Source organism: Pseudomonas syringae, from assembly GCF_021605415.1.
GTDB classification, from domain to species: Bacteria; Pseudomonadota; Gammaproteobacteria; order Pseudomonadales; family Pseudomonadaceae; genus Aquipseudomonas; species Aquipseudomonas syringae_S.
In genome coordinates this window covers 1-55612 of record NZ_WKEQ01000032.1, presented here as the reverse complement: position 1 = coordinate 55612, position 55612 = coordinate 1, and the positions used below count along the sequence as shown (strand labels likewise).

54 protein-coding genes and 1 pseudogene are annotated in these 55612 nt (G+C 57.9%); 22 read left to right on the top strand and 33 right to left on the bottom strand.

Going from position 1 to position 55612, the window contains the following annotated elements:
• Positions 1-48 precede the first annotated feature (48 nt).
• Positions 49-2394 carry a bifunctional acylase PvdQ gene (gene pvdQ / locus GIW69_RS20415; protein WP_236484588.1) on the top strand — a complete coding sequence of 782 codons (2346 nt, stop codon included), beginning with the start codon at positions 49-51 and terminating at the stop codon, positions 2392-2394.
• Between the two features lie 51 nt (positions 2395-2445).
• On the opposite strand, the gene GIW69_RS20410 is transcribed toward pvdQ, so the two are convergent.
• Positions 2446-3453 carry a FecR family protein gene (locus GIW69_RS20410; RefSeq protein WP_236484587.1) on the bottom strand — a complete coding sequence of 336 codons (1008 nt, stop codon included), beginning with the start codon at positions 3451-3453 and terminating at the stop codon, positions 2446-2448.
• A gap of 152 nt (positions 3454-3605) precedes the next feature.
• Between GIW69_RS20410 and GIW69_RS20405 the strand changes: the two genes are divergently transcribed.
• Positions 3606-3875 carry a PepSY domain-containing protein gene (locus tag GIW69_RS20405; RefSeq protein WP_236484604.1) on the top strand — a complete coding sequence of 90 codons (270 nt, stop codon included), beginning with the start codon at positions 3606-3608 and terminating at the stop codon, positions 3873-3875.
• Between the two features lie 65 nt (positions 3876-3940).
• Here GIW69_RS20405 and GIW69_RS20400 read toward each other — a convergent pair whose 3' ends face one another.
• Positions 3941-8752: a dermonecrotic toxin domain-containing protein gene (locus GIW69_RS20400; protein ID WP_236484586.1), complete on the bottom strand. Its 4812-nt coding sequence runs from the start codon at positions 8750-8752 to the stop codon at positions 3941-3943.
• Between the two features lie 246 nt (positions 8753-8998).
• Between GIW69_RS20400 and GIW69_RS20395 the strand changes: the two genes are divergently transcribed.
• A complete protein-coding gene (locus GIW69_RS20395; RefSeq protein ID WP_236484585.1) occupies positions 8999-10039 on the top strand; it encodes an Ldh family oxidoreductase in 1041 nt (346 codons plus the stop codon).
• 57 nt (positions 10040-10096) lie between these two features.
• On the opposite strand, the gene GIW69_RS20390 is transcribed toward GIW69_RS20395, so the two are convergent.
• Complete coding sequence (locus tag GIW69_RS20390; protein ID WP_236484584.1) at positions 10097-10414, bottom strand: DUF883 family protein; 318 nt, start codon at positions 10412-10414, stop codon at positions 10097-10099.
• A gap of 152 nt (positions 10415-10566) precedes the next feature.
• Between GIW69_RS20390 and GIW69_RS20385 the strand changes: the two genes are divergently transcribed.
• Entirely contained in the window at positions 10567-10821 is a 255-nt protein-coding gene (locus tag GIW69_RS20385) for a hypothetical protein (protein WP_034155999.1), read from the top strand.
• Positions 10822-10827: 6 nt separating this feature from the next.
• Here GIW69_RS20385 and GIW69_RS20380 read toward each other — a convergent pair whose 3' ends face one another.
• Positions 10828-11742, bottom strand: a complete 915-nt coding sequence (locus tag GIW69_RS20380; protein ID WP_236484583.1) for a LysR family transcriptional regulator — start codon at positions 11740-11742, stop codon at positions 10828-10830.
• Between the two features lie 84 nt (positions 11743-11826).
• Between GIW69_RS20380 and GIW69_RS20375 the strand changes: the two genes are divergently transcribed.
• A complete protein-coding gene (locus tag GIW69_RS20375) occupies positions 11827-12750 on the top strand; it encodes a carbon-nitrogen hydrolase family protein (protein WP_236484582.1) in 924 nt (307 codons plus the stop codon).
• 84 nt (positions 12751-12834) lie between these two features.
• Here the strand turns inward: GIW69_RS20375 and GIW69_RS20370 are convergent, their stop codons facing one another.
• Positions 12835-13308, bottom strand: coding sequence for an LEA/WHy family protein (locus GIW69_RS20370; RefSeq protein ID WP_236484581.1), 474 nt, complete (start codon positions 13306-13308; stop codon positions 12835-12837).
• A 68-nt stretch (positions 13309-13376) separates the two neighbouring features.
• Positions 13377-14843, bottom strand: coding sequence for a nucleobase:cation symporter-2 family protein (locus tag GIW69_RS20365; protein WP_236484580.1), 1467 nt, complete (start codon positions 14841-14843; stop codon positions 13377-13379).
• A gap of 428 nt (positions 14844-15271) precedes the next feature.
• Between GIW69_RS20365 and zapE the strand changes: the two genes are divergently transcribed.
• Entirely contained in the window at positions 15272-16390 is a 1119-nt protein-coding gene (gene zapE / locus GIW69_RS20360; protein ID WP_236484579.1) for a cell division protein ZapE, read from the top strand.
• A gap of 18 nt (positions 16391-16408) precedes the next feature.
• Entirely contained in the window at positions 16409-16990 is a 582-nt protein-coding gene (locus tag GIW69_RS20355; protein WP_236484578.1) for a DinB family protein, read from the top strand.
• 243 nt (positions 16991-17233) lie between these two features.
• Here the strand turns inward: GIW69_RS20355 and GIW69_RS20350 are convergent, their stop codons facing one another.
• The 3 genes from GIW69_RS20350 to GIW69_RS20340 all read right to left on the bottom strand — a co-directional run bounded on the left by GIW69_RS20350 (position 17234) and on the right by GIW69_RS20340 (position 19763).
• On the bottom strand, positions 17234-17443 hold the full coding sequence (locus tag GIW69_RS20350) for a hypothetical protein (RefSeq protein ID WP_236484577.1): 210 nt from the start codon (positions 17441-17443) through the stop codon (positions 17234-17236).
• Between the two features lie 190 nt (positions 17444-17633).
• Positions 17634-19385, bottom strand: a complete 1752-nt coding sequence (locus GIW69_RS20345; protein ID WP_236484576.1) for a phosphoethanolamine transferase CptA — start codon at positions 19383-19385, stop codon at positions 17634-17636.
• Between the two features lie 195 nt (positions 19386-19580).
• The gene (locus GIW69_RS20340; RefSeq protein WP_236484575.1) at positions 19581-19763 is read right to left on the bottom strand and encodes a DUF6026 family protein; all 183 of its coding nucleotides are present in this window, start codon (positions 19761-19763) and stop codon (positions 19581-19583) included.
• Positions 19764-20035: 272 nt separating this feature from the next.
• Here GIW69_RS20340 and gnd point away from each other — a divergent pair, with 272 nt between their 5' ends.
• The 3 genes from gnd to GIW69_RS20325 are packed head-to-tail and all read left to right on the top strand — an operon-like array spanning position 20036 to position 23351.
• Entirely contained in the window at positions 20036-21016 is a 981-nt protein-coding gene (gene gnd / locus GIW69_RS20335; RefSeq protein WP_236484574.1) for a phosphogluconate dehydrogenase (NAD(+)-dependent, decarboxylating), read from the top strand.
• Positions 21013-22536 carry a glucose-6-phosphate dehydrogenase gene (gene zwf, locus GIW69_RS20330; RefSeq protein ID WP_236484573.1) on the top strand — a complete coding sequence of 508 codons (1524 nt, stop codon included), beginning with the start codon at positions 21013-21015 and terminating at the stop codon, positions 22534-22536. Before gnd ends, zwf begins: the two co-directional genes overlap by 4 nt.
• Positions 22533-23351 (top strand): HAD family hydrolase, encoded by an 819-nt coding sequence (locus tag GIW69_RS20325; protein WP_236484572.1) that lies wholly within the window; start codon positions 22533-22535, stop codon positions 23349-23351. Before zwf ends, GIW69_RS20325 begins: the two co-directional genes overlap by 4 nt.
• A gap of 22 nt (positions 23352-23373) precedes the next feature.
• Here GIW69_RS20325 and nhaB read toward each other — a convergent pair whose 3' ends face one another.
• The 3 genes from nhaB to GIW69_RS20310 form a co-directional block, all read right to left on the bottom strand.
• Positions 23374-24876 (bottom strand): sodium/proton antiporter NhaB, encoded by a 1503-nt coding sequence (gene nhaB, locus GIW69_RS20320; RefSeq protein WP_236484571.1) that lies wholly within the window; start codon positions 24874-24876, stop codon positions 23374-23376.
• A 74-nt stretch (positions 24877-24950) separates the two neighbouring features.
• Positions 24951-26240: an NHL repeat-containing protein gene (locus GIW69_RS20315; protein ID WP_236484570.1), complete on the bottom strand. Its 1290-nt coding sequence runs from the start codon at positions 26238-26240 to the stop codon at positions 24951-24953.
• Positions 26241-26523: 283 nt separating this feature from the next.
• Positions 26524-26790 carry a hypothetical protein gene (locus tag GIW69_RS20310; RefSeq protein WP_236484569.1) on the bottom strand — a complete coding sequence of 89 codons (267 nt, stop codon included), beginning with the start codon at positions 26788-26790 and terminating at the stop codon, positions 26524-26526.
• A gap of 335 nt (positions 26791-27125) precedes the next feature.
• On the opposite strand from GIW69_RS20310, the gene GIW69_RS20305 reads away from it, so the two are divergent.
• On the top strand, positions 27126-28451 hold the full coding sequence (locus GIW69_RS20305; RefSeq protein WP_236484568.1) for a sigma-54-dependent transcriptional regulator: 1326 nt from the start codon (positions 27126-27128) through the stop codon (positions 28449-28451).
• A 125-nt stretch (positions 28452-28576) separates the two neighbouring features.
• Here GIW69_RS20305 and fapF read toward each other — a convergent pair whose 3' ends face one another.
• The 9 genes from fapF to GIW69_RS20260 form a co-directional block, all read right to left on the bottom strand.
• Positions 28577-29884 carry a fibril amyloid transporter FapF gene (fapF, locus tag GIW69_RS20300; RefSeq protein WP_236484567.1) on the bottom strand — a complete coding sequence of 436 codons (1308 nt, stop codon included), beginning with the start codon at positions 29882-29884 and terminating at the stop codon, positions 28577-28579.
• Positions 29885-29929: 45 nt separating this feature from the next.
• Positions 29930-30676 carry a fibril amyloid subunit FapE gene (gene fapE / locus GIW69_RS20295; RefSeq protein ID WP_236484566.1) on the bottom strand — a complete coding sequence of 249 codons (747 nt, stop codon included), beginning with the start codon at positions 30674-30676 and terminating at the stop codon, positions 29930-29932.
• A 44-nt stretch (positions 30677-30720) separates the two neighbouring features.
• Positions 30721-31401: a fibril amyloid maturation endopeptidase FapD gene (gene fapD, locus GIW69_RS20290; protein ID WP_236484565.1), complete on the bottom strand. Its 681-nt coding sequence runs from the start codon at positions 31399-31401 to the stop codon at positions 30721-30723.
• A 63-nt stretch (positions 31402-31464) separates the two neighbouring features.
• On the bottom strand, positions 31465-32469 hold the full coding sequence (gene fapC / locus GIW69_RS20285) for an amyloid-like fimbrin subunit FapC (protein ID WP_236484564.1): 1005 nt from the start codon (positions 32467-32469) through the stop codon (positions 31465-31467).
• Positions 32470-32535: 66 nt separating this feature from the next.
• The gene (fapB, locus tag GIW69_RS20280; protein ID WP_236484563.1) at positions 32536-33108 is read right to left on the bottom strand and encodes a fibril amyloid subunit FapB; all 573 of its coding nucleotides are present in this window, start codon (positions 33106-33108) and stop codon (positions 32536-32538) included.
• A gap of 1 nt (position 33109) precedes the next feature.
• Positions 33110-33562, bottom strand: a complete 453-nt coding sequence (gene fapA, locus GIW69_RS20275) for a functional amyloid chaperone FapA (protein ID WP_236484562.1) — start codon at positions 33560-33562, stop codon at positions 33110-33112.
• A gap of 356 nt (positions 33563-33918) precedes the next feature.
• Positions 33919-34443, bottom strand: coding sequence for an AAA family ATPase (locus GIW69_RS20270; RefSeq protein ID WP_236484561.1), 525 nt, complete (start codon positions 34441-34443; stop codon positions 33919-33921).
• Positions 34440-35003, bottom strand: a complete 564-nt coding sequence (pnuC, locus tag GIW69_RS20265) for a nicotinamide riboside transporter PnuC (protein ID WP_236484560.1) — start codon at positions 35001-35003, stop codon at positions 34440-34442. Before pnuC ends, GIW69_RS20270 begins: the two co-directional genes overlap by 4 nt.
• Positions 35004-35203: 200 nt before the next feature.
• Positions 35204-36838, bottom strand: coding sequence for a methyl-accepting chemotaxis protein (locus GIW69_RS20260; RefSeq protein ID WP_236484559.1), 1635 nt, complete (start codon positions 36836-36838; stop codon positions 35204-35206).
• 288 nt (positions 36839-37126) lie between these two features.
• Between GIW69_RS20260 and GIW69_RS20255 the strand changes: the two genes are divergently transcribed.
• Both GIW69_RS20255 and GIW69_RS20250 read left to right on the top strand, forming a co-directional pair.
• Complete coding sequence (locus GIW69_RS20255; protein ID WP_236484558.1) at positions 37127-37957, top strand: undecaprenyl-diphosphate phosphatase; 831 nt, start codon at positions 37127-37129, stop codon at positions 37955-37957.
• The gene (locus tag GIW69_RS20250) at positions 37954-38376 is read left to right on the top strand and encodes a DUF1294 domain-containing protein (RefSeq protein ID WP_236484557.1); all 423 of its coding nucleotides are present in this window, start codon (positions 37954-37956) and stop codon (positions 38374-38376) included. Before GIW69_RS20255 ends, GIW69_RS20250 begins: the two co-directional genes overlap by 4 nt.
• Before the next feature lie 14 nt (positions 38377-38390).
• Here GIW69_RS20250 and GIW69_RS20245 read toward each other — a convergent pair whose 3' ends face one another.
• A complete protein-coding gene (locus tag GIW69_RS20245) occupies positions 38391-38750 on the bottom strand; it encodes an MmcQ/YjbR family DNA-binding protein (RefSeq protein ID WP_236484556.1) in 360 nt (119 codons plus the stop codon).
• Complete coding sequence (locus GIW69_RS20240; protein WP_236484555.1) at positions 38747-39655, bottom strand: LysR substrate-binding domain-containing protein; 909 nt, start codon at positions 39653-39655, stop codon at positions 38747-38749. Before GIW69_RS20240 ends, GIW69_RS20245 begins: the two co-directional genes overlap by 4 nt.
• Positions 39656-39781: 126 nt before the next feature.
• Between GIW69_RS20240 and GIW69_RS20235 the strand changes: the two genes are divergently transcribed.
• Both GIW69_RS20235 and GIW69_RS20230 read left to right on the top strand, forming a co-directional pair.
• Positions 39782-40393, top strand: coding sequence for an FMN-dependent NADH-azoreductase (locus GIW69_RS20235; protein ID WP_236484554.1), 612 nt, complete (start codon positions 39782-39784; stop codon positions 40391-40393).
• Positions 40394-40627: 234 nt separating this feature from the next.
• On the top strand, positions 40628-41665 hold the full coding sequence (locus GIW69_RS20230) for an alpha/beta hydrolase (RefSeq protein ID WP_236484553.1): 1038 nt from the start codon (positions 40628-40630) through the stop codon (positions 41663-41665).
• A 142-nt stretch (positions 41666-41807) separates the two neighbouring features.
• Here GIW69_RS20230 and GIW69_RS20225 read toward each other — a convergent pair whose 3' ends face one another.
• Both GIW69_RS20225 and GIW69_RS20220 read right to left on the bottom strand, forming a co-directional pair.
• Entirely contained in the window at positions 41808-42995 is a 1188-nt protein-coding gene (locus tag GIW69_RS20225; RefSeq protein WP_236484552.1) for an MFS transporter, read from the bottom strand.
• A 156-nt stretch (positions 42996-43151) separates the two neighbouring features.
• Positions 43152-44738 (bottom strand): ABC-F family ATPase, encoded by a 1587-nt coding sequence (locus GIW69_RS20220; protein ID WP_236484551.1) that lies wholly within the window; start codon positions 44736-44738, stop codon positions 43152-43154.
• 395 nt (positions 44739-45133) lie between these two features.
• Here GIW69_RS20220 and lpxO point away from each other — a divergent pair, with 395 nt between their 5' ends.
• Positions 45134-46033, top strand: coding sequence for a lipid A hydroxylase LpxO (lpxO, locus tag GIW69_RS20215; RefSeq protein ID WP_236484550.1), 900 nt, complete (start codon positions 45134-45136; stop codon positions 46031-46033).
• Between the two features lie 21 nt (positions 46034-46054).
• Here the strand turns inward: lpxO and ku are convergent, their stop codons facing one another.
• Complete coding sequence (gene ku, locus GIW69_RS20210) at positions 46055-46915, bottom strand: non-homologous end joining protein Ku (RefSeq protein ID WP_236484549.1); 861 nt, start codon at positions 46913-46915, stop codon at positions 46055-46057.
• Positions 46916-47104: 189 nt separating this feature from the next.
• Here ku and GIW69_RS20205 point away from each other — a divergent pair, with 189 nt between their 5' ends.
• Together GIW69_RS20205 and GIW69_RS20200 are read left to right on the top strand one after the other, a co-directional pair.
• Positions 47105-47446: a hypothetical protein gene (locus tag GIW69_RS20205; RefSeq protein ID WP_236484548.1), complete on the top strand. Its 342-nt coding sequence runs from the start codon at positions 47105-47107 to the stop codon at positions 47444-47446.
• 52 nt (positions 47447-47498) lie between these two features.
• On the top strand, positions 47499-48650 hold the full coding sequence (locus GIW69_RS20200; protein ID WP_236484547.1) for a PQQ-dependent sugar dehydrogenase: 1152 nt from the start codon (positions 47499-47501) through the stop codon (positions 48648-48650).
• A 170-nt stretch (positions 48651-48820) separates the two neighbouring features.
• On the opposite strand, the gene GIW69_RS20195 is transcribed toward GIW69_RS20200, so the two are convergent.
• Positions 48821-49156: a DUF2834 domain-containing protein gene (locus GIW69_RS20195; protein WP_236484546.1), complete on the bottom strand. Its 336-nt coding sequence runs from the start codon at positions 49154-49156 to the stop codon at positions 48821-48823.
• 345 nt (positions 49157-49501) lie between these two features.
• Here GIW69_RS20195 and ilvA point away from each other — a divergent pair.
• Positions 49502-50497 (top strand): annotated as a pseudogene (gene ilvA, locus GIW69_RS20190) (threonine ammonia-lyase, biosynthetic); the annotation flags it as partial.
• 31 nt (positions 50498-50528) lie between these two features.
• On the opposite strand, the gene GIW69_RS20185 reads toward ilvA, so the two are convergent.
• Together GIW69_RS20185 and eco are read right to left on the bottom strand one after the other, a co-directional pair.
• Positions 50529-50834, bottom strand: a complete 306-nt coding sequence (locus GIW69_RS20185; RefSeq protein WP_236484544.1) for an NIPSNAP family protein — start codon at positions 50832-50834, stop codon at positions 50529-50531.
• Positions 50835-50847: 13 nt separating this feature from the next.
• On the bottom strand, positions 50848-51333 hold the full coding sequence (gene eco / locus GIW69_RS20180; protein WP_236484543.1) for a serine protease inhibitor ecotin: 486 nt from the start codon (positions 51331-51333) through the stop codon (positions 50848-50850).
• Positions 51334-51360: 27 nt separating this feature from the next.
• Between eco and GIW69_RS20175 the strand changes: the two genes are divergently transcribed.
• A complete protein-coding gene (locus GIW69_RS20175) occupies positions 51361-51516 on the top strand; it encodes a hypothetical protein (RefSeq protein ID WP_236484542.1) in 156 nt (51 codons plus the stop codon).
• Positions 51517-51702: 186 nt separating this feature from the next.
• Positions 51703-51972, top strand: a complete 270-nt coding sequence (locus tag GIW69_RS20170; RefSeq protein ID WP_236484541.1) for a DUF1652 domain-containing protein — start codon at positions 51703-51705, stop codon at positions 51970-51972.
• On the opposite strand, the gene GIW69_RS20165 is transcribed toward GIW69_RS20170, so the two are convergent.
• Positions 51969-52367 carry a hypothetical protein gene (locus GIW69_RS20165; protein ID WP_236484540.1) on the bottom strand — a complete coding sequence of 133 codons (399 nt, stop codon included), beginning with the start codon at positions 52365-52367 and terminating at the stop codon, positions 51969-51971. The two genes, GIW69_RS20170 and GIW69_RS20165, sit on opposite strands and share 4 nt — an antisense overlap.
• Positions 52368-52456: 89 nt before the next feature.
• A complete protein-coding gene (locus GIW69_RS20160) occupies positions 52457-52726 on the bottom strand; it encodes a DUF2790 domain-containing protein (protein WP_236484539.1) in 270 nt (89 codons plus the stop codon).
• Between the two features lie 489 nt (positions 52727-53215).
• Here GIW69_RS20160 and GIW69_RS20155 point away from each other — a divergent pair, with 489 nt between their 5' ends.
• A complete protein-coding gene (locus tag GIW69_RS20155) occupies positions 53216-53512 on the top strand; it encodes a hypothetical protein (protein WP_236484538.1) in 297 nt (98 codons plus the stop codon).
• A gap of 78 nt (positions 53513-53590) precedes the next feature.
• Here the strand turns inward: GIW69_RS20155 and GIW69_RS20150 are convergent, their stop codons facing one another.
• On the bottom strand, positions 53591-54484 hold the full coding sequence (locus tag GIW69_RS20150) for an SEL1-like repeat protein (RefSeq protein WP_236484537.1): 894 nt from the start codon (positions 54482-54484) through the stop codon (positions 53591-53593).
• Between the two features lie 372 nt (positions 54485-54856).
• Positions 54857-55504 (bottom strand): SEL1-like repeat protein, encoded by a 648-nt coding sequence (locus GIW69_RS20145; RefSeq protein WP_236484536.1) that lies wholly within the window; start codon positions 55502-55504, stop codon positions 54857-54859.
• Between the last annotated feature and the right edge of the window lie 108 nt (positions 55505-55612).

The following is a 55612-nucleotide window of genomic DNA, read 5'->3' as shown; positions in this document are numbered from 1 at the left end:
TTCTCCTCGACTTCGTTTCCTGAACAGACAAAACCATCAGGAGCGAGCGTGATAAATTCCAGACAATTAACCGGACTGACCCTGGCCGGCATGTTTCTCGGGCTTAGCCTGTCGGCCCATGCGCTCAGCCCTTCGGCCCAGGTCGGTGCCGACATCCGTCGCACCACGTTCGGAGTGCCGCACATTCGTGCTGAAAGCGAACGCGGCCTCGGCTTCGGCATCGGTTATGCCTACGCTCAGGACAATCTCTGTCTGCTGGCCAACGAAATCGTCACCGTCAATGGCGAGCGCTCGCGTTATTTTGGCCCTGAACAGTTCACGGTCGAGCAGCGGGAGAACCGCGTCAGCGACGTGTTCTTTACCTGGCTCAACACACCGCAAGCGGTCGACGCGTTCTGGCAGGCGCAACCGGTGGAGGTGCGTGACCTGGTGAGCGGCTACGCCGCCGGTTACAACCGCTATTTGGCCGAGCGCAGCCAGCAAAGTTTGCCGCAACAATGCCAGGGTGAATGGGTTCGCGATATTACCGCCGAAGACCTGGTCAAGCTGACCCGCCGCTTGCTGGTCGAGGGCGGGGTGGGGCAGTTCGCTGAAGCACTCGTCGGTGCCACACCGCCACAAACCACGGCGCAGGCGCAAAGTAACAACAGCGCCTATCAATTGGCCGACAACCGCCTGCAGCGCTTCGCTTTGGATCGCGGCAGCAATGCAGTGGCGGTCGGCAGCGAGCGCTCGTTCAACGGCCGTGGCATGCTCCTGGCCAACCCGCACTTTCCGTGGGTCGGCGGCATGCGCTTCTATCAGATGCACCTGACCATCCCGGGCAAACTCGATGTAATGGGCGCCGCGTTGCCGGGCCTGCCGATGATCAACATCGGTTTCAACCAGCACCTGGCGTGGACGCACACCGTCGATTCGTCGAAACATTTCACCCTGTATCGCCTGCAACTCGATCCGAAGGATCCGACCCGTTATCTGCTGGACGGCAAGTCGCTGCCGATGAGCAAACAGACTGTCACCGTGCACGTCAAACAGGCGGACGGTCAGGTCAAACCGGTTGCCCGCGAGGTCTACAGTTCGCAATTCGGTCCGGTGGTGCAATGGCCCGGCAAGCTCGACTGGGACAATCAATACGCCTATAGCCTGCGTGACGCGAACATTGACAACGACCGTGTGTTGAATCAGTGGTACTCGATGAACCGTGCGGCAACGCTCAAGGATTTGCAGGATTCGGTGCACAAGATTCAGGGCATTCCGTGGGTCAATACCCTGGCGGTGGATGACAAAGGCCAGACGCTGTACATGAACCTCTCGGTGGTGCCGAACGTCAGTGCCAACAAGCTGGCCAAGTGCAGCGATCCGCGCATCGGCTTGCAGTTGATCGTGCTGGACGGTTCCAACAGCGATTGTGCCTGGGACATCGATCCGCATGCCGCGCAAAAAGGCATTTATGCCGCCAGCCAATTGCCGCAGCTGTTGCGCAAAGACTTCGTGCAGCATTCCAACGATTCGGCGTGGCTGGCCAACCCGGCGCAACCGCTGACCGGCTATTCGCCGTTGATCAGCCAGGACGGCCAGCCTCTGGGCTTGCGCTCGCGGTTTGCGCTGGATCGGCTGAACACGCTCGGTCGGAAAGGGCCGTTGGCGGTGAAGGATTTGCAGGCGATGGTGATGGATGATCAGGTCTATCTGGCGACGCAGGTTGTACCGGATCTATTGAGTTTCTGTGCCGCCGATCTGGGCGCTGATGCGGCTGCGCTGAAACCGGCGTGTACCAGCCTCAAGGCGTGGGATGGGCGAGCGAATCTGGATTCCGGGCCGGGCCTGGTGCATTTCCAGAACATCATGCAAACCTTGCAAGCGTCGCCGGGTATCTGGCGGGTGCCGTTCGATCCAAAAGACGCGCAACACACACCGCGAGGTCTCGCGGTCGAACAACCGTCAGTGGCTAAGGCGTTGCGCGAAGCGATGCTGGCCTCGGTCGCGTTGACCGGCAAAATGGGCATCACCCAAGACACACGTTGGGGCGACATTCAAGTCGCCAGCAGCGGCGGCCAACAGACGCCGATTCACGGCGGGCCGGGCACGCTGGGTATCTACAACGCAATCCAGAGTGTGCCGCGCGAAGACGGCAAGCTTGAGGTGATCAGCGGCACGAGCTATTTGCAAGTGGTGACCTTCGACGAAAAAGGACCGCACGCTCAAGGCTTGCTGGCGTTTTCACTGTCGAGCGATCCGGCGTCGAAATATTCGCGGGATCAAACCCAGGCGTTCTCGAAGAAACAGTGGAGCACGATGCCGTTCACCGAGGCGCAGATCAAGGCTGACCCGCAGTATCAGGTGCAGACCGTGAGTGAAGCGCTGGACAAGGCAGGGAAGGTCGCCGCGCAATAACGGCGGACAAGTAAAAAATGCGAAGGCCGCATCCTGAAAAGGGTGTGGCCTTCAGCTTTTTGGAGGCCGTTGAGGCATTGAGTTGATGACCGGATTGCCTTGCTTGTTGCGAGTCACATACACCGGCAACACCTTGGGCAGTGACCCGACCAGGCTGTTCATCTCTTTGATGTTGTAGATGCCGCCGACACGGATCGAGCCAGTGCCGGCATCCGCCAGCATCACCGGCTTGTCGAGATAGCGATTGATCAGCGGCAAGGCTTCGTTCAGCGCCAGGTTGTCGATGACCAGTTTGCCGTTGCGCCAGGCCAGCGCGTTGTCATTGGCATAGGTCTGGCTGATCTGCGGCATGTAATCGCCATGCCTGTAACGCGCCTGCATCGACGGACCAAGGCGCAAGCCATCGCCGGACAGCTGCGTATTACTGGTGACCAGCACCGAACCTTCGATCAGATTCACCCGAACTTGATCTTCATACATCCAGACGTTGAAACGGGTGCCGGTCACGCGGATCCGGCCTTCCGCTGCCCGGACAACGAACGGATGAGTCATGTCGTGAGTGACGTTGAAAAACGCTTCACCCTTTTTTAGCGTGACCCGACGTTGATCCTTGTAATTGCTGTAAGTCAGTTCGCTGTTGAGGTTCAGCTCGACCTGACTGCCGTCGCCCAGGGTGATGTGGCGAACCGTGTCGGTGGCTTCAAAATGCTGATAGCTGTCAGGCAGCCAACCGAGGTTCCAGCCAGTGATACCGGCCAGCGGCAATGCCAGCGCACAGACGCCGGCGGCGATTGCGTAGTGACGCCATGAGCGAGTGGGCGCGGGCAGGCTCGGCACCGGGATGTCGGCCGGCTCGGGACGCGGCAAGTGTTCGGCGACCTCCCAGATCTCCAGCATCGCATCGTACTCGAACGCGTGAAGCGGGTGCCCGGCGTACCAATGCTCAAATGCCTGGCGTTCCTGTTCGGTACAGTCAACGGCATGCATACGCATGCACCAATGCGCGGCGGCATCGGTGATCGCATCGTATTCGGCTTCGGAGAGAGTGTCTTGGGTCATTGACTCGTCCTGATTTCCTGCATTCTAACCTTGAGGGCAACGTGGCGAGAACATCAGTCATGGCAATTAACTATCAAAGTGGAACTTATTTTTTGCCCAGGCGACCAAAAAAAAGGTCAACAGGAAACATCATCCACAAATGGAGTGAAAAAATGATCAGAAAAACCCTGACTGCCGCGATCACGTGTATCGGTCTGTTGAGTGCCGGAGCCGCTTTGGCAGATCGTCCGGGCGCGGGCTGGATCACCATTGAAAAGGCCATTGAAACCGTCAAGACGAAGGCCGGTTATGTCGAGGTATATGAAATCGAGGCGGATAACGACGGCTACTGGAAGGGCGAGGGGCGCAAGGCCGACGGCGTGGTCTATGAGTTCCGTATCGACGGCGCTTCGGGCAACGTGTTGCGCGATCAAAAAGACTGAGAGGCGCTCGCCCTCATCGGTTGAACATACAATGCGCAGGTCTTTGGCCTGCGCATTTTTTTCGTTCAAGGTTTGGGAGTGACGGGGGCCGGATCGAGTTGCCTGCCCATTTCGCTGATCAGCCAAGCCAACGAATCGGCATTGCGCAAGATCACATTGATGCGCGCGCCTGCAGCGTTCTGATCGAGAAAAGCATCACAGGCGTCTTCCATCGTCGTCGTGTTCGTCGCGTCAAGAATGGCGTCGACAGCAAGGGATATCGCATGTCTGGAATTCCTCGTTTTTTTGATGCGCCTCCAGGCTTGCTTCGAGTTGCTCCAGTATGAAAACAGTTGGGGGCGCGGCGTCGCCAACGACAAAAATCTTGCGCGCAGATCCGTTTGTTCCCGTTTCAGCTTGCGTCCTTGTGCCGAGGCGAGTGATATCAGATCGGAAAACGGTTGACGCGCTTCCATTGAGGCCAGATCCACGGTGGCGTGCAGATGAGAGAGTTCGTGAATGACCGTCACGGCCTGGGCGTGGGTGTCGACATCGAACGATGGGTGGGTGACTCGCTTGAAATCATCGAGCTGCTGATCAAAAAACAGCTCGGTGAAATTTACCTTGCGCAACCTATCGCCAACCACGACAAACGCGATCGCGTTCATCGCCGGGTCTCGCACGCTGCCGATCACGAAGCGCTCGGTATCCATCAATTCGTCTTCGGGATCCACCAACGCCTTGCAGATGGGGGTGATTGCTTCGTGAATTTTCGTGAGCAATGCATCATCGATTGTTTGGGTATCGAAAATCCGCTGAAAGAGGTTGTCCAGCCGCGTAACGGGAACATTTTTGCGTACCGCCAGATTGTGCAGGCTGTTGAAGGCATAAAAACGGGCGAGGTCGATGGCGCTGACCAATACCTGCGCCTTGTGGGGGAACAGCCGGCGGATTTCGTTCATGCCCACGGCATCGATATTCAGTGCATTGCGACGATCGCGCTCGATGGCATAACGTTCATGCATTCTCGACATCGCTTTACCGTACAGAACGGTATGCAGGTCAGGATCGAGCACGAGGACCGAGCCGGCCTTGAGCAGCGCCGGTCCGCGATCTTCATGATCCAGATGCCAGTGCTCGCCAAATCTGATCGCGGGGTAGACCTTGCCGGCGATGGCGGCGTAGGTCTGTTTGTCCGGGGCTTCGTAGATGTGGCTGGACGTGTTCTTTTTCATATCCTTGAGCGCGACGGTCGTACTTTCAAGCGATTGCAACCGGGTGCGTGAAGGTGACGTCGGTCTGATGTGCGACCAGGGTTGTGCCACGACAGCTCCATCGCTTTGCGGTGACTCGATACTGACCGGCTCGGTCGGCGTTTCCATGGCCAGACGGCCCACCGAAACCATCTGCGCCGCGCCGTCGATGAAGGCCTTCAAAGCCTTCTTCCAATGATGATCCTGCAGCGCTTCGGCGGAATCCTTGAAGTCCCTGTAGGCCTGCCAGAGGAATTTTCCATAGGCGAGTTTGCCCGGCAGCACGTTGGCCATCAGATGGACGCCCTTGCTGAACAGATGCCTGGCCGCCTCCCAATCGATTTGCGCCGACGCCACAGCCTGACTGCTCAGCAAATGCGTCATCAGGGTCAGGTTATCGTTGAACAGCTGCTGCAGCAGATTGCCGGTGATCGGGCTGGTATCGAGGGTGATTTCGCTGGTCGTGCCGACACTCGACTTGAACAGGCTTTTGAACACGGCTTGCTGGTCGAACGGCAACCTTCGCAAGAGTACGTCTTGCAACGTGCCTGGCGTGTTCAGCGCCGAAACAAGCGCGGCCTCGCTTTCGAACTCGCGCAAAATCTGTTCGTCGTACGCCGAGTAAAGCACCAGCGGGCCCTTATGGTCGCTGCCTGAGCCAATCAGATACATCCCCAGCGCTTTCGCGGCGACAGCACCGGCGGTCTTGATCAACGACAGCGCGCAAACACTCGCCTCGGCACCCGGAACGGTCGCCCGGGCGAGCCCGTCGGGCATGTCCAGCACCTGACAGAGACTGTCGAAAGCGCTGTCGCTCAGTTGGTGCTGCAACTTCATGGCGTGGGCGTGTTGCAGCAGTTGCCAGGGTAACTGGCGCAAGAAAGATGCTTTGCGGACGACTGACGCCGGCGTCGTGGCCGATAGTGCTTCGCTGACCTGTCGGGCGTAAGCCGTGGGAATGGATAACGACAGCAACAATTGTTTCACCGCTGATTGATCAAGCCCGGCAGGAAGCGCCTTGACCGTTTTAGAGCTGACCTTGAAACCGCTGTTCTGGGCAACATTGACATGGTTGAGGGCAAATTCTGTAAGGGTGCCCGGCGGCCCGGCGAGGATCAGGTTCGGGGTGATTTCGATGAGTGAAGGGTCGAGCTGTTCTCCAGGGAATCGAGTGTCGAGCAGGGTTTTCAAGGTTTGCTGAACGTATTCGTCCAACGGCTGGATCCCGTCGAGATAGTCCTTGTCATCGATCACGCTATGGCGCCACTGCTCCAGCAACTCGATGTGCAACTGTTGCTCTGTGAACGGCGCCATGGCCAGCCATGCGGGCAGCAACTGCTGGAGGTTGATCGCTTTGGCATTCGCGGTCGCCCGCGGCAGATTGCTGTCGATGGCCGTTTTGGCCATCGCGATCAAGGCTCTTCGTTGCTCGTTGTCGCCCTTGACGCTTGTGCGTATCCGTTCGCAACGCGCCAGAAAATGCTCGATGGCCGAACCCATGCGCTCGTGCAGGACGTTGCCGTCGATCAACTGCAATGGCCCCATCGAATATCGCTGATGATGCTCGCGATGCAGTGGTTCAAGGTTTTCCAGCAAGGTGAGGCCACTTTGGCGGTCGAGCAGGCGCCGATCCAGGGTCTGGCGCAACGTGTCGACAGTCGCGAAGACTTCCAGGCCTGCCGCCGGCGTCCAGAGGATCGTACGCCCGGAATGATTGACATCCAGACCGCCGCGTTCTGTCAGGAGCACACAGTGGGCTAACGGTAGCAGGTCAGTTTTGTCGTTACGCTTGAGCGTCAGTCTGTACGCATCGGGCTGGAAGCCGTTGAGCTCTAGACGACTCTGGCGAGTGGCGTGGTCGGGATTGAACACTGTATCGACAATCGCCTGTTCGTCCGGGTGAAGTGACTGGCCTTGCACCCGCCACGCGGCCTCTGCACGCACCCCCACCGACCACAAATGGCCCAGATCTTTTTGCAATGCCTCAAGATAACCACGTTGCGCCGCTGCCGTGGCGATGGGCTGTGCATTGAAGCGCGTGGCCATGGCGTCTTCCAGATGACGGAAGGTCTTTACGGCCGCAGCTGCCTTGTCGGCAGCCACCATCGAGGGCTGACGATCACCGAAAAATACCGGTCGCGTGCTCCAGCGTCCATCCGCATCCAGTTGGCTCAGTTTTTCATGGATCATCGCCCGGATATCCAGCGCCTTGTCGAACAGCGGATGGATATCGACGGCGCCATTGCTGTGGCGGAACACTTGCAACACGTGCTCGATGTTTTGCCGCTGCTTGGTCAGCATGGATTCGAACAGGGCACTGAAAATGTCGCCGGCAATCACTTCACCGGAAATCTTCGGCCACTTGAAACCCAGGAAGCGGCTGTGTTCATCCAGGCTCAACAGCGCATAGAGTTCGTCTTCATGTCCGGCGGCGGTGAATTTGCTCGCGAGGGTGTCCTTCAGATCCTGATAATCCTTGAGCACTTGCAGCCCTTGGGAGGGCGTGTACAGCGCGGTCACGCTGTCACTGATCATCAGCGAGCCGGCCAGCTCGACAAAATTGGGTTCATGTTCCCACAAGCGTACCGTTTCAATGACCGGGCGCCTTGCCGGGGCCGTCGCCGGGCGGATCAGCAGATGCAGATTATCGAACTGGCCGGCGTCGATGATGTTGCTTTCACGCTTGAACAGCAGCTCGGCCCGTGCGAGGTCTTCCAGCGCCCGGCCGAAAAACTCACGCCTTGACTGACCTTCGGCGCAGGGTGCGTCCCAGAAACGATCAAGCTGGCGGAACAGCAGCGCGGGCAGTTTGCCTGACGCGGCTTTTACGGCATCACTCCAGATACCCTGGTCTGAAGGGGCGGCTGTCCTGCCAGGATTGGAAAAAAACGCCCGTTGATGCTCTGGCCAGCCTTGATGACGGAACCGCATCAATACCGCGTCACCCAAACTCATGCTGTTGAGCCAGTGCCGTGTGTTTGTGTCGGCATGTTCATCAGCGATGACCGAAGTGTCATGGAAACTGACGAGGGTTTGCCGTTGCTGGACACCGGTCAGTTCCGTTTCAAGCAGATCGTCCATGGCGCCGTGCAACATCGACGTCAGGGGCGGCATCTGTTTCAGCTCGGTCAGCAACGCCGCCATGGTTAAGTCCAGAGTGCCCAGGACGAGGGCGCGCTGATCGTCAAAGACATCGCCGTCGATGGTTTCAAAGGTCAGGGTGATACCCCGTTTTTCCACCAACAGCTTGCGTTGGGAGGAGGCCATGAAGGCCAGCAAATCGTCCTGCTCGGTCGCGCCGTCGAGACGTTTCTGTAGCTCTTCCTGAAAAAAACCTCGGCTGTGGTATTTCTTGATCCCGTCATAAGGGCTGTAAAAAATCACTGCGGCGGCGTCCGGCGTGGCGCTCAGCAAAAAGCTGCCGGCCAGTGGCAGGGCGGCGGTTTCACCCTCGGCGGTGAGCAGAATGCGTTCGGCCAGCATGGGCGGCGTCTGTTTGTTGCGCAGCGCCTGTGTGGCCAGTTTCACGTGGGCGAGCCATTCGAAATCCCTGGTGTTCAGATCATGGATTTTGCCCAGATTGCTCCAGAGCCCGGGATTGTCCAGAACCGGTGGAAAAAGTAACGGGGACGAAGGTGCAGGCATCATCAAGTCTCGCAAAGGCGCTGGAAGCCGCGCATTGGGTAAGAGACTGAAGACTAGAATTCGGCTTGGCCTAGCAGGTGGTACATAGTTATCGCATGGCATGCGCCCTGATGTGTCAGCCTCACGTGTTCGGCCAACTTGCGGCGCAGCGGAGAAGGGTTGACAGGCGCCGGGTCGGGCATGGTTAATCAGCGGCGGCAAGTTCGTACGCTGTTGTTCCCTCCAATAACCATTCTGGAGCTTCAGATGTCTGCGCCACACGATCATGGAATCTCTGCTGCGTCGTCCACGCTGTCACTCGGCGCCCTGACGCAATTGCTTGAAACGATTTTTCAGCGCCACGGCACATCAGCCATGGTCGCCCGGGTGCTTGCCGCCAACTGTGCTGCCGCCGAGCGTGACGGCGCTCATAGCCATGGAGTTTTTCGTATTCCGGGGTATGTCTCGACCCTGCAGAGCGGCTGGGTCAATGGCCAGGCGGTACCGGTCGTTGAAGATGTTGCGCCAGGCTTTGTGCGGGTGGATGCAGGTAACGGGTTCGCGCAGCCCGCGCTTGATGCCGGGCGTGCATTGTTGGTGGAAAAGGCCCGCCATGCCGGGATCGCTGTGCTGGCGATCCGCAACTCCCATCATTTCGCGGCCCTGTGGCCGGATGTCGAGCCTTTCGCCGAAGAAGGACTGGTCGCGTTGAGCGTGGTCAACAGCATGACCTGCGTCGTGCCCCACGGCGCGGATCGACCCTTGTTCGGCACCAACCCGATTGCTTTCGCCGCGCCGCGGGCGGGCGGGGCGCCGATTGTCTTCGATCTGGCCACGAGCGCCATTGCCCACGGTGATGTGCAGATCGCTGCGCGCAAGGGCGAAAAATTGCCGCTGGGTATTGGCGTGGACAGCCTCGGTCAGCCGACCCAGGATCCGAAAGCGATTCTCGAAGGCGGAGCGTTGCTGCCGTTTGGCGGGCATAAGGGCTCGGCATTGTCGATGATGGTCGAACTGATGGCGGCCGCGCTCACGGGCGGTAATTTTTCGTTCGAATTCGACTGGTCGAACCATCCGGGAGCGAAGACGCCGTGGACGGGGCAACTGTTGATCGTCATCGATCCGGCAAAAGCGGCCGGTCAGAGCTTTGCCGAGCGCAGTCAGGAACTGGTGCGGCAGATGCATGGGGTAGGTCTCAAGCGCTTGCCGGGTGACCGGCGCCATGCGCAACGCGAAAAGTCACTGGCTCAGGGCATTGTGCTGGATGAGCAGACGCTGGCTCATCTTCGCGAACTGGCTGGGGTCTAGGGTTTTATGGCAGGCATGAAAAAGGCGAGCTGATGCTCGCCTTTTTTTGTCGGCCGCTTAGCGGCGACCGAGGAGCAACCCGACCACCAGGCCGAAACCGGCGGAAATCGCCACTGTCTGCCATGGATGGCCACCAATGTACGTTTCGGTGGCATCCACTGCAGGCTTGGTGCGGTCGCGCACGCTGGACACTGAATCCAGTGCCTGTTGCAGTTTCAAAGCGATTTGCCCACGCAGGGTTTCAGCTTCTTCACCGACCAGTGAAGCGCTGCTCTTGAGCAGTTTCTCTGACTCTTCGATCAGGGCCTGAAGTTCGCTGAATGCCTGATCCTTGATTTGGTCTTCGGCAGCTTGCGCGGCGGGTTTGCGAGCCATTGAGTAATTCCTTCAGGTAAGTGAACAGTGAGCAATGGAGTGTGGCGATGGGTAAAAAGTTGCACTGATTCTAGTCGCCACGGCAAAACCGGCGCGGGAGATTTCGCTTCAACGTGTAAGATGTCGCCTATTTACGCAGCAGGTATTTCCCCATGAGTTTCAATCTGGCCGACAAACCCCTCGCAGAGCGCGCAGCGCTGGAAGACGAGAAATCCCGACTGTTCGAACTCTGGCAAAACAATCTGGGTAAAGCCAAAGGCGAAGCCGCCCGGTTGTTTGGCGAGCGCGGCAAGCGCAAGGGTAAATGGGCCGAGTGGGTTCGCGCGGAACTGGACGGCATGTCGCCGCCGGAGTTCGCCAATATGGTGCGCAGCGAGGTCAATCGCTTGATGGCTGCCAACAAGTAAACGCCATCAGCTCAGTGCAAAACTGCTGACAATGGCCTCGCGCACCTTGATCAGTACCGGATCGATCTGTGTGCTGGTGCGCCAACCCAATTCGATCGGGTAGCGTGGCAGGGGCAGCGGGCAGGGCAGCAGCGCGAGGCCAGTCAGTGCGGCGATGCTTCGGGCGGCATGATCCGGGATGGTCGCCACCGCCTGACTGCCCATGAGCAAATGCGGCAGCGCCGCAAAATGCGTGGTCGATGCGCAGACCCGACGGCTCAGTCCCACGGCTGCCAACCCTTCATCGGTGATGCCGATGAAACCGCCGGACGACACCAGAATGTGTTCCCGGGCGACGAACTCCTCAAGATCGAGCCGCTGCTGTCCCGGCGCGAGACTCAGCGGATCTATCAGGCACGCGTAGCCACCTTCACCCAGCACCTGACGGCTGAGCAAGCGCTCGGCAAAACCGCCGGCGGTGATCGCCAGGTCGATGCTGCGTTCCATCAGGGCTCGGGCGACGATCTGGCTGTGGGTCTGGCGGAAGATCAGGCGCAGCTTGGGCGCACGCTCGGCGATGTCTTCGATCAGGCGTCGGCCGTAGGCGATCTCAAAGTCGTCCGATAATCCGACAGTGACTGAGCGGCCTTCGTAATGGCTGGCTGCTGGATCGACCATTGCCAGGCTTTGTCGGCACTTGTTCAGGGCCTCGCTGACCACCGGTTTCAACTGATCGGCCTTGAGCGTCGGCGCCAGTCCGCGCCCGGTGCGCACAAACAACTGATCGCCATACGTTTCACGCAATCGCCGCAACGCCGCGCTCACCGCTGACTGAGTGACGCCCAGGCGCAATGCCGCGCGGCTGGCGCTGGATTCTTCATGCAGGGCTTCGAAAACTTTCAGCAAATTGAGATCAATCGTTGCGATATTCATTTGGTTCATATCATTCAGCAGCGAGTCGGGCTTTATTCATGATCGGTTGGAGACCGAAAATGAGCAATACCTGATCCTGATGGAGTGACCACAATGCCCAAGACTATCGTTGCCGCCTTGCAAATCGGCGCCTTGCCTGGTGGAAAGGCCGACACCCTCGAACTCATCCTCAGTTGGGAAACCGCCATTGCCGAATCAGGCGCGGCATTGGTGGTCATGCCCGAAGCTTTGCTTGGCGGTTACCCGAAAGGCGAGGGCTTCGGCACGCAACTGGGCTATCGGTTGCCGGAAGGCCGTGAAGCATTTGCCCGTTATTTCGCCAATGCCATTGATGTTCCCGGCGTTGAAACCGAGGCGTTGGCGGGATTGTCCGCACGCACCGGGGCCAATCTGGTCATGGGTGTTATCGAGCGCGCTGGCAGCACGCTGTATTGCACGGCGTTGTATTTCGATCCGCAGGCCGGGCTGGTTGCCAAACATCGCAAACTGATGCCGACTGGCACCGAACGTCTGATTTGGGGCATGGGCGATGGCTCGACATTGCCAGTGCTCGACAGCCAGGTCGGCCGACTCGGCGCCGTGGTGTGCTGGGAAAACATGATGCCGCTGCTGCGAACGGCGATGTACGCCAAGGGCATCGAAGTGTGGTGCGCGCCCACCGTGGACGAGCGGGAAATGTGGCAGGTCAGCATGCGTCACATTGCGCATGAGGGACGCTGTTTTGTAGTCAGTGCCTGCCAGGTGCAGGCGTCGCCTGATCAGTTGGGTGTCGAGATTGCCAACTGGCCGGGTGATCGGCCGCTGATTGCCGGTGGCAGCGTCATCGTCGGCCCGATGGGCGACATCCTCGCCGGGCCGCTCAAGGGTGAAGCGGGATTACTCACCGCTGAGATCAACACCGATGACCTTGTGCGCGCCCGTTACGACTACGACGTCGTCGGCCACTATGCCCGGCCGGATGTGTTTGAGTTGAGCGTGGATGAGCGCGCCAGACCGGGAGTGCGATTCAGCGCCTGACGCTCATCCGTGTGGGAGCGAGCCTGCTCGCGATGACGACAAACCGCCATCGCGAGCAGGCTCGCTCCTACAGGCTTTTTGCATTCACCAATTGGCCGCATTCGAGCCTGGCAAGCTCAGTTTCCCTGAGTCAGTAAAACGCATGGTGCCGAACAGCCCGCCCGCCAGTTTGCCGCGCAGGACGTAAGGCAAATTGTCGAGGGTTTGGGTCTGGCTCAGGCCGAGGGTCTGACGCAGGACGGAAAAGGCTGAAACGCTGACCGGCACGCTGACCACGGTTTCGCCGAAACGCGCAATTGTGCCGCTCTGATCACTGACGCCTGAAGCGAGGGAGTGGCCGTTGACGTCTAGGTCCAGCGCAATACCGTTGTAGTCGATGGCTGTATCGTTCGGGTTCTGCACGCGCAATTTGATAGCAAAGCGTACTTCCAGCTCCTGACTCGGCAGCGGTTCGATGCCCACCACATTGATGTTGACCGGATCGCGATGGGGGAACAGCGCACAGGCGCTGAGGCTCAACAAAAGCAGGGACAGGATGACGGCGTGAAGACGGCGCATTGAATAACTCTCGAAAAAAAGGGCTGAGCCGCTATCGGTTCAGCCCCTTTTTTTGCCGGGAGGCTGCTTCAGCGGTTCAACTGTGCGACCGCTGCCGCAACGGCGGGTTCAGCCTTGGCGGCAACTTCCGGGTTTTCCATCACTTGCAGAATCGATGCTTCCGGGTCGAAGTCATCTTCTTCCAGCTCAATGAACTCTTCCGGCAGAAAGATATTCAGCACGATAGCGCACAACGCGCCGACGGTGATTGGCGACTCGAAAATGTTGCGCAACGCCTGAGGCAGTCCACGCAAGACTTCCGGCACCGCTGCAACGCCGAGGCCGATGCCGAGGGAAATCGCCACGATCAGCATGTTGCGCCGATGCAGCCCGGCCTCGGCGAGAATCTTGATGCCGGCCACGGCGACGGTGCCGAACATCACCAGTTCGGCACCGCCGAGCACCGGTTTTGGCATCAATTGCAGAACGGCGCCGATCATCGGAAACAGGCCCAGCAATACCAGCAAACCGGCAATGAAAAACGCCACATAACGGCTGGCCACGCCGGTGAGCTGAATTACACCGTTGTTCTGCGCGAAGGTCACCATCGGCATGCTGTTGAACACGGCGGCCATGGCCGAATTGAGTCCGTCGGCGAGCAGGCCGGATTTGATTCGACGGATGTACAACGGACCTTTGACCGGCTCGCGGGAAATCATCGAGTTGGCCGTGAGGTCGCCGGCAGCCTCCAGCGGCGATACCAGGAAAATCACCGCAACCGGCACGAACGCCACCCAATCGAAATTGAATCCATATTTGAAGGGCACTGGCACGCTGACCAGCGGCACCTCGGGCAGGCTGGCGAAATCCACCTGGCCCATCATCCAGGCGACGAAATAGCCGAGGGTCAGGCCGATAACAATTGCGCCCAGCCGTAGAAACGGCACGTCCACGCGGTTCAACACCACAATCGTGCCGAGCACCAGCGCCGCCAGCAGTATGTGGCTGGCAGCGCCCAGATCAGCAGCGCCGAAGCCGCCGGCGATGTCGGTCATGGCGACCTTGATCAGCGACAACCCCATCAGCGTGATGATGGTGCCGGTGACCACCGGGGTGATCAGCATCCGCAGCTTGCCGATGAACTGGCTCAGCGCGACTTCAATGAACGCGGCGAAGAAGCACACGCCGAAAATCGTCGAAAGGATCTCGTCCGTGCCGCCACCCCGGGCCTTGACCATGAACCCGGCGCTGAGTATCACGCTGATAAAGGAAAAACTGGTGCCTTGCAGGCACAGCAAACCGGAGCCAATCGGGCCGAAGCGCCGCGCCTGCACAAATGTGCCCAGCCCCGAAACAAACAGCGCCATGCTGATCAGGTAGGGCACTTCGCTTTGCAGGCCAAGGGCACCGCCCATGATCAAGGTCGGCGTGATGATGCCGACGAAGCTGGCCAGTACGTGTTGCAGGGCGGCAAAAACCGTGGCGGTGAAGTGCGGGCGGTCGTTGAGACCGTAAATCAAGTCGCTGTTGCGCGGGGCTTTTTCAGGGGCAGTCATGATGATTTGCGTGCCGCAAAGCGCGGCCGGGCCAGAAAATGGAGGCGCAGAATGCCGTAAGCGGGCGGTGATCGCAATGAGCAATAACTGCCTGAAAGGTCAGGTTTTACGGCAACCATTGGACTGCACCCAAAATCACTGTGGGAGGGTCGCGATTTCCGGTTTGACCCAAATCCCTGTGGGAGCGAGCTTGCTCGCGATGAGGCCGGCACATTCAACATTGATGTCGCCTCAGTTGACGCTTTCGCTGGCAAGCCAGCTCCCACAGAGGCTCTTCAGTGAACGCAATAAACCGGTACCAGCCCATAACCCTGTGGGCTGGCTTGCCAGCGACGGCGTTTGTTCGGTCACACCCGTCGCCGACGACTCACCAGATCTAAAGATCGCAGCGTGCCGCAGCGCCCAAACGTCATGGCATACTGCCGCGCATGACTTTCGACTCTCCGCTCAGCGCTTGGCAACATGCCATTGAACACAAGGGCTTCATCCAGGATGAAGCGCAGGAGCACGCCGCCTGGGCGCTGCAAAAATGCCACGAAGCGCTGCATGCCGGTGCTCGCCCGATTATCGGCGTATACCTGTGGGGCCCGGTCGGGCGTGGCAAGACCTGGCTGATGGATCAGTTCTATCAGAGCCTGCGCGTGCCGGCGCGGCGGCAGCATTTCCATCACTTCATGGGCTGGGTTCACCAGCGCTCGTTCCAGTTGACCGGGATTGCCGATCCGCTCAAGGCCCTGGCCCGGGAACTGGCGGCTGAAGTGCGGGTGCTGTGTTTCGATGAACTGTTCGTCAACGACATCGGTGACGCGATCATCCTCGGCCGTTTGTTTCAGGTGATGTTCGACGAAGGCGTGGTAGTGGTCTGCACCTCCAACCTGCCGCCGGATCAGCTTTACGCCGACGGCTTCAACCGCGACCGCTTCACGCCGGCGATCACCGCGATCAAGGCGCACATGCAAGTGGTGCCGGTGAACGGCGCGGAAGATCATCGCCTGCATCCGGGCATCATCGAGCAACGCTATTGGGTCAGCGAACCGGGGCAGGGCACTGCGCTGGCAGCGATCTTTGAGGCGATGACCACCGGCGAAACCGCCAGTGCCGAACCTGTGCAAGTCGGCCATCGCCATTTGAATGTGGTGAAGGCCAGTCAATCAGTGTTGTGGTGCCGTTATACCGATCTCTGCGAGCAACCGTTCGCCGCCATGGACTTCATCGCACTGTGCGACACCTACCGGTCTATTCTGTTAAGTGACGTACCAAACCTCAGCGCCAAAAAACGTGAAGGGCGCATCGCCCGAGGCACCGAAGACGGCGCCGAACGGGTGGTGGCGGGCGACCGAGAGCTGCCGCAACTGTCGGTGCACGACGACGGCGTGCGCAGGTTTATCGCCTTGGTGGATGAGTGCTACGACCGCAAAGTGCCGCTCTTTATCGAGGCACACGTACCGATGGATGCGTTGTACACCGAGGGTTATCTGGAATTTCCGTTCCGCCGCACCCTCAGTCGCTTGCAGGAGATGCAGCTGCAACGCTTTGCCGAGGCCTGAATCAAGGAGGGCGAAAGATTGTCCCAGCCGTTATCCCATCATCTGCTGACCATGGCGTACCAGAACGCCTGGGCCAACCACCGGCTGGCCAAGGCCTGGACACAGTTGAGCGCGGAGGAACTGACCGCGCCGCGGGTCAGTTTTTTTCCGGGGCTGCGCCTGACGCTCAACCACATCCTCACCTGCGACTGGTTCTACGTCGATGCGCTGGAACGCGAACTGCGCGGTGATGAGCCGCACCCTGATTGCTACGTGTTTTTCAGCACTGACGAACCCTTCACTAATGCCGTCCAACTGCGTGACGAGCAAGCTCACGTCGATCGCCGGCTGATCGCCTATTGCGAGCAACTGCGCGACGATGAACTTGCACGGCCGGTGACGATTGCCCGCAAAGTCCCGCAACACGACAGCCGGCTGCGCATGCTGTCCCATTTGTTCGAGCACCAGATCCATCATCGTGGCCAGGTGCATGCCATGCTCAGCGGCACGTCAGTGAAACCGCCGCAACTGGACGAGTTTTTCTGCGCCGGGGAAAACCGGTTGCGCGCAGAAGATTTTGCCGAACTGGGCTGGACGGAAGAACTGATCTGGGGGCATTGAATGGCAGCGCGATTGTCTTTGCTGTTGCGGCTGTCGCCGATCCAGCGCTCGCTCTGCCGACACCCGCCTAGCGCGGCGGGGTTTGTCAATAAAAATTCGGCTTCGCACCGGGCATGTTCGATCCGGAGCATGGCCGCAGGCTGTTCCGGATCAAGGATCTTCAGGCATAAAAAAAGGCGCCCATCAGGACGCCCAATGATTTTCTCCGACACCAGAGCGCAGCGATCGAAGGTCCATAGGTACTCAGCGGCGATAAGACTCGGTTACCTGAGCGGTCTGGTCGCCTGGAACGTAGATTTCTTTACTGTTGGCCTCAGCCTGATGCTGGGCTCGGACGGTTTCTACGGGAAAGTTGTCCCAGTGATAATGCATGCGCTCGGCGCCGCCTTCGGCAAACACGCTGGCCGAACCAACGGTGAGCATCGTGGCGAAAATAGCCGTCGTGGTTTTCATGGTGCCTCCTGAAACGGAATGTCGGGCCTTTCCTCCATGAATTCGGCTTCAGGAACACTGTCTTCTTGGTGAATTAACGCGCGGTTAAGCGGGACTTTTCCGACATATTGCAAAACGTGTGGGAGCAGGGCTATCAGTGCGATCGACTCTGACGCGTGCGAAAAAGGGGCCTATCCAAGGCCCCTTTTTATTACTTCAACACGACCTTGGCGGTCGTGGGCGTTCCAGGCTTTGTCGGCTTCATCAGGCTGAAATCGATCAATGCACGCTGCTGGCGTTCGTACGGGTTGCCGATCATCAGCGGACGCGGCTTGAAGCTGTCGCTGACGAGACTTTTGCTGCGGTCGAGTTCGTCGGAACTCAGACCCGCCAGATCCGCCCAGGTGTGGATCAACTGCGAACTGCTGTAAGGCCGATCAAGATCGCCCGCAAAATTCCAGTCGTGGTTCTCCCGCCATTTCGGCGAAGCCCAGGCCATGAACGGAATGGTGTACATCGGTGCGGTCGGCTTGTTCTCGTTACGGCCCAAGGTGCCGTGACCCACGGAGTCGAACACGTCCTCGCCATGGTCGGAAAGGTACAGCAGAAAGCCGTTCGGATCGGATTTGGCGTAGTCCTTGATCAGGCTTGAGACCACGAAATCGTTGTACAGCACCGCGTTGTCATAGCTGTTGTAGGTCGGCACCTGATCGTCACGCACGCCGGCCGGAACGCCGGTGCGATCCTTGAACTTGTCGAAGCTCTGCGGATAACGGTACTGGTAGCTCATGTGTGTGCCGAGCAAATGCACCACGATCAACTTGCGCGGTGCTGCATCGGTCAGGGCTTTTTTGAAAGGCTCAATGACATCGCCGTCATATTGGGCGGCGTTCTGGTTGCGGTTGTTGTTCAAATACACCTGTTCGTCGGCCTGCTCGGAGAAGGTCGTGAGCATGGTGTTGCGCTTGGTCATCGTCTGCTGATTGGTGATCCAGAAGGTTTTATAACCGGCCTGTTTCATCATGCTGACCAGCGAAGGCGTGCTCAGGTACAGATCCGGATTGTCCTCGTCGGCGAAGGTCAGCACCTGTTGCAACGCTTCGATGGTGTACGGGCGTGGGGTGATGACGTTATCGAAAACCGCCAGTTGATCCTTGAGCTTGTCCAGCTCCGGCGTGGTCTTGCGTGGATAGCCGTAAAGGCTCATGCGCTGACGGTTGGTGGACTCGCCGATGACCAGCACCAGTGTCGAAGGTTGTTGCGCGCCGGCGTCCTGAAGGTTTTTCAACGGCGGGATTTTGCTCGCGTTGTGCAACATGCCTTGCATGTCCGCCAGGGTGTCGAGATAGCGGTGATACGCCACGGCCATCTGCCACGGCACGGCGGGTTCGATGCGGGTTTCGAATTTTTCGAAACCACCGGCGAAGCTGCCGGTGCGCATAGTCTGTTTGATCAGCGGATAGCCTGCGACCGCCACCACGATGGCAGTGGCCGCCACGAATGCCTTGCCACGGGGCAAATACACCGGGCGCAGACGAGTCCACAGAAACCAGGCGAACGCGGTGTGGGCGAGGAACGCCGGCACCATCCACCAGGCAAAGTACTGGGTCATGTATTCGCCGGCTTCAGACACATTCGATTCGAACATGATGAAGATGACGCTCTGGGAAAACTCCTGCTGATAGATGAAGAAATAGCCGAGGCTGGCCATCGAGCAGGCCCACAGCACCACGCCGATCACGGCGGCGAGCACGCGGGTTTGTTTCGGAAACAGCAACATCGGCGCCAGCCAGATCGCGCTCATGACGAACGCCTGGCGGAACCCGGTAAAACCGGAGGTGCCGGTGAGTTGAATCAGCAGTTGGGTAATTCCGGAGAAGTACCAGAAAAATACAAAGAGCCAGAGAAGTCCGGCCCAGTCGAAACCTGTCGCAGTCGTTTTGCTGCGTTTGAACACTGCCATTCGGCGCTCCAGCAAGTCATCACACTATCGCCGGAGCATCCATGAAAACCGACGAACGGAGGCCGCACGGAGATCGCGCGGCCAGAATCGGGCCGGATTATCAGAAAACCAGTGTGAAAACTTCGTGAGTTGCCGAAAGGGCAGAGAAGCAAAACTTGACGGGAACAGTCAGGCTGTTCCCGAGACTGGCGGGGATCAGGCGTGCGGAGAACGCTGAACGACCGGCAAGGGCTTGGGTTGCGCACCTTGGGTCAGCAGGCGCAATTGCGCCAGTTCCTGCTTCAGTTGGTCGCGCTCGTCTTTCAACTGGCGCAATTCATCACGACGGATCGTGACGTAGAGGGTTTGTGCAGGCATTGCTGTGTGTACTGTGCCCATTGCTCACCTCGCAAATGGCTGACTCAACTGTAAGTCGCCCCCGATCTGGGCCGACGACTTACTATCGGCGCCAATTTTGATTTCTTTTGCCTGGGAATGGAACTTTTTTATTTTTCATGGTCGGTGTGTCTTCGCCACGATTGCAGACGTTATCAGTCTGGATCGGGCACAATGCCCGGAAACTTCATCCCCCCGCTTCGGACTAACCTCCATTAGTCGCGTGGGCTATAACCTTTTGACACACCTTTATTTGTAGTAAGGAGCATCAGCACATGCAACTCGGGATTATTGGACTGGGCCGCATGGGCGGCAATATTGCGCGGCGCCTGATGCTCAACGGGCACACGACCGTTGTTTACGACCGCAATACCGCTTTTGTCGACACCCTGGCCGCCGAGGGCTCCACGGGCGTCGCCGATCTGCCTGCACTGGTTGCCGGCCTGGCCAAGCCTCGCGCTGTCTGGGTGATGCTGCCGGCCGGCGCGCCGACCGAAGAGACCATTGAAACCCTGAGCAATCTGCTTGAGGCCGGTGACACCATCATTGATGGCGGCAACACCAACTATAAGGATGATATTCGCCGGGCAAAGACCCTGGCCGAGAAAGGGCTGCACTATATCGACGTCGGTACGTCCGGCGGCGTCTGGGGTCTGGAGCGCGGCTACTGCATGATGATCGGCGGCGATGCCGAGACCGTCACGCGTCTTGATCCTCTGTTCGCCGCGCTTGCGCCAGGCATGGGCGATATCCCGCGTACCAAGGATCGCAAGTCCGAGGACCACCGTGCCGAGCACGGGTACATCCACGCCGGTCCCGCCGGTGCCGGGCATTTTGTGAAGATGATTCACAACGGTATCGAATACGGCATGATGGCGGCCTTCGCCGAAGGCTTCGACATCCTCAAGACCAAGTCCAGCGAGCGTCTGCCGGAAGATCAGCGTTTCGATCTGAACGTGGCGGACATTGCCGAGGTCTGGCGTCGCGGCAGCGTGGTGTCGTCGTGGTTGCTCGACCTGACCGCCGACGCGCTGGCCAGCGACCCGAAGCTCGACGGGTTCTCCGGATCCGTAGCGGACAGCGGCGAAGGTCAATGGACCATCGAAGCCGCCATGGAACAAGCCGTGCCAGTGCCGGTGCTGTCGAACTCGCTGTTCTCGCGTTACCGCTCGCGCGGCCAGGGCACGTTTGGCGACAAGATACTGTCGGCCCAGCGCTTCGGCTTCGGCGGCCACGTGGAGATCCCGAAAAAATGACCCGTACGATCCGCAGGAAATCCAAGGCAGAACCCGCACCACCGACCACGCTGTTTCTGTTCGGCGCTCACGGTGACCTGGTCAAGCGCTTGCTTATGCCAGCGCTTTACAACCTGAGTCGCGATGGCCTGTTGGACGATGGCCTGCGGATCATCGGCGTTGACCACAACGCCATTGCCGATGAGGCCTTCGCGCTCAAGCTTGAAGACTTCATTCGTACCGAAGTGGCGGCGAAGGTCGGCAAGGGCGATCAGATGCTTGATCCAGCCCTGTGGGCCAAGCTCGCCAAAGGCATCAGCTACGTTCAGGGCGACTTTCTGGACGGCAGCACTTATTCCGCGCTGGCGGCGAAAATCGCTGACAGCGGCACCGGCAATGCGGTGTTCTACCTGGCCACCGCGCCACGTTTTTTCAGTGAAGTCGTGCGCCGTCTCGGCAGTGCCGGTTTGCTGGAAGAGACCCCGGACGCGTTCAGAAGGGTGGTGATCGAGAAACCCTTCGGCTCCGATCTGCACACCGCCGAAGCCTTGAACGCGTGCTTGCTCAAAGTGATGACGGAAAAGCAGATCTACCGGATCGATCACTATCTGGGCAAGGAAACCGTGCAGAACATTCTCGTCAGCCGGTTCTCCAACAGCCTGTTCGAAGCGTTCTGGAACAACCATTACATCGACCACGTGCAGATTACCGCCGCCGAAACCGTCGGCGTCGAAACCCGTGGCAGCTTTTACGAACACACCGGCGCCTTGCGGGACATGGTGCCCAATCACCTGTTCCAATTGCTGGCGATGGTCGCGATGGAACCGCCGGCCGCGTTCGGCGCCGATGCCGTCCGTGGCGAGAAGGCCAAAGTGGTCGGTGCGATCCGCCCTTGGACGACCGAAGAGGCCCGGGCCAATTCGGTTCGCGGCCAATACAGTCCTGGCGAAGTCGGCGGTAAGCCATTGGCCGGTTACCGCGATGAAGCCAACGTATCGCCCGACAGCACCACGGAAACCTATGTGGCACTGAAAGTGATGATCGACAACTGGCGCTGGGTCGGCGTGCCGTTCTACCTGCGTACCGGCAAGCGCATGAGCGTGCGCGACACCGAGATCGTCATCTGCTTCAAACCGGCGCCGTACGCGCAGTTCCGCGACACCGAAGTCGATGAGTTGCAGCCGACCTATCTGCGCATCCAGATCCAGCCCAACGAAGGCATGTGGTTCGACCTGCTTGCCAAGCGGCCCGGGCCGGCGCTGAACATGGCCAATATCGAGCTGGGTTTCGCCTACAAGGATTTCTTCGAAATGCAGCCGTCCACCGGGTATGAAACCTTGATCTACGACTGCCTGACTGGCGATCAGACGCTGTTCCAGCGCGCCGACAACATCGAGAACGGCTGGCGTGCCGTGCAACCGTTCCTCGACGCCTGGCAGGAAGACGCGACAGTGCAAAGCTACGCGGCGGGCGAAGATGGCCCGCCGGCTGCCGATGAACTGCTGACTCGCGATGGCCGCGTCTGGCACGGTTTGGGATGAGTGATTTGCGCAAACAACCGATTCGTTTTCTGTTGAGCGACATGGATGGCACGTTGTTGCTGCCCGATCACAGCCTCAGTCAGCGCACCATTGCTGCGGTTCGTGCATTGCGCGAGGCCGGCGTTCTGTTCAGCCTGGCGACCGGGCGTCCGCCCAGAGCCATGCTGCAACAGATCGAAGCCCTGGGTGTCGATTTGCCGACCGCTGCGTTCAATGGCGGCACCATCGTCAATCCTGATGGCAGTCTTCTGGTTGCCCATTATCTGCCAGTCGAAGCGGCGCTGACGGCGTTGGCGCTGTTTGCCGACCAGCCGGGCATCGAGGTCTGGGTGTTCAGTGGCGGCGACTGGCTGGTGAAGGACGCGAACGGTCCGATGGTGCCGCGCGAACAGCATGGTCTCGGTTATCCGCCCGTCGTAGTGGAGAGTTATGAGCCCTATCTGGAACGGATCGACAAAATCGTGGCCACCAGCAACAACACGCAGTTGTTGATCGAACTGGAAGCGCGCCTGCTGCCGAAGGTCAACGGCCTGGCACAGGTCTCGCGTTCCCAGCCGGTTTATCTGGATGTCACGGCGGTGGAAGCCAACAAAGGCGCGGCATTGACCCGACTGGCCGAATACCTCGGCATACCGCTGGAGCAGACGGCTGCAATGGGTGATGGTGGCAACGATCCAGCCATGTTCCACTGCGCCGGATTGTCGATTGCCATGGGCCAGGCAGAAGACGCGGTCAAGCGCCAGGCGGATGTCGTCACCGGCCCAAACACCGAAGACGGCGTGGCCGACGCGATCGAAAAATACATCCTCCTGTAGGGGCTGCCACCGGGTTATCGGGTTACAGCCAGTAACTCACGGCATACCAGCCCAGCAAGCCCATCACCACGGTGTACGGCAACGCCATCCACACCATTCGTCCGTACGACAGGCGAATCAGCGGCGCGATTGCCGACGTCAGCAGGAATAGAAATGCGGCCTGACCGTTCGGCGTGGCGACGCTTGGCAGGTTGGTGCCGGTGTTGATCGCGATGGCCAGCGTTTCGAAGTGTTCGCGGCTCATGTCGCCGGAAAGAAACGCCTGTTTCACTTCGGTGATGTAAATGGTCGCGACAAACACGTTGTCACTGATCGCCGAGAGCAACCCGTTGGCAATGAACAGCATGCCCGGCTGTTGATCGGCCGGCAGCGCCAATACCCACTGGATCAGCGGCACGAACAAGTGTTGGTCGTGAATCACTGCCACCACGGCGAAGAACACCACCAGCAACGCAGTGAACGGCATGGCATCTTTAAAGGCATTGCCCACACGATGCTCGTCGGTAATCCCGGTGAATGCAGTGATCAGCACGATCACCATCAAGCCGATCAGGCCGACTTCGGCAACATGAAGCGCCAGCCCGGCAATCAAAATCAGCGCAGCGACGCCTTGTACTAACAGTGCCGCACGTTGACGATCCGTGCGTTCGGCGTTGTCTTCGGCGGCGTAATTGGCTAGCACGGCGCGGACATTATCCGGCAGCAATGTGCCGTAACCGAACCAGCGCAGTTTCTCCAGCAGCACACAGGTCACCAGGCCTGCCGCCAACACCGGCAGGGACACCGGCGCGACTTTCAGAAAGAATTCGGCAAAGTGCCAACCCATCTCGTGGCCGATCAACAGGTTTTGCGGCTCGCCCACCAAGGTAGCCACGCCGCCTAGTGCGGTGCCCACGGCGCCGTGCATCAAGAGGCTGCGCAAGAAAGCGCGGAATTGTTCGAGGTCGTCATGGTGCAGTGCTTTTAGCTGGCGGTCGTCGCCGAACTCACTGTCTTTGCGCGGATCCTTGCCGGAAGCGACTCGGTGATAAACCGAATAAAAGCCGACGGCAGCGCTGATAATGACCGCCGTCACGGTCAGTGCATCGAGGAAGGCCGAGAGAAATGCCGACAGAAAGCAGAACATCAAAGCCAGCAGCGCTTTAGAACGCACGCCAAGCAACAGGCGTGAAAACAGAAACAGCAGCAGGTCTTTCATGAAATAGATGCCGGCCACCATGAACATCAGCAGCAGGATGACCGGGAAGTTGTGCACCAGCTCATCGTAGAGCGCCTGGGGCGTGGTCATATTCAGCAGCAGTGCTTCGATCAACAGCAAGCCGCCGGGCATCAACGGGTAACACTTGAGCGCCATCGCCAACGTGAAGATGAACTCGATCACCAACATCCAGCTGGCAGCGACCGGGCCGAGCGTCCAGATCGTCAACGCGTTGAGCACCAGAAATCCGATGATGGTCGCTTTGTACCAGCGCGGCGAGTGCCCGAGAAAATTGTGCGCGAACGCGTGGGCCATTGAGCCGGACATTGGCTGCTCCTTTTATTTAGAAGCGCGCAAATTGCCGTAAGCGCTGCGGAAGATCAAGTGTGGGACGTTTCTCTTTATTGATTCAGATATCGCGCCACAACCGCACGGTAGTTTCCGTCTAGCGAATAACCACCCACCAGAATCCGCCCATTGTGTTGAATCGCAAGCGACGTCGCGGTATCCAGGCTGCGTCCCAGACGGGTGCGCACCCAACCGTTGCCGCTGCCAAACGTCTCATCGAGTCGGCCATCAGGTTGGTAGCAGGCCAGGATGAAGTCCGCCTCAACGCCGCCGATGGTCGCGCCCGTTGCGATGATTCGTCCATCCGGGAGACTTTGGGCGGCAGTCCATTGGCAACCGGTGTGACCGATACCCAACTGCTGAGGCAATCCGCCGCCGCAGTGGATATCAGGGCGGCCGTTGCTGTGCAGCGTAAGCGTCAGGCAGCGGATGGGTTCGCGGCTACTGCCAAAGCAGTGCAGGCGCTCGGCGGATTGAACGATCTGGCTGACCTGTGCGCTGTGACCGTCAGCCCTGAACGCCATGAAGCCGTCCACGGCAAAGCGATCATCCAATCGGCCGTCAGGCAGGTAACGTGCGAGCAAACCTTCCTGAGGAAAGTCGATGGAGCCGCCGACCAGAATCCGCCCGTCTTCTTGCAACAGCAGGCTACTCAGCCAAGTGTTGAGCAGCAGGTGACGGATCATGACAAAGCCGCGGCCATTGAACGACGGATCCAGTTGGCCGTCGGGTGTGAGACGAATCAGCATCCCGGCATGATCGGCCAGCTCGAAGTGATGATTGGCGATCAGCAGAACGTGACCGTCGGCCTGCACGGCAATATCGCAGGCCTCAGCGCCTGGAACGCCTGGCGGTAGCCACGCGTCGCGCACCCCCATCGACAAGTCGCCGGGCAAACGCACGACTTGCCGGCCGTTGTCGCCGAAGGCTGGATCGGGCCGACCGAACGCATCGAAGAGGGCCAGTGCGGGCAAGGTGCGGTGGGCATTTTCATAATGCAGGCCGGCCAGCAGAATGCGGCCGTCAGGCAGCGTCAACACTTTGCTGGCCATGGCCTCGAAGCCCGGGGCGAATTGGCCGATGACGCTGCCCTGGCGACCGAAGCTTAGATCGGCTGAGCCGTCGTCGAGCAGTCGCGCCAGACCGAAGCAATGACCTGTGGCCATCGTCACCTTGGCGGCCACCAACACCCGACCTTGTTCATCCAGGGCGATGCCCTGAGTCAGGCTCGCCACGCTGCCGGCGAAATACACCTGAGCGACGCCCATGGCGGCAAAGGCGCCATCAAGTTGCCCGGCGTTGTTCAGGTCGGCCGGCAGCGCAAGAGCGATTGGGCTGGACATGCATGCTTCTCCTTGCAAGTCGGCCGCGAACCGGGAACCGGGCGGTCGTTGCATGAGCGAAACATTCAACCCTTGTGCAAGACGAAGTTCAACTGCCAGAACTATCAGATGGAGGGTCGCACTGTGCCAGAACACTGACTTTTTGAACCAGTTGCAAGCCTGCCAAGCAATCGGTTGATATCCGCTGCCGCAAAGTTGCAGAAAAGTTCAGAAACGGGGTGTGCGTGAGCAACTAACGAAAAAACACCGCGTATGACCTGTTGGCATACGCGGTGTTCTCAAATTAATGCGGCATCGACCAGGATTGAAGCGCATAGCCTTCTTCGCTGAGTTCGGCGCGGGCTTGTTGCAAGAGCAGTTCAAGTTGCGCCGGGTCGGTGTAGGCGCTGCTTGGAATCTGTTTGCTGCCGATGCGGGTATTGGTGCGGTCAATAACGGCCAGGCTGAGTTCGCCATTGCCGTCCTGAGGGGCCCAGGCCACGCACTGGAAGGGTTTGAACGCGCGGTCTGCAATCAAAAGAGCTTCGTTGATACGGAGCGGGGCGGTCATGGGGTCTTCTCTCTATAGTGCCCATTCAAATGATTTGCCGTCGGTTGGGCTGACCGTACGGCGGGGTTACTTGTACTGATGCGCGCAACCCCATGACAGGTCACAAACCAGCGAAAGAAATTTCAACTTTCTTTCAAGTACGGGAATTTTGAAAGCTTAACGAAAGAACTAAATTCGATAGCTGACTAATAAAGCATCCGCTTATAACCGAATAGGTTGTGGCGCTATAAGCAATCGATACAAGCCACTGTCAAATTCTTGCTAATGTTACAGCCAGGTCTGCCAAATGACTGTTTTGTAAACTATTTCCTTAAATTTGGCGCCAAGGAACAGTCATGAGCGAAGCGCCTGCCTTAAGACGTTTATTAGTGGTTGATCCCTGTGACGACTGTCACCGATTACTGCCGGCATTAAGGTCGGTTGGATGGGATGTCGACAGTTGCTCCCTGGACAGTGCCGCCGACCGCAATTGCGATGTCGGCCTGTTGCGCTTGCAGCCTTTTCATCTGGAACGTCCGGAAGCGGTCAAGGAACTGATCAGCCGCAGCGGCGCCGAATGGATTGCGGTGCTTAACCAGGAAGTGTTGCGGTTGCAGAATGTTGGTGACTTTGTGTGCGAATGGTTCTTCGATTTCCACACCTTGCCGTTCGATGTCTCGCGGGTGCAGGTCACCCTCGGCCGCGCCTTCGGCATGGCGCGACTGCGCGGGCAGGGCACGATTCATGTCAATCAGCCAGAACACGAGTTGCTGGGTGACAGTAAGCCGATTCGCGAGCTGCGAAAATTGCTCAGCAAACTGGCGCCCACCGAATCACCAGTATTGATTCGTGGCGAGAGCGGCACCGGGAAGGAACTGGTGGCGCGCACGCTGCATCGACAGTCCCAACGTCACAGCAAACCCTTTGTCGCCATCAATTGCGGCGCGATCCCGGAGCATTTGATCCAGTCAGAGCTCTTCGGTCACGAAAAAGGCGCGTTCACCGGCGCTCACCAGCGCAAGGTCGGGCGCATCGAGGCAGCCAACGGCGGCACGTTATTCCTCGACGAAATCGGCGATCTGCCCTTGGAGTTGCAGGCCAACCTGTTGCGTTTTCTGCAGGAAAAACACATCGAGCGGGTGGGCGGCAGTCAGCCGATTCCGGTGGATGTCAGGGTGTTGGCAGCGACTCACGTCGACCTGGAGGAAGCCATCGAGAAAAAGAAATTTCGCGAAGACCTCTATTACCGGCTCAATGTCCTGCAAGTGGTCACCGCGCCTTTACGCGAGCGTCACGGCGATCTGTCGATGCTGGCCAACCATTTTTCCCACTTCTATAGCCATGAGACTGGCCGGCGACCGCGCAGCTTCAGTGAAGATGCGCTGATCGCCATGGGTAAACATGATTGGCCGGGTAACGTCCGCGAACTGGCCAATCGCGTACGACGCGGTCTGGTGCTGGCCGAAGGGCGGCAGATTGAGGCGCGCGACCTTGGCTTGATGAGTCAGCATTCGGTGGCAACGCCGATGGGTACCCTTGAAGACTATAAAACCCGCGCCGAACGCCAGGCCTTGTGCGATGTGTTGAATCGGCACAGCGATAACCTGAGCGTTGCTGCCAAAGTGCTCGGCGTTTCCCGGCCGACGTTCTATCGGTTGCTGCACAAGCATCAGATTCGCTGAAGCGAAGATCAAAAGATCGCAGCCTGCGGCAGTTCCTACACGGGGATTCACGTTTCCCTGTAAGAGCTGTCGAAGGCTTCGATCTTTTGATTTCAAACATCTACCCCCGCCGAAACGGGGGAAGGTCAGAAGTAGTACGGGAATTTCAAACTAAAGGAAAAGTCCGGCGCGTCGTCCGTCATGCCGATGGACAGGTTAGGCACGATGGTCAGGTTGTCGCTGGCCGCGATGGTCATGCCGACGTTGAAGTAACCGGCGTTGGCGTCGCTCGATATTACCGATTCCCAATCCCCGCCATCCTGTTTGATCTTGCTGCGACGTTGTACGAGATCGGACACCGAGAACGACATACTCATTTTCTCGTTCAATGCGAACGCGATACCCGCGCCAATCTGGAAGCTGTCGCCAATCTTCACTTTGCCTGGCACCTTCTGGTTGACCGTCGAACTGACATCGTCAAACGATTCCTCGAGGTTATGGGTGTAGGACAGACTGCCGAACAGCACCGCAGGATCGAACGTCTTGACCAGCGAGATTCCCGGCGTGATCGACCAGACGCCATTGCCGGTGGGCAGGGTGTCAGGCACGAACAGATTGGAGTTGGCGTCGGTCTGGCGCAATTTGATACCGAACGGATCCTTGCCGGTCGGTGCCTTGACGCGCAAGGTCACCACGGCGTCCGGGGTGTTCACCGATTCATCAAGGAACTTGTAGGCAATGCCGAAATTGACGTCGCCGATCGTTGGATCCTTGGTGACGGTTTCTTCGGTGGTGACCCCCGCCGCGCCCTCATTGCCGCCGCCCGACTGATAGGTCGACTCGCGGTACACCACCGGCACATTCAAATCGAACTGCCAGCGATTGTCGAAGTTGTAGCGGCCGGTGAGGTCAAGTGTCCAGGTGTCGGCCTTGATCCGATCCAGGTTGATGTTGCCAAGAAAAATCGAGTCGAGTGCAAGGAACCCGTTGAGGATCAGTTGCCGGGTGTCATACCGCGAGTAAGTGACGCCTGTTTCGAAGCTGAACTTGCCGCCACCAAAGAATCCGCTGGCTTCGTCATACAGGTTGGAAACACTCTGTGCCGGTTGTGAGTCATCGGCCAGCGATTGCCCGTAACCGCTTCCGCCAGTGCCGCCGGCGGCACCGCCCGATGCCGCAGCAGCGCCGGTGCCGCCGGCAACTGAATTACCTTTCATGTCTGACGGCGATTTGGCCAGCCGTTTAGGGGGTGGGGCGGCGGGCTGCTCCTCTACCTGGCGAACGCGTTGTTCGAGTACCGCCAGGGCTTTTTGTTGTACTTCGTATCGTTGTTTCAGTTCCAGAAGTTCCTGTTTAAGGGCCTCTACATCCGCGTTGGGTGCTGCTTGCAGCATGGCGGCAGGAAGAAGAGTGCTCAAACACACTGCGGCTCGCAGTGATACTAATCGATACATGAGTAAGCCGTCCCTTTAAGCCCAATGATCGAGACTCAGCGTAGTTCAATATCCGATATTGCGTAGGGCCCTGAGTTGGCTCAGGTTGCAGTCCAGTGCGCCAGCGCTCATGCCGTTATTGTTCAGTACGACATTGAGTTGAGTCATGTTGTTAACCACGTTTGCGCTACCCAGCAGGCGGGTGTTTTGCAGCAGTCCACCCTGGGCGACTTGTTGCAAGGCAGTGCCTTGATTACCGGACGCCTGAATGGCCATTTGTATGCCGCCGTTACTCGCTGATACCGCTACGCTACCAGCCGCATTGCTGCCGCCGATGGTCTGCCCGGCGATTAACGCCTGACCTTGGGAGGGAGTAAGTGCCGGCGCCTGACTGGCTTCTTTTACGTTGATGGCGACGTTGTTGTAGGCCGTGTTGCCATCGCCGGCCGCCCGGACACTTTGCGTCACTCCGTTACTGGCGTTGAGTCCTGCGCCACCAATGACAGTGCCTGTTCCCAATTGAGGGGTGCTGCCATTGCCATGTTCCTTGATCGTTTGTACATAGAATTCGGGTTTGACCGAGGCTGCCTGAAGCTGCATCGAGGTCGCTGCACCGATCAAGTCGCCACTGGCGTTGCGCCAGGTACTGCTCATGACGATGCCGAAGCTGATAATCCGTCCGGGCATGACATAACGACCGCGAAGCTCTGCAAGCTCCTGATCCTTGATTTCGATAGGTTTGAATCCTGCATTGGCATAACCCGACGCGCTCGCTGCCAGACAAGCGGCGGCCAGCCAGTATGAGGTTTTCATCTGATGCTCCCGGAACATCCAGTCCCAATTTTTATGGTCGGCGCTTAAAAGAAGTCGCTCTGTATGAACCCGAAGTCCATCAATTCAGCATCTTTGACAGGGTTGAAGTTATCGAGCTTGTTTTTGGCCGTGAGCGGTGTCGGAGGACTGCGCAATGCATTGGTCTTGTCGTATCCGGGACCGACGATGGCGAAAACTATGCCGTTCCAACCTTTGACAAAGTCATCATGGGTGTAGCGTTTGTGGCCTAAAACCGGGTCTCCTATGTAAACCCAATTCTTGTCTGAACGCTGCAGCACCACGAAATGCTTGTAGCCGCGAATTTCCATCAGTACCACCACCGGAATCGTGACTGCGTCGAGCCTCTCCGGCGGAATCTTGTAACCCCTGGCACGCATGCCGATGCTTTCCACGTAGCGCTTCATGTCGAGCATGGAGAAACCTTGAGTACGAACAAGGTCCTGGTCAGCGTGGACCAGCATGCCTTTGATGATGTGCTCCTCATCGACGTCGAGCCAATAGGCTTGGCGCAGTACCGTCGCCAGCGCGGCGGCGCCGCAACTGAAATCGGTTTTTTGTTCGACGATGTCGGCAAACTTGCGCTCACGCACGCTTTGCACGTCCTTGTAGACCAATGTGCCACCCGGCAGGGCAGCGACTGGAATCTGAGCAGCCTGCGTCAGGCCGGACAGACAAAGCAGAGCGAAAAGGGCTGTCGTACGCATGATCGATACGCCTTTGCGGACTGAGGAAAAGCCCCGTTGCCGGGGCTTTCGTTTCGATCGCGATTACAGGCAGGCCCTGCAGCCTGCGGCGATGGACAGCGAGTTGCTTTGCTGGTTGCCCACGCCCGATGACACGTTTGCTCCACCGTTGCCGGAGAAACCGTTCATCGAGTTGGTCATGGTTGCAGTGTTGGTTACAGGGTTTTTCCAGCCGTCTGGAGTCAGCTGTTGTTGGGTGGTAACGCCCGACAGACCGAATACGCCGACCGCGACGAAATCGGAAGTGCTGCTGCCGTTGCCGCCGCCATGGTTGCCACCACGGTTGTTGCCATAGCCGCCACCCTGGCTGCTTTCGGTGGTTGCCTGACCCGCGGCCACAAACGCGCCGGCTGCGTTGACTGTGCCCACCAGGGTTTCTTTTTTGTTGACCACGGTGGCGTTGTTGGTCACCGTCAGGCCGCTGGAGCTTTGGTTGGCAGACGCTGCTGCCTGAGCCACGCGGCCGCCGGATACCGCGATTGCCAAGTTGTTTTTCTGCTGGTTGAAGTTGCCGGATGTCACGTTCATGCCAATGTTGCCGGAACCGTTGTTGCCTGCATTGTTGAGCGACGCGGCATTGGTATTGGAATAGTTCGCAACAGTGTTGCCACCGTTGACCTGGGTAGCGCTTGAGGCGGCAACTGCGGTGCCGAAAATGAAGCTTTCGTCAGCGGTGGCCAGTGCAGCGGCATTGTCTTGTTGGTTGCCGTCGCCAGCGGCGGCGTTGGCGCCCATGTTGCCGTTGGAGCCATTGAGCGAGCTGTCGATCGCGGCGCCGTTTTGGGTGCCTTGGTTCAGGACGGCGTTGCCACTGCTGCTCTGCGCGTCCATTACAGTGGCGCCAGCGCCCGCCGAGATCTGCAGGATTTGCTCAAGGGTCGGGCCTTGTGGTTCATGGTTGTTGCCATGACCGTTACCGTTGCCATGCCCATTACCACGATCGTCATCACGACCGCCTGCCTGTGCTGCGATTGCCATCACTGCTGCAAGTGCGAAAACCAGTGGTTTGAGAGCCATTGTAGGTTTCATGGTGTTTCTCCGTGCTTATTAGTTGGTTAAGTGTTGGTCTTTTCTAATTGCACTGCGGTGTTTGGGTCAGTCAGCGACCCGGATGCTCAGGGTGTTAGCCATGCGGTTCCCCACCCCGGCACTCTGGTTCACCTGGATTACCCCTCGGCTGCCGGTGAAGGCCTGGTCACTTGTCGTGACTTGGCGACTGCCGGGTGAGGTGCCAGTTGCTCCTGAGCTCGGTAGCAACGCCACGTTCTGTTGCGAAAGGGCGCTGTCGTCAACGCTCTGCGGTGCAGCACTGATGCTGACGCGTGTCACGTTGGCCATCTGGTTATTGGCCCCGGCACCCTGGTTCACGCCGAGGATTCCGTTGCCGTTACTGAAGGAGTTGCCACCGATGTTGGCGCTGGCATTGATCGAGCGGTCGGCCGGCGTGTTGATGTTCTGGATCACGCTGGTGGTGGCACTGGCGTTGGTACCGATGGCAACCGCCTTGACGTTGGTTTGCTGCATCTGATCGCCGGCGGCCTGGTTGACGTTGAAATTGCCGCGATAATCGGCGCCCGAATTCTGGATGTTGGCGTTGTCCACGGCGATTGGGCCGGCCATGGCACTGGAACAACCGATCAGGGCAAGCAGGAGAAGGGAGCGAGTCATGTCATTGGCCTCCGGCCATGCGGGTCAACGGTGCGAGGCCGGAACTCATGGCGCGATTTATCGTGCCGGAAATCGCACCACCGGACCCGCCACCGTGGCCGGCACGCATGCCGGGCATGCCGTTGGGATTGGTGACGGTATTGAGGCCTGGCAGATTGGCGCCGGCCTGTGCGTTGTTGATGGTGCGAAAGGCGCTGCCACTGGCGACGCCGGCAAAATCGCCATCACTGAGCTCGGTGCTGTTCATGACCTGATTGATACGCGCCGCCGGATTGGCGTTGACGGTGGTGGGGTACGGGTCTTTGCCACCATTGCGCCCGATAGGAATCGGTTGAACATCACGATTCAGCACAATCACGCCGTTGCCTTCGGCCTGGACGTTCATGCTGAGAAGGGCACCGGCAGCTGATCCGATCAGCAGGAGGCAGGTCAGGCCTTTATTGATGTTCCCCACGGTGGCAATTCCTTCTTCGGTGGGCTGGCTTCAGGTCAGCGTCGGGAAGGAGAGAGCGAAAGCTGTGCCGTATTTGAAAAATTCAATTATTTCAGTGGGTTATTAAAATTTGGCTTGAGCCAGTATTGGGTGCTGTTTCAACGCTGAAACACGTAGGCGCCCGAGTCCACCCGGATCGCCTCGTGAAGCTCTGGCATAGGCGTTTGCGCCTGGGTGTATCAGCGGTTTAACAATCGGGAGGGCGAAAAGGGGCGGGGGGCTGAGACGGGCACTCTGCGCGCGATGAAGTGTTTCAAAAATGGACATTTGTGACCCAAATAAGGGGAAAGCGCTGGGTCAGACGCCCTGAATCCGGGTCACTGACTGAGTAGACGCTCGACTGCCTGCAATGCCTGATGTCGACGTTGCACCCAATCGCCTTCAATCATTAGAAGGGGTTGGCGATGCTGCTGCAGCCAGTCACGGGTCGCTTGATAGAACGCCAGCCGCTCGCTCAGCTGCGGCTGGCAGCGCTGACCGTCATCCGTCCAGTGAATCTGTTCCGGCGACAGCAGCAAGTGCAAATCGTAATGACGGGCGAGCAGTTCCGTTTCAAGCCAGGATGGGCAATCGCCGAACAGCGTTTGGCTCCACAGGATATTGCTCAGCAGGTGCGTGTCCAGAATCAGTAGCGGCGGCCGCTGTTTGCGCGCAGCGTCTTCCCATTGCAACTGGCAACGGGCGATTTCCGGGATGTCTTCCAGGCGAGTGTCGGGGGCGTTCTGTTCGACGAACAGCCGCACGTATTCATCAACGCGCAGGCCACCGAAACGTTGCTGAATCTCGCCCGCGAGCCAGCTTTTACCGCTGGATTCAGGGCCGGTAAGCACCACCACTTTCATGTTCGTAACGCCGGATCGGCGCGCCACTCGCGCCAGCCTTGCACCGCCAGCAGGGTGAACAGGGCGTAGAGCGCCGCGGTGAGGTAAAGACCCTTATAGAGGAAGAGACCGACGAAGATCACATCGACCACGATCCACAACGCCCAACATTGCAGGCGTTTCTGTGCCATCCACAATTGCGCCACGAGACTGAAACCGGTGAGCGCTGCATCGAGCCAGGGTTGCGCGGCGTCGGTCCAATGGGCCATGGCCATTCCGAGCAAGAGGCTGCCAACGGCGCCGACCGCGAGGCCTAGCAGGATCGAGCGGGTATCAAGACGGCTGACTTCACGTCCGTCATGCATCGTCCCGGCGCGTGTCCATTGCCACCAGCCGTAGAGTTGCAGCGCGGCATAGATCACTTGCAACAACATGTCCGAATACAGCTTCACCTCAAAGAAGATCCAGCTGTAAAGCAACACCATGACCAGCCCGATCGGCCAGCACCACGGATTCTGTTTGACCGTCAGCCAGACGGCAATGACGCCGAGGGCGGCGGCAAACAGTTCGAGCCCGGACATGTGGTTTCCTTGGGAAATTGAAAGAGGGGGCGGATTGTATACAGAAAAACGGAGGGAGCGAGCCTGCTGCCGAAGACGTTTAACCGTTTACCTGTAGTCCCCGACCGCCAGCAACCCCCTTTAGGAGTTGCCGAAGGCTGTGATCTTTTGATTTTCATAATTGGGATCAATTGATCGCAGCCTGCATGAAGCACAGCGGGTCAGACGCGGAACTGGCGAAGCAAGCCATTCAACTGCTCGCTCAATGCTTTCAACCGCACGCTGGCCGCACTCGATTGTTCCGCCGCCAGCGCGGTGCTGTGGGACAAACCGGCCGCCTGGGTGACGTTCTGATTAATATCCTCAACGACATGTGCCTGTTGCAAAGTGGCACTGGCAATTGAGGCGTTCAGGCCATTGAGATTACGTAGCGCCTGACCGATCGCATTCAGGCTCGCACCGGCCAGTCCAGCCTGCTCAATGGTCAGTTGCGACGCCTTGCTGCTGTCACCGATCACCTTGACCGCTGCTTCAGAGTGATTCTGCAAGCGCTCGATCATTGACTGGATCTCTGCCGTCGACTTTTGCGTGCGCTGGGCCAGCAGGCGTACTTCGTCCGCCACCACTGCAAATCCGCGACCTTGCTCGCCCGCACGGGCCGCTTCGATCGCAGCATTGAGTGCCAGCAGATTGGTCTGCTCGGCGATCGAGCGGATCACCTCCAGCACACTGCCGATCTGCGTGCTTTCAGCCGCCAGGGTGCGGATCACTTCCACGGCTTGATCGATGGTGCCGGAGAGCTTGTCGATCTGTTGCAGACTGCCGTCGATGTTGATCTGGCCCTGCTGCGCCTGAGCCTCGGCATCGCGCATTTCATTGGCCGCGTGCTCGGCGTTCTTTGCCACGTCCTGCACGCCATAGGTCACTTCGTTGATTGCTGTGGCGACCAGTTGCATCTGCTGCGATTGCTGCTGGCTGCGTTCCTGCGCCTGCGTGGCATCGTTGCCCAGCTCGCTGGACGACTCGCCCAACGCGCTGGCGGAGGTCTGCAAATCCCCGATGACCCGGCGCAGCTTGGCGGTAAATGCATTGAAGTGATGGGCCAGTTGCGTGACTTCATCCTTGCCGTGGGTATCAAGGCTGCGGGTCAGGTCGCTTTCGCCGCTGGCGATATTGGCCATGGCGCTGACGGTGTCCTGCAGCGGCCGAACGATGCTGCGGGCGATCAGGATCACCAGCAGCGCCATGATCAACGCAATCGCTAGACCAACGATCGACGCCCTGAGCACTTGGCCCTGGAACTCCACTTGCACGTCGTCCACATAAACACCAGAGCCGATTACCCAGCCCCAAGGCTCGAACAGTTTGACGTAAGAAGTCTTGGCCACGGGCTCGCTGGCACCGGGTTTCGGCCAACGGTAATCGACCATGCCGGCGCCTTTGGCTTTGGCAATGGCGACCATTTCGTTGAACACCGCAAAACCGTCCGGATCGCGGATAGCGGAAAGGTTCTGGCCTTCAAGCTTCGGATTGGTCGGGTGCATGACCATCACCGGCGTCAGGTCATTGATCCAGAAATAATCGTTCTGGTCGTAGCGCAGGCCCCGGATCGCCGTCAGCGCCTGTTTTTGCGCGGCATCGCGGGTCAACGTGCCGGCAGCTTCCAGGCCTTGGTAATAGGTGAGCAGGCCGCTGGCGGTTTGCACCACGTGTTGGGTTTTCTGTGCCTTGGCGTGATAAAGGTCGCCGTGGATCTGCTTGAGCATCAGCAGGCCCAAAGTCAGCAACATGACCACCGCCACAATCAAAATGAGCCACAAACGTCGGCTGATCGACACACTGCGCAAGCTGTTCATAACGCTGTCACTCCGCATTTTTATACTTGTAATAATCGATCGCCAGCATTCCCCACGGGCTGTGGTGAAGCGCGATGGCACAAGCCTGACAACGCGAAGCGCTATTTCAGCTTGTCTGTTAGTATTTCGGCCCCGCGCGTGGAAACCTGAATCCAAGTTGTTTTTCACGAAATTTTGATCGTTTCGTGTAGAAGCTGTGCGCGCAAATGGTTGGCTACGCTGATCGCAGTGAACGCTATATAAAAAACTATCGGGGCATGCCTGGAGGCATCGCTTCTTGGGGGATTGATGGATTTTTGGGTCGCCTTGCAGGCATTGATTCTAGGAGTTGTAGAAGGGCTGACGGAGTTTTTGCCCATTTCCAGTACCGGACACCAGATCATTGTTGCGGACTTGCTCGGATTTGGTGGCGAGCGGGCCATGGCGTTCAACATCATCATCCAGCTCGGCGCGATTCTCGCGGTCGTGTGGGAGTTTCGTCGCAAGATTTTCGACGTCGTGGTCGGTCTGCCGACCCAGCCCGGCGCGCGACGTTTCACCGCCAACCTGTTGATCGCGTTTATGCCGGCGGTCGTGCTCGGGGTGATTTTTGCCGATCTGATTCACGAATACTTGTTCAACCCGATCACCGTCGCGACTGCGTTGGTGGTGGGCGGCATCATCATGCTGTGGGCCGAGCGCCGCGAACATGAAGTGCATGCCGAGACGGTGGACGAGATCACCTGGAAAGACGCACTGAAAATCGGTTTCGCGCAGTGCCTGGCGATGATCCCCGGTACGTCCCGTTCCGGCTCGACCATCATAGGCGGTCTGCTGTTCGGCCTTTCACGCAAGACGGCCACGGAGTTCTCATTCTTCCTGGCCATGCCGACCATGGTCGGCGCAGCCGTGTATTCGGGCTACAAGTACCGTGACCTGTTTGTCCCGGCGGACTTTCCGGTGTTCGCGATCGGTTTTGTGACCGCATTCATCTTCGCCATGATCGCCGTGCGCGGCTTGCTCAAATTCATCGCCAACCACAGCTACGCGGCATTCGCTTGGTATCGCATCGTGTTCGGCCTGTTGATTCTCGCCACTTGGCAGTTCGGCTGGGTTGACTGGGCGGCCGCCAAGGCATGAGTGATTCCCGCGCACGCCGCCCCTCCAGTGGCGGCATTCAGAATCTGAAGCTGAAACTGCTGGTGTTGCTGATCGTCTGCGCTCTGCCATTATTCGGCTCGTTGACGATGTGGCTGCGCGGGATCTCACGGGTGCCGTTGACGGCGTATGTTGTTGTCAGCGTGTTGGCGTTTTTCCTGTACTGGCGAGACAAGCACAAGGCCCGCACCAACACCTGGCGCACACCGGAAAACATCCTGCATGGCGTGGAACTGGCGGGAGGCTGGCCTGGTGCGTTGATTGCCCAGCAAATATTCCGGCACAAGACACGCAAGGTGTCGTTCCAGATTTTGTTCTGGATGATCGTTTTGCTGCATCAAGTGTTCTGGATCGACCAGATATTCCTCGGGTCGAACCTCCTCACGCTGCATCCCGTGTAAGCAGGGGGATCGTGTCAGAGCAGTAATCCGATTTGTGTGCGTTTGGGCAACTTGCTCACGACCAGTTGATGGGAGCGTTGCAGCAGTGCCTGCAACTCGGCGGCGACCAAAGGGTAGGGCGGATGCATGATGATCCACTGCGCTCGCGCCAGATAAGGCGCGGGGTGAATGCCCGGGCGGTCGCAATGGCCGAGAAACAGATCCTTGTCGACCTTGAACGCCAGCGAATCCCCGCGCAAACCCTGCAAGGCGAACATCTTGTTGCCGGCAATCGAGAACACACGAACGCCGCCCCATTTGTAATCCTCCCGCGCTCCGGGTAATCCGAGACAAAATGCGGCGACGTCCGCTTCGCTCATCGTCGCTTTTCTCATAGCAGTTTCTCTCCACAAGCGTTGAAGGAATGCACCAGGTGATCGATCCAGGCGCGTACCGCCGGCATTACCCCTCGCCGGTGCGGGTACACCGCTTGCAGCCAGCCGCCGGGCAATGACCATTCGGGCAACAATTGCACCAGCGTGCCGTTGTTCAGTTCCGTTTCGCAAAACATCATCGGCAACTGGGTAAAACCCTGGCCTGCCAGGGTGCAAGCCTTGCGCACGACAAAGTCGTCTATCCCCAGTCGCGCCTCCATGCTTAATTCAAAGCTGTTGTTTTGCCGGTCGAGCAGGCGCATGTACACCTGACGATCGGCTTCCAGTGCACCCAGCACCGGCAGGGTTTTCAAATCCTGCGGATGTTCAATCGTGCGGTGTTTGACGAAGTCCGGGCTGGCCACCAGTACCGTCTGCGCCTGACGCAATCGACGGGTAACGAGTAATGGATCTTCATCGCCCAGCTCGCGAACGCGCAGCGCGACGTCGATACCTTCCGTGACCAGATCGACCCGGCGATTAAGCAGCATGACTTCCAGTTGCACCTGGGGGAATTTCTCAAGGAATTCGCTGATGACGCCGGGCAGGATTTCATGGGCCAGCCCCACCGGACACGACACTCGCAAGCGTCCGCGCGGCTCGCTGGACATGCTTGCGACGGCCTCGTCAGCCATTTTCGCTTCCAGCAACATCGCCTGGCAGTGGCGCAGATAACGCTCACCGACTGCTGTCAGGTTCAATTGTCGCGTGGTGCGCTGCAACAGACGTGCGCCAAGGCGCTCTTCAAGTTCGGCAATGCGCCGCGACAAACGCGACTTGGGGATGCCCAGCAAGCGGCCAGCCGCGGCGAATCCACCGGCTTCAACCACTTTGGCGAAATAGTAAAGATCGTTGAGATCCTGCATTGGAATATCCAGCTGTTCTATCAATGGGACGAACTATCGCATTGTTGGCGGCTAATCAGCTATTGGATTCGCCGGTAGGATTGTCCCCATTGCGCCGCCTCGGCGATCTATTTCAGGAGAACCCACATGAAACTGCTGCACATCGATTCGAGCATTCTGGGCGACAACTCGGCTTCCCGTCAGCTGAGCAGCGAAGTCGTCAAAGCCTGGCAGGCCACAGAGCCGAGCGCCGTCGTGACTTACCGTGACCTGGCCGCCGATGCCATCAGCCATTTCTCCGCCACTACCCTGGTTGCCGCCGGCACCACTGCTGAACTGCGTAACGCCGCACAACAGCACGAAGCCGAGCTGAGCGCCAACACCCTGGCCGAATTCATCGCCGCCGATGCCATCGTCATCGCCGCGCCAATGTACAACTTCACTATCCCGACGCAGCTCAAGGCATGGATCGACCGCATCGCCGTTGCCGGTCAGACCTTCCGTTACACCGAAGCCGGCCCTGAAGGCCTGTGCGGCGGCAAGAAAATCGTCATTGTCTCCACCGCTGGCGGCATCCATGCCGGCCAAGCCTCCGGTGTGGCGCACGAGGAATATTTGAAACTGCTGTTCGGCTTCCTTGGCATCACCGACATCGAGTTTGTCCGCGCTGAAGGCCTGGCTTACGGTGACGAAGTACGCACCAAGGCTATGACCGCCGCTCACGCACAGATCAGCGAGCAACTGTTCACCGCCGCGTAAGACTTGCGTAAAGAGCAGCTCCGGTTCAGGTGCTGCGACAAAAACTCTGTATTCTGGTTTCGCAAGAGCCAGATGCAGAGTTTTTTGTTTCCGTCTGTTTTGTCATCTGGCCCAGGTTATGCAATCCACATGTGAACGTCTGAGTGCAGCGCCGTACCGGGTGATCATCACCAAAGATGCCGGACGTCGCGATGCAACGGATCTGTCGATCCAGTAACACAGGATGGGCATCCCATGATGCGTCTTAGTGCAACGTTACTGATTTGCTTGCTCGGCAGCCTGAATCCGGTGCAAGCAGCGCCTGCGCCGCACCCTCACTGGAGCGCCGGCTTCCATGAAATGAGTTTTCTCGACCCACTGGATCTGCAACCGATGCGCGCCATCGCGTTCTATCCGTCCAGTGGCCGCGAGCGCGTCAGTTCGCTTGACGGCTATAAAGTCGAGGCGGGCGAAGACACACCGGTTGCCATCGGTCGTTTTCCCATGTTGATGATCTCTCATGGCAACACCGGCACGCCGCTGGCCTTGCACGACCTTGCCACATCGTTGGCGCGCAAAGGGTTTGTGGTGGTGGCGGTGATTCATCCTGGCGACAACTCCAAGGATCACAGCCGTCTCGGCACGCTGAGCAATCTGTATGGTCGACCGATCCAGATTTCCGAAGCGATTACCGCGACCCTGGGTGATCGCATGCTCGCGCCGTTCGTCAATGCCGATCAGGTCGGAGTGATCGGCTATTCCGCCGGTGGCGAGACCGCATTGATCCTCTCTGGAGCGACACCGGATCTTGATCGTCTGCGCCGCTATTGCCAAGAACGCCCCGATGACCGCGACGCCTGCAACACCCAAGGTGAATTGATCGTCGATCGCGACGATTTGCAGCCAGTTGCCGACCCTCGCGTGCATGCTTTGCTATTGATGACGCCGCTGAGCCTTAAATTCGGCCGCCATACGCTCGCCGAGGTGCACGTGCCCGTTCTGCTTTACAGCGGCGACGGCGACAAACTGGTGGCTTTCGACAAGAACGCCGCCGCGCTCGCGCGAAAGTTACCGACGGCGCCGGACTTCAAATTGCTGGCGGGGGCAGGGCACTTCGTGTTCATGGCGCCGTGTACGCCGGAGCAGATAGTGGCCATGCCAGCGCTGTGTACCGATGCCGACGGTGTAGATCGCGAGGACATCCACCGCAATCTTGTTTCGGAAGCGGTGCGGTTCTTCTCCCGTGCGCTGGCAAAACCCAATCGCGCCGGGATGCAAACCGCCGATCAGTAACACCGTTGCGTGTAGGAGCTGCCGCAGGCTGCGATCTTTTGATTGCATGGAACGCGGAGCGTCCCGGGCTGCATTCCCACGCAGAGCGTGGGAACGATCAGGCGGCGGAATTCTGCGTGAACGATCAGGCTGCGGGTTGGGGTCAGTAACCGGCCCGGCGTTTTAACAGCAGGGTCAACCCCAACCCTGTCACAGACAACAGCGCCGCGCAGAAGAAAATCCACGAATACCCCAGATTCAACGCTATCGCGCCCATCAACGGCCCGGCAATCGCCAGCGCCAAATCGAAAAAAACCGCATAAGCACTCAACCCGGCGCCACGGCTGGAGTTGGGCACCTGTTTGATCGCCTCGACACCCAGCGCCGGATACACCAGCGACAGTCCAAACCCGGCCAGGCCTGCACCGATCAGGGCAAAAGCGGTGGACGGCGCCAGCCACAACATCACCAGGCCGACCGTTTCGATGGTCATGCAAATGATGGCTGAACTGAACCCGCCGAAACGGCTGATCGCTGAGATAAACAGCAGCCGCGACAGAATGAAACAGATGCCAAACACCGTCAGGCAATACGCCGCCCCCGTCCAGCCGCGACTGACGTAGTACAAAGTAATGAATGTGGTCAGCGTTCCGTAGCCGATGGACGCCAGGCTCAAACTCGCTCCAAACGGCGCAATACGCCCGAACACGGCCCAGAACGGCAGACGCTCGCCGCGCACCACTGGCACCGATGGCTTGTTACGAATCAGCACCAAGGCGCCGGCAGCGAGCACCGACAACGCGATGCCGAGGCTGGCAAACCCATATTGCGCGACCATCACCACACCCAGTGGCGCACCCATCGCAATGGCGCCATAGGACGCGATACCGTTCCATGAAATCGACCGCGCCGTGTGTTCGGCGCCGACCTGGCCCATGCACCAACTGATGGTGCCCACGCCAATCAGGCCTTGGGCGACGCCCAGCAACAGGCGGCCGGCAATCAGGATCAACAGGCTCGTGAGCGGAAAACTCTGCAGCAAAGTGGAAATCAGCGTCAGCACGCCACTGAGCAAAATCCCCGACAAGCCATACACAATCGCCCGTTTGGTGCCGACGGTGTCCGACATCCGCCCGGCCATAGGCCGACTCAACAGCGTGGCCAAATATTGCGAGCCGATGGTCAGCCCCGCAACGATGGCGCTGAAACCCAATTGTTCATGCACATAACCCGGCAACACCGCGATCGGCAATCCAATGCAGAGAAAAGCAATAAAGGTATAGAAAACGATGGAAACGATCTGCAGGGTGATCGCCATGGAGCTTTGCGAAGGTGATTGCTGCGCAGACATGAGAGCTCGTTCGCGGGCGGCGGTGGGAGACCTGCATCATGGCGCGGGTGTGAGATAAATGAAAGCTGGCTATCTATTTTTGACCTCAAAAAAAGCCCCATCACAAAGGACAGGGCTCTTCACTCACAGCTTCCAGCTCACAGCTAAAAGCTGCTTTTAGAACACTACGCCTTGACTACGCAGGTAGTCATCGTACGTACCGCTGAAGTCGGTTACGCCATTCGGGGTCAGCTCGATGATACGAGTGGCCAGCGACGATACAAACTCACGGTCGTGGCTGACGAAGATCAGCGTGCCCGGGTAGTTTTCCAGCGCCAGGTTCAGCGCTTCGATGGATTCCATGTCCAAGTGGTTGGTCGGTTCGTCCATGATCAGCACGTTTGGCTTTTGCAGGATCAGCTTGCCGAACAGCATGCGACCTTGCTCACCACCGGAGATTACCTTCACCGACTTGAGAATCTCGTCGTTGGAGAACAGCATCCGGCCCAGGGTGCCACGGATCACTTGTTCGCCCTGAGTCCACTGGCCCATCCAGTCGAACAGGCTGACATCGTCTTCGAAGTCGTGGGCGTGATCCTGGGCGTAGTAGCCCAGTTCGGCCGCGTCGGTCCACTTGATGGTGCCGGCGTCCGGGGTCAGTTCGTTGACCAGGGTGCGCAGAAGGGTGGTCTTGCCGATACCGTTCGGGCCGATGATCGCTACGCGCTCGCCAGCTTCAACCTGGAAGCTGAAGTCTTTGAACAGTTCTTTGCCATCGAAGCCTTTGGCCATGCGCTCGACGATGACCGCCTGACGGTGCAGCTTTTTGGTCTGCTCGAAACGAATGAACGGGCTGACACGACTCGAAGGCTTGACCTCGGCCAATTGGATCTTGTCGATTGCCTTGGCGCGGGACGTGGCCTGCTTGGCTTTCGAAGCGTTGGCCGAGAAGCGGCTGACGAACGATTGCAGCTCGGAAATCTGGGCTTTTTTCTTGGCGTTGTCCGACAGCAGTTGCTCGCGGGACTGGGTCGCCACGGTCATGTACTCGTCGTAGTTGCCCGGGAACAGGCGCAGCTCGCCGTAATCCAGGTCAGCCATGTGAGTGCACACGCTGTTCAGGAAGTGACGGTCGTGAGAAATGATGATCATCAGGCTGTTGCGCTGGGTCAGGATGTTTTCCAGCCAGCGAATGGTGTTGATGTCCAAGTGGTTGGTCGGTTCGTCGAGCAACAGCACTTCCGGATCGGAAAACAGTGCCTGCGCCAGCAATACTCGGAGCTTCCAGCCCGGCGACACTTCGCTCATCGGGCCGAAGTGCTGCTCAATGCCAATACCCAGGCCCAGCAACAGTTCGCCGGCGCGGGATTCGGCGGTGTAGCCGTCCATCTCGGCGAACTCGGTTTCCAGTTCGGCGACGGCCATGCCGTCTTCTTCAGACATTTCCGGCAGCGAGTAGATGCGATCACGCTCGGCCTTGACCTTCCACAGCTCTTCGTGACCCATGATCACGGTGTCGATCACGGTGAATTCTTCGTAGGCGAACTGATCCTGGCGCAACTTCCCCAGACGCACATTCGGCTCAAGCATGACCTGGCCGCCGGACGGATCGAGGTCGCCGCCGAGGATTTTCATAAAGGTCGACTTGCCGCAACCGTTGGCGCCGATCAGGCCGTAGCGGTTGCCCGCGCCAAATTTAACGGAAACGTTTTCGAACAGCGGCTTGGCGCCGAACTGCATCGTGATGTTAGCTGTAGAAATCAAAGGTTTTTCCTGCGAAGCATTCAGAGTAGCGAGGGTGCGGACGGAGCGCTTGGCCCGAGTCGAAGTGCGCTGAGGCCGGCGTCATTTCCGTCATCAACCAAGGGGGGCGCTAAAGTTTGGCGGCGATTGTACTGGTCTGGCTCTTTAAACGATAGGGCGATAACGAACAGAGCGGCGATTGGTGCAATCGCGGGAACAGTTTTTCTCAAACGGTGGTTCACCATTGGTTACAAAGTGTGGCTAAAATGCCCGCCATTGGCTCAGTGCCCCAGTGGGTGACGCGGGCTCAGCGATGCGCCACGGCACTGTATCGGGCATTCAGACCGCCATGCAGCCCTTGGGCCCAAGGGCTGCATGGCGCGCAGTTCGTTAATTTCTGACGTGTGACGATTTCCTTGAAACTCATCATTGCCGCTATCTATGTCATTTCCATTGCATACGTTCACCTGCGTGGCCGCGTACGCCACAAACTGGGACGGCAATTGAGCGATCACTCGTCGTTTCTGGCGCCGATCAATTGCTTTCTTTATCTATTCTCGAAAATCCCCAACAAGCCATACCTCAATCCGGCGGATTTTCCGGATCTCGCTCCGTTGCAGGCTCACTGGGAGGACATTCGCGAAGAAGGCCAGAATCTGCTGCGTGCCGGCGAGATCAAGCGCTCAAATCAGCATGACGATGTGGGTTTCAATTCCTTTTTCAAAACCGGCTGGAAGCGCTTTTATCTGAAGTGGTATGGCGAGAGCCATCCATCGGCCATGAAACTGTGCCCACGCACTACTGAGCTGGTACAGGGCATCGGCTCAATCAAAGCGGCGATGTTCGCCGAATTGCCACCGGGCGCGAAGCTGGTGCGTCATCGCGACCCGTATGCCGGTTCCTACCGTTATCACTTGGGGCTGGACACGCCTAATGACGCCGGTTGTTACATCAATGTCGACGGTGAGAGTTATCACTGGCGCGATGGTGAAGCGGTGATGTTTGACGAGACATTCATCCATTACGCGGAAAACACCACCGACAAGAACCGCATCATCCTTTTTTGTGACATCGAGCGGCCGATGCAATATCGCTTCGCGGCGGAGTTCAACGGCTGGTTCAGCCGTAATGTGATGTCAGCGGCCGGTGCACCGAATGACGCGGGCGACAAGACCGGCGGGATTAATCGGCTATTCACCAGAATCTACAAAATTCGTGTGCGTGGTAAAGAGCTGAAAAAGCGCAACCGTGCGCGGTATTACCTGGAAAAGTGGACGATTTTCGCCGCTTTGCTGGCAATCTTCATCCTCATCTGAACACCGCAGTCCCTGGGGACGTCACGACGCCTTTTTTGTCTTCTTCGGTGCGGCCTTCGCCGGCGCTTTGGCCTTGGGCTTCGCCGCCGCAGTCTTGCCGCCCAGGCTGCGTTTAAGCAGCTCGGTCAAATCGATAACGTCCGCTGTCTTGCGCTCTTCCTCACCCTCAACCGGTTCCACGTTCTCGATCTTGCCTTCGTGGGCCTTCTTGTCCACCAGCGCCATGATCTTCTCTTCAAACTCGTCGCGATAATCATCTGGCGACCAGTCACCGCTCATGTCCTGCACCAGCCGTTTGGCCATGTCCAGTTCACCCTTGGCCAGTTGCGGCTTGGTGACTTCGCTTCCCAGCGCCAGTTCATCGAGGCTGCGCACCTCCGCCGGCCAGCGCAGCTTCACCAGCACCAGCGCCGATTCCAGCGGCATCAACGCGGCCAAATATTGGCGGGTATGCAGGACAACCCGGGCAAGAGCGACCTTGTTGGTTTTGCTCAGGGTTTCGCGCAACAGAGCGTATACCTTGCCGCCGCGTTTATCCGGTGCCAGGTAATACGGTGTGTCGATGTTTTGCAGGGGAATCTGTTCACTGTCAATAAACGAAAAAATGTCGATGGTTTGAGTCGATACCGGGTGCGCCGAGCGGATCTCCTCTTCGCTCAACACCACATACCGACCCTTTTCGTAAGCGACGCCTTTGACGATGTGCTCCTTGGTAATCTCCTTGCCGGTGTTTTTGTTGATCCGTTTGTAGCCCACCGGATCCATGCTGCGGCTGTCGAGCCAATCAAAATCAACGCCTTTGGATGAGGTCGCCGACACCAGTGCCACGGGGATGTGTACCAGTCCGAAACTGATGGCGCCTTTCCAGATTGCTCGAGCCATTTTCGCGTCCTCCAAATGATGTTCTGGTGACCTGTGGCGGTTTGCAAAAGTTTCCGGCATTTGCGTCGGGGATGGCTCTGGGTAAGGTCGTGTTACATCTTCCGTGCAACGTTTGGATTAACAAATGCGAACCCTCGGCGTAGCGTGGACTCGAAGGCTCCATCCATGACCCTCTCGAGAGGCTGTCCCATGAATCGATTTCTGCTTGGCATCGCCGCGTTGATCCTCGGAGCAGGGTTTGCGCAGGCTGAAGTCGCAGCAAGGTCTGCGCCACTGCAATTGGCGCAAAGTCCGACCGGCAACAGCAATAATCCCTATAACAGCCCGATCCGCCGGGCCAATCCGAACAGCATGCAAGGCACCCAGCCCAGCGCACCTCCGATTCGCGGGCCGAATACCGTGCCGGTGCCACGGCCGCCGACCCTGGATAATCGCGGCATCGGCAACAGTCAGCCGCAGCGCTCCGAGCCTGGCAAGGCGCCCGTCTTCATTCCCAATCCACCCTCGCGCAGTACCGACAGCAACCGTTGAACGGCAGGACTGAAGTTCTGTCAGCCCTTCGAACGAACAAAAGGAATCGTGCATGTTGCGTAAAACCCTCCTGGCCACGTTGTGCGCCAGCGCATTGATCGGCGTCACAGCCACGAGCTTCGCGGCGACCACTCAGGAAATGAAAAGCGAACAGGGCACCCTTGAGGTGACGACCATCGCCCAAGGCCTTGAACATCCTTGGGCGCTGGCGTTTCTGCCGGATCGCCAAGGCATGTTGGTGACCGAACGGTCGGGCAATTTGCGGGTTGTCAGTGCCGAGGGCAAACTCTCGACGCCGATCAGCGGTGTACCGACAGTCTGGGCCAAGGGGCAGGGCGGTCTGCTCGATGTGGTGCTGTCGCCGGATTTCAAAGCGGATCGCCTGGTCTACCTGTCCTACGCCGAGGGCGGCGGTGCGGACAACAAGGCTGGCACGGCGGTGGGACGCGGTCGTCTGTCCGATGACTTGAAGACGATCAAGGATTTCAAGGTGATTTTCCGTCAGGAGCCGAAACTGTCCGTCGGCAACCATTTCGGCTCGCGATTGGTCTTCGACCGCGACGGCTATCTGTTCATCACCCTCGGGGAAAACAACGACCGCGCGACCGCTCAGGATCTCGACAAGCTGCAAGGCAAGGTCGTACGGATCTACCCGGACGGTAAGGTGCCGGATGACAACCCCTTCGTCGGCCAGTCCGGTGTACGTCCGGAAATCTGGTCGTATGGCCAACGAAACCCGCAGGGCGCGGCGCTGAACCCGTGGACGGGAACCCTTTGGGAAAACGAACATGGTCCACGGGGTGGCGACGAGATCAATATCATCGAGCGCGGCAAGAACTACGGCTGGCCGCTGGCGACCCACGGTATCAATTATTCTCTGCAACCGATCCCTGAGGCCAAAGGCAAAACGGCCGAAGGCACGGTGCCGCCGCATCATGTCTGGGAACAGTCTCCGGGCGTCACGGGCATGGCGTTCTACGACGCTGATCGCTTCAAACCGTGGCAGCACAACGCATTTATCGGTGCGCTGGTCAGTCAGGAACTGATCCGTTTGCAATTTGATGGCGACAAAGTCGTTCACGAAGAACGTCTGCTCGGCGAGCTCAAACAGCGAATCCGCGATGTACGCCAAGGGCCGGATGGTTATCTGTATGTGCTCACAGATGAGTCGAACGGCGGACTCTACAAAATCGGCTTGAAGTAAGTGACGACAAAGCCACTCAGGCGACAGTTTGCGGTGGCTGCCCGGACGCTTTCGCGGGCAGGCCCGCTCCTACAGGTTCGGGTTGGCGACGCCTGCCATGTAAACCATCCGCATCCTGTGGGAGCGAGCCTGCTCGCGAAGACGTCATCAGAAACACCAATAAAAACGGATCAGCCCACCGCCGTCGGGTCAGCCGTTTTCTGGCGCTCCTGAACCCCCCGAACCACCAGATACAACAATGGCCCCACCGACACAAAGGCAGCCGTCAACAGCAAATAAGGCACCACCGACCATACCGGTTTCCCTCGCTGGCGAGCATCCTTGTACATCCACGCACCGGCGATTGTCGCCAGTAGATATAGATCGATCACCACCTGCGCGGTGTCCGGCCTGGACATCAAACTGATACCAAAATCGATCAGTGATTGCTCCGCCTGAAGCATCACCGAGATGGTATATCCGGCAAACGTGATCAAGGCAGTAAGCGGCAAAGCGATGGACATCATGAAAACCTTCCCTGGAGTGATGAGTCGATGCGCCAGCCTACAGGCACTCGGCAAAATCCACCATTGACTCGCCCTCAACAACCGGGCTAATTTCGAGCCATGACTTCCACCGTATTGCGCTGCCAGCCAAGCATTATTACCGCCATTCCTCATTTGGCGGGCTAGCTCACGACTGCAGCACCCAACCCGCCCTAGAGGCGGGTTTTTACTTTCCATCTCCAGGGTTTTGAAACAGCACGATCCCGTGTAGGAGCTGCCGCAGGCTGCGATCTTTTGATGTTGGTTTTTAAGATCAAAAGATCGCAGCCTGCGGTAGCTCCTACACAAGGGGTGTGAACCCAGGAGATGGCGATGAATTGCACGACCGAACAACAAGCCTTGCTTGAGCACTACGTGAAAAAAATCCTTGCGGCGCCGGTCTATGACCTGGCTGTGCGCACGCCTTTGCAGCCAGCCCCGGCCCTGTCCGAAGCGCTGGGCAATCGCATCCTGCTCAAGCGCGAAGACCTGCAACCGACGTTCTCCTTCAAGATCCGTGGTGCCTACAACAAACTGGTGCAACTGAGTGATGAGCAAAAGGCCCGAGGTGTGATGACTGCCTCAGCCGGCAATCATGCGCAAGGCGTGGCGTTGGCGGCCCGCGAGCTGGGCATCGCAGCTACCATCGTCATGCCCGCAACCACACCGGAACTTAAAGTGCTCGGCGTACGCAGTCGTGGCGCCGAAGCCTTGCTGCATGGCGAGAGCTTCCCGTTCGCGCTTGCCCATGCCCTGCAACTGGCCGAACACACCGGACGCACCTTTGTTTCGCCATTCGACGACCCCGATGTCATCGCCGGGCAAGGCACCGTGGCCATGGAAATCCTCCGTGAACATCAAGGCGCACTGGAAGCGATTTTCGTCCCGGTCGGTGGCGGCGGTTTAATCGCGGGCATCGCCGCGTACGTCAAATACCTGCGACCGGACGTGCGCATCATCGGCGTCGAATCCGAACATTCCGCCAGCCTGAGCGCCGCCATGCTTGCCGATCAACGCGTGGCGCTGCCCAGCGTCGGCACCTTCGCTGACGGCGTCGCCGTAGCGCAGATCGGCGAGTATGGCTTCGAGGTGTGCCGCTTCTGCGTGGATGAGGTGGTCACCGTCAGCAACGATGAACTCTGCGCGGCAATCAAGAACATTTACGACGACACCCGTTCAATCACCGAGCCCTCCGGCGCACTGGCCGTGGCGGGGATCAAGCAATACGTGGCGCGAACCGGTGCGCAGGGTCAAACCTTGATCGCCATCGACTCCGGCGCCAATATCAACTTCGACAGCCTGCGCCACGTCGCCGAGCGTGCGGCGGCGTTCAGTATCCCGGCGTGAGATCGTGTCAGGCCAGCAATGGACGCAGGAAACTGCGTTCGTAACTGACAATGAATTTTTTCTCGAGCAGGGACGCGACCAGCGCTGTGCTTTCCGGATCGGTCATCGCGATATGGCGGTAGCTCTCGTAGTCCGCCAGGGATGGGAAGCTGAATAGGCAGTAAGCAATGTTACTGGCCCCCTCGGACGGCAGAAAATAACCGTGATGCGTGCCGCCCAGGCGCTCGACGATGCCGAGCCAGGCTTTGGCATAGGCCTCGAATTCGCTTAATTGGTACGGATCGATCACGTATCGGACGTGGCAGGTAATCACGTAGGTCGTTTCCTTACTCCTGAATGGCGGTGCCGACTTTGTCCGAAACTTCCCAGATGCGATATCGCACTTCGACGTCCGAGGGGGCGTAAATCACAACCGGTAGTTTGCTGTTGTAACGCAACATAAAGCCGTCACCGACAACGGGTACGAATGCGCGCTTGCTGGAACTGCCAGGTGGGCAAGCCATCATCGTGCTCATCGGGCCAATGACCTTTTCCAGTCGATAGAACGGATAACCCCAACCTTCGAGACTTCTTTCCTCCAGCACACCGCCCAGATGCTGGCGGTTGCAATCGACCATCAGGGTTTTCCCGGCCAACACTTCGATGCGGAAATTTTCTTCATTGGCTTGTTGGGGCAGATGAATGACCTGACGACTGAAGCCGCTTTCAGGTTTGGGGTAGGGTGCGGTGTCTTCGAGTTTTGCTGCGTCAGCAAACGTAGAGAGGGCGGCGACAAACAGGCCGGTGGTCGCGTAAATGCGTAAAGAACCCATTGGAGCCTCCTTGCAGGTGTAGGGTAAATGACTGGCATTCTTACCGGCATGGCGAAGCGAATGCAAACCGGAGGTCAATTGCAAAATGCAGTGTATTTGAAGGCTGATCTTGCATTTTGCAACTGGCCAAATACTGGCCTTGTAGCTAAGTCCATGATTCTCAACGGGCTGTACGGGCACTGATGACCGGCACGTTTTATGCTGTTTCTTGGTGCGGCGCACCAGGTTTAGGCGCCTTCATTTCAACGGGCATTCAGCAACACACCGTTTGTCGCACTCAAGGAATCAGCGGGGACACAACCGCGCAGGGGCAGCAACCGGTCAGCATGAATACTTGATTGGCAATCTCACAGCAGGAGAGGCTTCGCCATGTTTTTATCTGCCTTGGAACTTCGCAACATCATAGAAAGTAGCTTTCTGCCGAAACGCTGCCAGTGCACGCTGTCCCCGGATCTGTCGATGACCGTCAAAGTGTTCGGCGACCACCAGACAGATCAGGTTGAATTGCTCGTCAGCGGAATCGACGCCAGCAACCTCAACGGATCGCGCGCTATCAACGAGCTGATCGCCGGACTGCGATCCGATCTGGATCATCAGTCTGTACAGCCAACTTACACGCCACGATACAAAGCCATCTAACTGACCGTTTCAGCCAGTTCGACCGTCACGCGCCGGGCCTGCACAAAACCAAGGCCCAGCGCGAACTCGACCAACACGGCCGGCAAAATCCCAGGCCCGGCATGGCCGTTGAGCCATTCGCCAAATCCCAGCACCGCCAAACCAAAACAGCCAACCAGAAAACCATTGCTCAAAGCATTGCGCGTGGCAGACGGCGGCGCATTGCGCACCAAATAAAACATCACGCTCAACGCCGCAAACAGCACCGCGCTGCGCCTGGCGACAAAGCCCGCTGCGGATGAATATTCAATACTCCAGATCGCCAGCAACACCTCAGGCGCGAAGCCCCAGATAAGGGTCAGCACCAGACAAAGAGAGGAGGTGAGTATCGACAACGTGCGAAACGACAACTGCATAGCGAATCCCTGCGGCAGTGAGGAAGGCTCCGAGCATAACCCCGGAACCCACCTGCGCCTACCGCAAAACTGCAAATCAGAAACTTCTGTCAGTTTTGATAACTGCACGCGTCAGATAATTTGCTGTAGCTGATCTCCGCAGGTTTACCCGACGTGTCGATGTACTTCATGTCAGCCTTTACCACCTTGCAATCGAGCGTCGACGGCTCAGACAACGAAACCACCTTCGCGACGTGCAACGGCACCCCGTATTGATAAGGCACAGCATTGGATGTGGCAGATGTGTCATTGGCCTGAGCCACCCCGGCAAACGCCGTGCAGGCGAGGGCGGTCGTAAACAGAAATGGACGAACGTTCATGAAAAAGACTCCGGTGCGTAATGGAAGCCCGGCAAACGGCTGCCGAACCTGCCGCACTGGGCGTCAGAAAGGCTCTGAGGGCGTGCGGTTCAGTGAATTCTTTGACCGCGAAGTTAAGTGATGGTTAAGCCGGCTGAATGTTGCCTGTCGAGAGGCGGGATAGTTTCTGTTGGGAAACTCGGGCGATTCCTACAGAGGCAGACTCTTTATCGGCTTTCGCGGGCTGAGCTGGGGCGGATATGGTTCTGCATCGCTGCAAAATCAGCGATCCAGGCTTGGTCACCTGGAAAACAACACGCTTGCAGATGTGCCATCATTTGCCCTGCGGACATCTATGTCTTCGCAGCGCATTGTCATGGCGGCTGTGTGCAGGGTCGCCCATGGGCGAGCTGAGTTGTTGTTCTCGGTTGACCAAGCCTGTACGCAGTCCGCCTCCCACCGTTTGGTCACGGTGCTGGTGGTTACTTACAACAAATACGAGTAATCCAAATGCCAATACTGAAACCGCTTCCCGAACGCTACCACCGCTTGAACACCGCCGTCACCGACAGCGCCCCCTTGGTCATTGACACCGAAGCAAACCCGAAAGACATCCTCGAAACCGCCGTCCAACGCCTGCGCGCCGCCACCGAACTGCTCGAAACCCTGCATTGTTTGTGCTTCAGGCATGCGGATGTTCAAGACATTCCGCATATTACGCATGCGCTGTATTTGCTGACGCAGGAAGGGTTTGATTTGTTGGAAGTGGCGCAGCAAAAGATGCTCGGGTGGAAGGCGTCGGATTAGGCTCGAATTAGAAGGGGAGTTGAAATGCTCCCCGTTCAAATCGGGGGCGTGCGCTAGGTTAGAGCCATAACGGTGATCTCAGTGGTTAAGTTTGTCAGGAAAAAATGAGAGGGGAGGATGAGTTTCTCCCCAACGTTTGGCGAACTTCTTTGCTTCTAAAATTTGTAAAGTTGTCATCTTTTTTTCTATTAAGGGCAGAACTTCGTTAACATTTTCTTGCATGCCGCCGCCCCCGTCTAGTTGGGTTAGCAAGTAAATAAGAGCATAACCCTTTACAAGATCCAGTGGGTAGCCGAACGTGTCAGGTTCATGAGCAAGATCGCAGCCATAACCAAATACAGTATTTGCATATCCTGCTAATGCGGCTTGTTCATTCCAGTAACGATACCCTTCCACATCGTCTCGTTTATACAAAATGGCAGCATAAGCCATCATTGATCTTGGGTTTCCTCCTTCTGCAGACGCTTTAAACCATTTTTCAATTGTTTTGCTACGGTTCCATGGTAAGAAAAAACCTTCTCCCTGTTCGAGCCCTTTAGCTATCCAGTATTGTGCTAGTGGATAACCATTGCTAGCTGACTTTTGTAGCCACGCTTCGTCATAAGTAAGTTCGTACATAATGTACATTGCTTCAGCGTTACCGTTGCTTGCTTTTTTCTCTGCTATTTTTTTTGCTTCTTTCAACCATTCTTTCTGCGTTTTTCGATTTGGCGGGCAATTTTTGGAGATATCACAGACATCATTTTCACTTCGCCCCAGTTGGATCATTGCGTAAATATCTTCCTGCGAGGCGGCAGCTTCGTACCATTTACGAGCTTCAGAATTCATGAAGTGATTTTTTTTTCTGAGTGTTTCCGCTAAATAATACTGAGCCTCGCGGTCGCCTGCCTGAGCAGCAATAGTTAAGTAAGGGGTAGCATCTCCCGATTTCAGTTGATTGTATAAAATAATTCCGCGTTCCTTGGCTGCCAACTGGTCTTGGGAAAGATTCGTTTCTGCACGGCACGTCCCAGTGAAAATTATCAAAAAGCAGAATATCGACCTAAGTATCATAGTGTTTCCATGTCGCGTGCTGGGTGTGATCATACAAGTTATTAGCGTCGGCTTTGATGCCTTGTTAATTGGTGCTTCATACTAGCTGGTTGTGACTGTTACTATGTGGATCTGCGTAAACAGCTATCAACTTCTGAGTGTCTCTCGGGTTCCGCTGTTTTATATTGGTTAAAAAGCATTATCCCGCGCTCTCATGCCTACGGACATCATATGCATCTTCTGCCGAGAGCGCGTTTCATTGCCCGTGTCCTCTCACCGCTCAAATTCCTGAAGGATTAATAGGCGTGATATTTAGAATCTGATTTTATCAGGAAAGTAAGAAATAGGGGGGTGCTCTTTTTTCCAGTTTTCTGCGAATATTTTTGCTTGTTCTAATTCGCTTGAAGTCATAGTGGATTCAATTTGTGGGAGTATTTCTTCAACGTCTGTTTTAGCAGCGCCGCCGCCGTCGAGCACTTTCAGCAGCGATATTAAACCATAGCCTTTGACTTTATCCATTGGGAATCCCAGCTTTTCAGGTTCTACAGCTAGAAAGTACCCCAGGTTATAAAGTCCTGCTTCGTAGCCTAAAAGGGCTGATTGTTCTAACCAATACCTAGCTTGTTCGAAGTCGCCTTTCTCTCGGTATATACCGAATAGCTGCATCATCGCTTTCGGGTTACCGTTTTTGGCAGCTGCAAGAAACCAGCCCTCAACGGTCTGTTGCCGTTTCCAAGGAAGTATGTAGCCCTCGCCTTGACGGTCACCAATTGCCATTCGGTATTGTGCAGTTGAGTTCCCCGCGTTAGCAGATTTTTCAAGCCAGTTCCGGTCCGCTGTTAACTCATACATTATATAAAGCGCATCTGGGTCGCCGCTCGCCGCTTTTTTCTTTGCAATGCTTGCCGCTTCTTCAAGCCATTCATTAGGCTTCTTTTCACTAGGTGTGCAATTTTCCATCACCTTGCACAAATCGCTATTACTTCGCCCTATTTTAACATTGCATAGAGGTCGCCTTGTTCGGCCGCCGCTTTGTACCATTTATAGGCATCTTCAGTGATGTATTGT

Excerpts from the sequence above, each read along its gene's own strand:
- GIW69_RS20260 (WP_236484559.1), bottom strand. The coding sequence starts at position 36,838 with ATGAACAGCTTGCGCAGTGTGTCGATCAGCCGACGTTTGTGGCTCATT.
- ku (WP_236484549.1), bottom strand. The coding sequence starts at position 46,915 with ATGGCTCGAGCAATCTGGAAAGGCGCCATCAGTTTCGGACTGGTACAC.
- GIW69_RS20225 (WP_236484552.1), bottom strand. The coding sequence starts at position 42,995 with ATGTCTGCGCAGCAATCACCTTCGCAAAGCTCCATGGCGATCACCCTG.
- fapD (WP_236484565.1), bottom strand. The coding sequence starts at position 31,401 with ATGCGTACGACAGCCCTTTTCGCTCTGCTTTGTCTGTCCGGCCTGACG.
- GIW69_RS20160 (WP_236484539.1), bottom strand. The coding sequence starts at position 52,726 with ATGAACGTTCGTCCATTTCTGTTTACGACCGCCCTCGCCTGCACGGCG.
- GIW69_RS20410 (WP_236484587.1), bottom strand. The coding sequence starts at position 3,453 with ATGACCCAAGACACTCTCTCCGAAGCCGAATACGATGCGATCACCGAT.
- GIW69_RS20325 (WP_236484572.1), top strand. The coding sequence starts at position 22,533 with ATGAGTGATTTGCGCAAACAACCGATTCGTTTTCTGTTGAGCGACATG.
- GIW69_RS20230 (WP_236484553.1), top strand. The coding sequence starts at position 40,628 with ATGATGCGTCTTAGTGCAACGTTACTGATTTGCTTGCTCGGCAGCCTG.
- GIW69_RS20375 (WP_236484582.1), top strand. The coding sequence starts at position 11,827 with ATGCCCAAGACTATCGTTGCCGCCTTGCAAATCGGCGCCTTGCCTGGT.
- fapC (WP_236484564.1), bottom strand. The coding sequence starts at position 32,469 with ATGAAACCTACAATGGCTCTCAAACCACTGGTTTTCGCACTTGCAGCA.
- fapF (WP_236484567.1), bottom strand. The coding sequence starts at position 29,884 with ATGTATCGATTAGTATCACTGCGAGCCGCAGTGTGTTTGAGCACTCTT.
- GIW69_RS20380 (WP_236484583.1), bottom strand. The coding sequence starts at position 11,742 with ATGAACCAAATGAATATCGCAACGATTGATCTCAATTTGCTGAAAGTT.
- GIW69_RS20350 (WP_236484577.1), bottom strand. The coding sequence starts at position 17,443 with ATGAAAACCACGACGGCTATTTTCGCCACGATGCTCACCGTTGGTTCG.
- GIW69_RS20310 (WP_236484569.1), bottom strand. The coding sequence starts at position 26,790 with ATGACCGCCCCGCTCCGTATCAACGAAGCTCTTTTGATTGCAGACCGC.
- GIW69_RS20390 (WP_236484584.1), bottom strand. The coding sequence starts at position 10,414 with ATGGCTCGCAAACCCGCCGCGCAAGCTGCCGAAGACCAAATCAAGGAT.
- GIW69_RS20145 (WP_236484536.1), bottom strand. The coding sequence starts at position 55,504 with ATGGAAAATTGCACACCTAGTGAAAAGAAGCCTAATGAATGGCTTGAA.
- GIW69_RS20400 (WP_236484586.1), bottom strand. The coding sequence starts at position 8,752 with ATGCCTGCACCTTCGTCCCCGTTACTTTTTCCACCGGTTCTGGACAAT.
- GIW69_RS20370 (WP_236484581.1), bottom strand. The coding sequence starts at position 13,308 with ATGCGCCGTCTTCACGCCGTCATCCTGTCCCTGCTTTTGTTGAGCCTC.
- fapE (WP_236484566.1), bottom strand. The coding sequence starts at position 30,676 with ATGAAAACCTCATACTGGCTGGCCGCCGCTTGTCTGGCAGCGAGCGCG.
- GIW69_RS20270 (WP_236484561.1), bottom strand. The coding sequence starts at position 34,443 with ATGAAAGTGGTGGTGCTTACCGGCCCTGAATCCAGCGGTAAAAGCTGG.
- GIW69_RS20165 (WP_236484540.1), bottom strand. The coding sequence starts at position 52,367 with ATGCAGTTGTCGTTTCGCACGTTGTCGATACTCACCTCCTCTCTTTGT.
- GIW69_RS20315 (WP_236484570.1), bottom strand. The coding sequence starts at position 26,240 with ATGTCCAGCCCAATCGCTCTTGCGCTGCCGGCCGACCTGAACAACGCC.
- GIW69_RS20155 (WP_236484538.1), top strand. The coding sequence starts at position 53,216 with ATGCCAATACTGAAACCGCTTCCCGAACGCTACCACCGCTTGAACACC.
- GIW69_RS20240 (WP_236484555.1), bottom strand. The coding sequence starts at position 39,655 with ATGCAGGATCTCAACGATCTTTACTATTTCGCCAAAGTGGTTGAAGCC.
- nhaB (WP_236484571.1), bottom strand. The coding sequence starts at position 24,876 with ATGTCCGGCTCAATGGCCCACGCGTTCGCGCACAATTTTCTCGGGCAC.
- GIW69_RS20170 (WP_236484541.1), top strand. The coding sequence starts at position 51,703 with ATGTTTTTATCTGCCTTGGAACTTCGCAACATCATAGAAAGTAGCTTT.
- eco (WP_236484543.1), bottom strand. The coding sequence starts at position 51,333 with ATGGGTTCTTTACGCATTTACGCGACCACCGGCCTGTTTGTCGCCGCC.
- GIW69_RS20255 (WP_236484558.1), top strand. The coding sequence starts at position 37,127 with ATGGATTTTTGGGTCGCCTTGCAGGCATTGATTCTAGGAGTTGTAGAA.
- GIW69_RS20175 (WP_236484542.1), top strand. The coding sequence starts at position 51,361 with ATGACTGGCATTCTTACCGGCATGGCGAAGCGAATGCAAACCGGAGGT.
- GIW69_RS20200 (WP_236484547.1), top strand. The coding sequence starts at position 47,499 with ATGTTGCGTAAAACCCTCCTGGCCACGTTGTGCGCCAGCGCATTGATC.
- zwf (WP_236484573.1), top strand. The coding sequence starts at position 21,013 with ATGACCCGTACGATCCGCAGGAAATCCAAGGCAGAACCCGCACCACCG.
- GIW69_RS20385 (WP_034155999.1), top strand. The coding sequence starts at position 10,567 with ATGAGTTTCAATCTGGCCGACAAACCCCTCGCAGAGCGCGCAGCGCTG.
- GIW69_RS20345 (WP_236484576.1), bottom strand. The coding sequence starts at position 19,385 with ATGGCAGTGTTCAAACGCAGCAAAACGACTGCGACAGGTTTCGACTGG.
- GIW69_RS20405 (WP_236484604.1), top strand. The coding sequence starts at position 3,606 with ATGATCAGAAAAACCCTGACTGCCGCGATCACGTGTATCGGTCTGTTG.
- GIW69_RS20245 (WP_236484556.1), bottom strand. The coding sequence starts at position 38,750 with ATGAGAAAAGCGACGATGAGCGAAGCGGACGTCGCCGCATTTTGTCTC.
- GIW69_RS20365 (WP_236484580.1), bottom strand. The coding sequence starts at position 14,843 with ATGACTGCCCCTGAAAAAGCCCCGCGCAACAGCGACTTGATTTACGGT.
- GIW69_RS20305 (WP_236484568.1), top strand. The coding sequence starts at position 27,126 with ATGAGCGAAGCGCCTGCCTTAAGACGTTTATTAGTGGTTGATCCCTGT.
- zapE (WP_236484579.1), top strand. The coding sequence starts at position 15,272 with ATGACTTTCGACTCTCCGCTCAGCGCTTGGCAACATGCCATTGAACAC.
- GIW69_RS20235 (WP_236484554.1), top strand. The coding sequence starts at position 39,782 with ATGAAACTGCTGCACATCGATTCGAGCATTCTGGGCGACAACTCGGCT.
- pnuC (WP_236484560.1), bottom strand. The coding sequence starts at position 35,003 with ATGTCCGGGCTCGAACTGTTTGCCGCCGCCCTCGGCGTCATTGCCGTC.
- GIW69_RS20195 (WP_236484546.1), bottom strand. The coding sequence starts at position 49,156 with ATGATGTCCATCGCTTTGCCGCTTACTGCCTTGATCACGTTTGCCGGA.
- GIW69_RS20205 (WP_236484548.1), top strand. The coding sequence starts at position 47,105 with ATGAATCGATTTCTGCTTGGCATCGCCGCGTTGATCCTCGGAGCAGGG.
- GIW69_RS20250 (WP_236484557.1), top strand. The coding sequence starts at position 37,954 with ATGAGTGATTCCCGCGCACGCCGCCCCTCCAGTGGCGGCATTCAGAAT.
- GIW69_RS20340 (WP_236484575.1), bottom strand. The coding sequence starts at position 19,763 with ATGGGCACAGTACACACAGCAATGCCTGCACAAACCCTCTACGTCACG.
- gnd (WP_236484574.1), top strand. The coding sequence starts at position 20,036 with ATGCAACTCGGGATTATTGGACTGGGCCGCATGGGCGGCAATATTGCG.
- GIW69_RS20395 (WP_236484585.1), top strand. The coding sequence starts at position 8,999 with ATGTCTGCGCCACACGATCATGGAATCTCTGCTGCGTCGTCCACGCTG.
- fapB (WP_236484563.1), bottom strand. The coding sequence starts at position 33,108 with ATGACTCGCTCCCTTCTCCTGCTTGCCCTGATCGGTTGTTCCAGTGCC.